Origin of the sequence: Cyanobium sp. NS01 (assembly GCF_014280235.1) — a bacterium.
Classification (GTDB): domain Bacteria; phylum Cyanobacteriota; class Cyanobacteriia; order PCC-6307; family Cyanobiaceae; genus NIES-981.
This window is the reverse complement of the sequence record NZ_CP047940.1, coordinates 386,074-440,986: the sequence shown is the minus strand read 5'-3', so window position 1 is coordinate 440,986 and position 54,913 is coordinate 386,074. Positions and strand designations below refer to the sequence as shown.

Genomic DNA, 54,913 nt, shown 5'->3' with positions numbered 1-54,913 from the left:
CTACCCCGCCAGCACGGGCCGCAACTTTGACGAGATTCTGCGCGTGATCGACTCGCTGCAGCTCACCGACTACCACCAGGTCGCCACGCCGGTGAACTGGAAGGACGGTGAGGACTGCGTGGTGGTGCCCTCCATCTCCACCGAGGAAGCCCGCGTCAAGTTCCCGAAGGGTGTCACGGAAGTGAAGCCCTACCTGCGCATGACCCCTCAGCCCAACAAGTGAGGCTGACCTGAAGCGGGGCCGTCATGGCCCTCTCTTCCCCCATGAAGGTGCTGGGCCTGATGAGCGGCACCAGTGCCGATGGCGTTGATGCCGTGCTGGCCAGCTTTGCTGGCCCCGCCACCACACCCCGCTGGGAACTGCTCGGCCGCGCAGCGGTGCCCTACCCCGCCGACCTGCGCCAGCGGCTGATCGCCTTTGGCCAGGGGGATCCCTGCAGTGCCGCAGCCATCCTCGAACTGGCCGAAGCCGTCACCGACGTGCAGGCGGAGGCCGCCCTGGCCTGCGATCCCCAGGGCCAGGCGGAGCTGGTGGGTTGCCACGGCCAGACGGTGTGGCACCGCCCTCCAGCGCCTGAGCGCGAGGGCAACAGCTGGCAGTTGCTGCAGGCCACCAGGCTGGCCGCCCGGTTGGGACGAGCGGTGGTGCACGACTTTCGCGCCGCCGACCTGGCCCTCGCTGGCCAGGGGGCCCCGCTGGTGCCTCCCGCCGATGCAGCACTGCTGGGGCGCATCGACGGCTGGAGGGGGGTGCTCAACCTCGGCGGCATCGCCAATCTCACCCTGATCCCGCCGGCCCACGGTCCGGAGCGTCACGCCAGCCTGCTGGGCTGGGACTGCGGCCCCGCCAACACCCTGGTGGACCTGGCGGTGGAGCGCTTCAGTGGCGGGCGCCACAGCTTTGATGCCGGCGGCGCCTGGGCCAGCCGTGGCCACATCGATCACGCCGTGGTGGAGACCTGGCTGCAGGAGCCCTATTTCCAGCAGGCCCCACCCAAGTCGACAGGGCGGGAGCTCTTCGGGCGGACCGATCTGGAGCGGCGGCTGCAGGATCTCAGGGTCTCAGCTGGCCTCGCCTCAGCCAGCAGCGCCCCGGCCGAGCTGGAGGCGGCCGACGTGCTCGCCAGCCTCACCGCCTTCAGTGCGGCTGCCGTGGCCCAGGAGCTGAGGCATGGCCCCCAGCCGGTGGAGCTGCTTCTGGCCGGCGGCGGTGCCCGCAATCAGCTGCTGGTGGCGCAGCTGCGGCAGCGCTGCCGGGGCGTGATCGTGCGGCCGCTGGCCGACTTCGGCCTGCAGGACAGCGACCGTGAGGCCCTGGCCTTTGCCCTGCTGGCCTGGTGGAACCATCGAGGCCATCCGGGCAACGCCCCTGCGGTGACCGGTGCCCGGCGCTCCAGCCTGCTGGGGGTGTGGGTGCCTCCCCCCGGCTCAGCTCCCGGCTGACGGGCCCGGCCGCTGCAGGCGCAGCCGCTTCGGGGCGCCCCGCAGTCTTGGGGTGCGCTGCTGTCCCTGGGTCTCCAGCTGCTGGCGCAGGGCGTCGGCACTGAGGGGGCCCGCACCCTCACCGCCGCGGCGGGCCTGCTCCAGCCGGGCGACCCCCTGCTGGATCAGCACCTTGGCCATGTTGCTCACGGTGCGGGAGTCCTGCTCGGCCAGGGCAGCCAGCCGCTGACAGAGCTCCTCAGGCAACACCACCTGGATCCTGGGCGACTTGGGACGCCCGCTGGAGGAGGTTTGCCGGGTCGGCACGCCAGGAAGCCAGAAAGGGTGAGCTGAACCAGGGACGGGAGCGCCCCGGAGGTCCAGCAGGATCCTAATGGCAACTCTCGGGTGCACATGGATACTAACCATGTCTATGGTGGAGGCAGCCCATCCGTTCCCCGATCCCCCGGAGCTGGCCCCATGCCCCAGAGCCGTAAGCGCCGCACCGCCGAACGCAGTGATGTGCTGGTGTCCGCCGTGATCAGCACCTACCTGCTCACCCACCTGCACCACGTGCTGCAGCGAGCTGAGTACGGGGCCCAGCAGGAAGGCCGCACCGCCCTGGCCGACAACTACGCCGAACTCCGCAAGGTGCTCTGCCTCGATGCCCGCACGATGGAAGATGCCTCCGCCTGCGGCACGCCGGTGAACGACAACCCCAAGGCCGCCTGAAGAGCAGGGATTCCAGCCGCTTGGCAACAGGCCGCAACGGCCTCCTGCCGATTCGCTCTGGCGTGCATAGCGTCGAAGCAGTTGGACCGCCGTCATGGTCGAGAGCTCCTTCAGCACCGGCGAAGGGTCAAGCGACCACGCCAGGGCCTTGTATGAGCGCATCAGCGCCGACGCCGAGCTCACCCAGAAGCTGTTCCGCCAGGCCCTGCAGGATCCGGGCGGCGCCCTCGATCAGATCGTGACCCTCGGGACCGAGTACGGGCTGCCGGTGAGCCGCGAGCAGGTCAAGGCCCACGTGGCCTCCCTCGAGGACGGGGCCAGCAAACAGTGGCTGCTCAAGGCCCGCGGTGGCCTCTGAGCCCCCGGGGCAGTTCGCTCGGCTCCGGAATCCAACCTGGCGGTGCCGGCTGCGCTGCAACCAGCGTGACTCGATGCTGCGGCAGGGCCGACCGCGGTGACTCGGCAGGACGGCGGGCGCCTCCTCCCTGGGCCCAGCTGAAGAACAGCCAGTAACTCACGATCGCCAGGCCCGCCGCCACCACCAGAGCCGCCACCTGTTCCAGACGCCTGATCATCGAGAAGCACTGCCGGCTGGATCGAGTCTGGCCGAGACGGCTGCGGCCAGGTGGAGGGCTGCGGCCGGGCGGACTGCCTACCCCAGCACAGCGCCGGCTGCGCCGCTGCGGCAACGATGCGAAATGATGAGGTCACTCCGCCGTCGCTGCGGCGCCCGCCTGTCCCCCTCACCCGCTCCGCCCCGTGCTCCGCCTCGAACGCCTCGGCAAGATCTATCCCACCGGGGAGGTGCTGCGGGATGTCACCTGGGAGGTGAAGCCGGGCGACCGCATCGGCCTGGTGGGCGTGAACGGGGCGGGCAAGTCGACCCAGATGAAGATCATCGCCGGCCTGGAGGAGGCCAGCAGCGGCCAGGTGGTGAAGCAGGGCGATCCCCGCATCGCCTACCTGCAACAGGAATTCGATGTGAACCTGGAGCGCACCGTGCGCGAGGAGCTGTTCCAGGCCTTCGGCGCAGCGGCCGAGGTGCTGGTGCGCCAGCACGCCGTGGAGCACGCCATGGCCAGCGATCAGGCCGCCAGCGACCCCGATCACCTCGACGAGCTGATCCACGAGCTGGGCCGCCTGCACAGCCGCTTCGAGGCCCTGCACGGCTACGAGCTCGACGCCCGCATCGACAAGCTGCTGCCCACGATCGGCTTCAGCGCCGAGGGGGCCGAACAGCTGGTGGGCGACTACTCCGGCGGCTGGCAGATGCGCATTGCCCTGGGCAAGATCCTGCTGCAGGAGCCCGATCTGCTGCTGCTCGACGAGCCCACCAACCACCTGGATGTGGAGACGATCCAGTGGCTCGAGGGCTATCTGATCCAGCAGAGCGCCGCCCAGGTGGTGATCAGCCACGACCGCACCTTTCTGGATCGGGTCTGCACACAGATCGTGGAGACCGAGCGCGGGGTCTCCCGCACCTACCTGGGCAACTACAGCCAGCACCTGGAGCAGAAGGCCCTGGAGCGGGAGGCCACCCAGGCCGCCTTCGAGCGCCAGCAGAAGGAGCTCTCCAGCCAGCAGGCGTACATCGACCGCTTCCGGGCCAGCGCGACGCGCTCCACCCAGGCCAAGAGCCGCGAGAAGCTGCTGGAGAAGGTGGAGCGGGTGGAAGCGCCGATCGAGAGCATCGGTGGGCCCCGCTTCCAGTTCCCCGAAGCGCCCCGCTCCGGCCGCCTGGTGGCCGAGATCGCCGACCTCAGCCACAGCTACGGCGATCAGATCCTCTTCCTGGGAGCGAGCCTGGAGGTGGAACGCGGCGACCGCATCGCCTTCGTGGGCCCCAACGGCGCCGGCAAGTCCACCCTGCTGCGCCTGGTGATGGGGATGGAGCAGCCCAGCGAGGGCCACGCCCGCCTCGGCGAACACAACGTGATCGCCGGCTACTTCGAGCAGAACCAGGCCGAGGCCCTGGACCTCAGCAAGACCGTGATCGACACGATCTTCGAGGTGGTGCCCGACTGGACCCAGACCCAGGTGCGCTCCCTGCTCGGCAACTTCTGCTTCAGCAACGAGAGCGTGTTCAAGCAGGCCGGCAAGCTCTCCGGCGGCGAGAAGGCACGGCTGGCCCTGGCCCTGATGCTGCTGACCCCCTGCAACCTGCTGGTGCTCGATGAGCCCACCAACCACCTCGACATCCCCGCCAAACAGATGCTCGAGGACGCCCTGATCGCCTACGAGGGGGCTGCCTTGCTCGTGAGCCACGACCGCTACTTCATCAGCAGGGTGGCGAACCGCATCGTGGAGATCCGCGATGGTGAGCTGGTGCTGTACCGGGGCGACTACGCCTACTACCTGGAAAAAAAGGAGGAGGAGGCGGAGCTGGCGCGCCAGCTGGCCATCAGCGAGGCGAAGGCGGCGAAGACAGCAGCCAACCGGGAGAAACAGCAGGCCAGGGCGGCTGGCCGCAAGGGGAAGGGCAAGGCCGCCTGAGAGGCCGCCGCCGCGTCCGACATAACAGGAAACGAGGACAACAAAGCCGCCCTGTTGCAACGGCTACGAGCAGGACTGAAACAGTTTGTAGCTTTGGCCTGGATCCATCGCCCCTTCGCGACGCCTGCCATGTCGGAACCCCTCTCCCTCAGCCTCGGTCAGCAATTCGAGCTGGAAAGGATGAGCCGTGCCATCGACGACACCGCCGACCTCCAGGCCCTGCAAGGGATCGCCAAGCAGCTCCTGCAGGCGTGGCACAGCCAGAAAGCAGCCACCCAGTGGGTGATGCGTCAACAGCTCGGTGCCCCCTCCCAGTTCGGCGCCGGCCAGCCCAACACCTGGGGGCAGGAGGCGTGAACCGCTCAGGCCGGGGGCGGCGCTGTCAGGCTCCGCCCATCTGCACCGGCACCAGCGTCACATTCCGGCTCTGACCCTGCCGGCTGATGTTGAGGGTGATCTCTCCGCCCACGCCGGCCCGTTCCACCGCAGCCACCACCTGGGAAGGCTCCAGCACCGTTTCCCCGCCGGCCGCCACCACCACATCGCCCTGCTGCAGACCCGCTCGCTCGGCAGGCCCGTCGGCCAGCACCGAGGCCACCCGCACCCCCCTGGTCAGCCCCGTGCCATCGCCCGGGCGCACCAGGTCCATGACGATGCCGATCATCGGATGGCTCACCTTGCCGGTGGCGAGCAGTTGTCTGGCGATGTCACGGGCCCGGTTGATCGGAATCGCAAAGCCCAGCCCAGCGCCCGGCCCCTGCCGCACGAGCGTGTTGATGCCGATCACCTCACCGTCAGCGTTGAGCAGCGGTCCACCGGAGTTGCCGGGGTTGATGGCGGCATCGGTCTGGATCAGCTCCAGCCGCTTGTCGGTGATGCCCAGCTTGGCGGCGTTGCGGTTGAGATTGCTGATGATCCCCATGGTCACGGTGTTGTCGAGGCCGTAGGGGTTGCCCACCGCGATCGCCCAGTCACCCACCTGCAGGTCCTCTGAATCGCCGAGGGGGGCCACGGGCCAGGGTCCCCGTCCAGCGAGCCGCACCACCGCCAGGTCCGTGAGGCGGTCGAGCCCCACCACCGTGCCCTCCACCCGCCGGCCGTCCTGCAGCCCCACCGTCACCCTGTCGGTCTTCTCGACCACGTGGGCGTTGGTGAGGATGAGGCCGTCAGGCTGAATGATGAAGCCACTGCCCTGGCCTCGCTCGGTGCGCTGGGAAGGGGGGGCGGCCCGTTGCTGAGGCAGCCCGAAGAACTGGCGAAAGGCCGGATCGTTGAGCAGCGAGCTGGAGGCCCCACCCCGGCCGCCCCGCACCAGCACGGTGCGCTCGGTGTCGATCGTCACCACGGAGGGGCCAGCGCGGCGCACGGCTGCTGCCACGAACGACTGACGGCCCAGGGCCGCCCCTGCAGCCGACCCCCTGGACTGGGCCGAGGCGGCGGGCGCCAGCGGCTGGCTGAAAGGCCTCAGCCACCCCGGAGGAGCGACCAGGACCGCCAACATGGACCCCGAAACCAGCAGGGACGCGGTGAGACCGGGCAGAGCAGCCCCGGAGCGACTGGCCCTGGCTCGAACGGCCCGGGATCGGACGGGGATGGAACGCAGGCGCAGGTGGGCCATGGCGATCAGATCAGAACATCTGGGGGCGGTGAAGGCGACTCGGAGCCAGCAATGGACTGGCCAGTGAAGGGAAGCGGCGAACCGACAGGAGATGACATTCCAACCGTAGGCAGGCCAGCAGACGGAACGCCCCCTGGCGCTCCAGACGCCGCAGCGCCACACCACCCCCTAGATTAAGCAAAGATTTGTATCGACCCATGGACACCGAGCGACTGCTACTCGCCTTTCTGACCTTTGGCGCTGCCTGCACCACGCTGTGGGCCTGGATGCTGGCCAACAGCGGATCCAATTCCAGTCAATCCAGGCAATGATGGGGCAGACGGTCCGTCCGAGTCCCACTGCAGCAGGCCCCAGGCCATGAACGCGATCCTCTCCCAGATCTTTCCGATCCTCTACGGCATCTGTTTCCTGGCCCTGCTCTGGCAGGCCTTCCGGGTGATGGGCCAGGGCTTCAGGGCCATCTCGGCGCCCGGGGATCGCCCGCCGCAACGCGCCAACGCTGGCGTCCCCTCCGTTCCTGGGGCCGCCGATCGCACGGGACGGCTCACCATCCACCCCGAGCTGCTGGACGCCCAAGGCCAGCTCACCGATGAAGATCTGCTCACCGTGCGCTTCAGCGGTGACAACGAGCGGCCCGCCTTCCCCGGCGATCCCGGCTGAGGCCCCGTCACTGAATAGGCTCACCGTTGAGCACGTGATTTCAGGGAGGGCGAGCATTTGGATCCACGCACGCGCATCGTGGCGGCACTGTTGCGGAACCTCAAGCTGCCTCCTCGCTTTCGCCTCAAACTGGTGAAGGACGATCCGATCCGGCTGGAGCTGAGCCTCACCCCTGCCTATGGCAAGGCGCCAGTGCTGGTGGGCCTGGTGGAATCCCAGGACCTGGTGGCCCGACGCGACCGGGAAGGCCGCATTCCCAGGGATCTCCAGGGCACCTGGGACTGGACTGTGCGCCACGGCAAGGTGAGCACCGGCGGCTGGAACCCTTACCTCAAGGAGGCCCTGCAGACGATGTTCGAGACCGGGCTGCCCGCCGTGGTCTACGAAGAACTCACCGGCGAGGCCTACCACCCGGTGGATGGCGTGAGGCACGTGCGCTGACGCCGGAGTCTGCGATCAGGCCGCCGGCGCGGCCCCGGCCTGGACGGGCAGGCTGATGGAGCCGCTGCCGATCGATGCTCTGCTGGGCAGCATCGAGGCCACCCTGGCCCTGCCCGGCGCCACCCTGCTGCTTCAGGCCCCACCCGGTGCCGGCAAGACCACCCGGGTGCCGGGGGCCGCGCTGGGCGCCCTCAACGCCGGCGCTGGGCCGGCCACCCCACGGGTGTGGATGGTGGAGCCACGGCGTCTCGCCGCCCGGGCTGCAGCCCAGCGGCTGGCTGCTGAGCTGGGCGAACCGGTGGGCCAGCGGGTGGGCTACAGCGTGAGGCTGGAGCGGCGCGTCAGTGCGGCCACCCGCATCGAGGTGCTCACCGGCGGCCTGTTCCTGCGCAGGCTCCAGGCTGATCCGGCCCTGGAGGGAGTGGGTTGTCTGATCCTCGATGAGTTCCACGAGCGCCATGCCGACACCGACCTGGCCCTGGCCCTGGTGCGCCAGGCCCGGGAGCTGCTGGCTCCCGACCTGCGCCTGGTGGTGATGTCAGCCACGCTGGAACTCGAGGCCCTGGCCGCCCAGATGCCCGAGGCCAGCGTGTTGCGCAGCGCCGGCCGCAGCCATCCGGTGAGCGTGGCGCACCAGCTGCCCCGCCCAGACGAGCCCCTGGCCCGGCAGGTGGTGCGCGCCCTCGAAAGCCAGGGCTGGCCCCATGACCCTGTTGCAGCCGATGCCGCACTGGGCACCACCGCCCTGGTGTTCCTGCCAGGTCAGGCGGAGATCCACGCCTGCGGGCGGGCCCTGGAGGCCTGCGGCTGGGGCGATGCCATCGACTGGGTGGCCCTGCACGGCAGCCTGCCCCTGGAACAGCAGAGCATCGCCATCGCCGCCGCCAGGCCCGGGCGCCCCAAGGTGGTGCTGGCCACCAGCCTGGCCGAGAGCTCCCTCACCATCGCCGGTGTGGGCCTGGTGATCGATGCCGGCCTCAGCCGCCGCAGTCGCTTCGATCCGGGCACCGGCCTGGAGGGCCTGGTGACCCTGCCGGCCAGCCGGGCCAGTGCCGAGCAGCGCACCGGGCGGGCCGGCAGGCTGGGACCGGGGCACTGCGTGCGGCTCTGGTCCCCCGCCGAGCAGCAGCGACGCCCCGCCCACGACCCTGCGGCGCTGCTGGAGGCCGACCCTCTTCCCCTGGCCCTGCAGCTGGCCAGGTGGGGCGATCCCCTCGGCACGGCGCTGGCCTGGCTGGATCCGCCGCCCGCCGCGGCCCTGGCAGAGGCCCTGCAGCGGTTGGAGCAGCTGCAGGCCATCGAGGCCAACGGCAGGCTGAGCCGCCACGGCCGCCGCCTGGCGGAGCTGGGCCTGCACCCCCGGCTCGGCCACATGCTGGTGGTGGCGGAGCAGTGGGGAGCGCAGCCCCTGGCCAGTGCCCTGGCCGTGCTGCTGAGCGAGCGCGACCCCCTCGGCCGCCAGGAGGCCGGCAGCGATCTGCTCGCCCGGCTGGACTGGCTGCGCCGCCAGTCGAGCGGCCACCCCCTGCGCCGCCTCCAGGCCCAGTGGCTGCGCCAGGCCGCAGCGGGCAAGGCCTCGGATCCCGCTATGCATCTGTCCGGGCTGCCCGGCAACACCCCCGGGGATGACGCCACGCTCACGGCCCGCCTGGTGGCAGCCGCCTATCCGGAACGGCTCGCCCTGGCCCGGCCCGATGGCCGCGGTCGCTTCCTGCTGCGCAGCGGCCGCGGAGCCACCCTCCACCCCCAGGACCCGCTGGTGGGGGAGCCGGCCCTGGCCGTGGCGGTGCTCGATGGAGCCCAGCAGGATGCGCGCATCCTGCTGGCGGTGCCGCTGCCGCTGGAGCAGCTGCAGGCCCTGGCGGAGCAGCAGGGGCAGTGGCTGGAGCAGGCCCGTTGGGATGCCAGCGCCGGCAGGGTGCGCTGCGAGCGGACCCTGCGGCTCGATGCCCTGGTGCTGGAGCGCAGGCCCTGGCCCCAGGCCGACGCCGCGGCGGTGGCGGCTGCCCTGCAGGAGGGGCTGTGCCAGCGGGGGCTGACGGCCCTGCCCTGGACCGCGGCCACACGCCAGCTGCAGCAGCGGCTCAACCTGGCTCACCAGTACCTGGGGGCGCCCTGGCCAGACCGAAAGGACAGCGCCTTGCTGGAGCAGCTCAGCAGCTGGCTGGGGCCATCCCTGGTGGGGATGCGCAGCCTCGGCGACCTGGCCCAGCTCGACCTGGCCGAGGCGCTCTGGGCCGAGCTCCCCTGGTCGCGGCGGCGCGAGCTGGATCAGCTGCTGCCTGGAAGCCTCACCCTGCCGACAGGGCGCCAGGTGCGCCTCGACTACAGCGGCGGAGCGCCGGTGCTGGCGGCGAAGCTGCAGGAGTTCTTTGGGGTCGCAGAGGGGCCGACCGTGCTCGGCGGCAGGCTGCCGGTGACCCTGCACCTGCTGAGTCCGGCGGGGCGGCCAGCGGCGATCACCTCGGATCTGGCGGGGTTCTGGGCCGCCGGCTATCGGGAGGTGCGACGGGAGCTGCGTGGCCGCTATCCCAGACATCCCTGGCCCGAGGACGGTGCCCGGGCCCAGCCCACCCGCCTCACCAAGGCGGCCCTCGGTCAGAGTGGTGCCACGTCGTAGTGATGAGTGGTGGTGGCGATGGCGCGCTTCCTGGCCGGCAGGCCGTTGTTCCCGGGGAACCGGCGGGATGGATCCAGGCTGCTGAGCAGTGCCCTGGTGATCTGCTGCATCGGCCTGGTACGGCTCGACCACCCCGCCGGCCAGCTGCTGGCCCTCCTGGCGGGCCTGGTGAGCCTCTACTGGTGGCGCTGTTACCAGCAGCTGCAGTCCTGAGCCGATGCTGGCGGTCCCTTCCCCGGCCCCCTGGCCCCCTGGCCAGGCCCTGCCGCGCTACAGCGTCAGGGAGCTCAATGCCGCCATCGGGGCGCTGATCGAGCGGGGCTTTGCCCCCCGCTTTCTGCTGGAGGCCACCGTCAGCAGGCCCCAGCTCAAGAAGGGGCACCTGTGGATGACCCTGGTGGATGAGCAGGCCTCGATCTCGGCCGTGGTGTGGGCCTCCCAACGACAGAAGCTCAGCCTGCAGCCCGCTGATGGCGATGGGGTGGTGGTGGTGGGCAAGATCAACTTCTGGGCCAGCCGCGCCTCCCTGTGCGTGCAGGTGCTGGACCTCAGGCCAAGCCTCAGCAGCGTGATGCGCCGCTTCGAGCAGGTGCGGGGGGCGCTGATCGGTGAGGGGCTGTTCGATGAGGAGCGCAAGCGGCCCCTGCCCCACGCCCCCCAGCGCATCGCCCTGCTCACCAGCGTGCCCAGCTCCGCCCTGGCCGACATGCTGCGCACGGCGGCGGAGCGCTGGCCGGCCACGGCCGTGCTGCTGGTGCCGATCCCTGTGCAGGGAGGCGTGGAGGCCCGCATCTGCGCCGCGCTGCGCAGCCTCTATGGCCGGGGGGCCCGGGAGGGCATCGAGGCCATCGTGCTGGCCCGCGGCGGCGGCAGCCGCGAAGACCTCGCCGTCTTTGACGGAGAAGACCTGGCCCGGCTCCTGGCCGAGAGCCCGGTGCCTCTGGTGAGCGGCATCGGCCATGAGGACGACACCACCATCGCCGATCTGGTGGCCGACTACCGCGCCGCCACACCCACCGCCGCCCTGGTGGCTCTGCTGCCGGAGCGTCAGAGCGTGCTGGCCAGCCTGTTGCAGACGCGCCGACAGCTCGGACAGCTGATCCGCTGGCACCTGCAGGGCCAGCGCCAGCAGGTCGGGCGGCTTGAGGAACGCCTGCAGCAGCTGCACCCCCGCCAGCTGCTGCAGCAACGCCGCCAGACCCTCCGGCAGACCCAGGCCCTGCTGCGAGCCCTCTCCCCCGAGCAGGTGCTCAGGCGGGGCTTCAGCCTGATCCGCTCAGCTGAGGGGGAGCTGCTGCGGTCGGTCGGGGCGGTGCGATCTGGCTCCCAGGTGATGCTGGAATGGGCCGATGGTCGGGCCGTGGCCGAGGTGCGCGAGATTGGGCCCAATCCCTCTGCGGACCAGCCCCGATCCTGACCATGGCCAGCAAGAGATCCCGCAGCGCCGAAACGATCGCGGCCGGCCTCAGTTACCGCGAGGCCCACACGGCTCTGGAGCTGATTCTGGCCGAGCTGCAGAGCCCTGATCTGGATGTGGAGGAGATGACTGGCCACTACCGGCGGGCCCAGGCCTATGCCGAGCGCTGTGAACAGATCCTCAGCAAGGTGGAGCAGGAGGTGCTGCTCTGGGATCCCAGCGGCGATGACAACAGCGACCCCACCCCCTACACGCCATGACCCCGTCTCCCAGCCCAGCCCCGGCTGCCCTCAGGCCCGAGCAGCCCCCCAGCGCCTGGCTGCGTTGGCTCTACCTGGGCCTGGCCGTGGCGGGGGCGGTTCTGCCCTGGCTCGCCAATCTCGACTACATGCGCGCCTATGGCGGCAGCTTTGATCTGGGCCAGTTCATCGGCCTGGCCAACGCCAACCCAGCCGCCGCCTCCCTGTCGCGGGATCTGGCGATCGGGGCCACGGCGGTGCTGATCTGGATCGTGCAGGAAAGCCGCCGCCTGAAGATGCGTGGGCTGCCCCTGGTGATCGCGGCCTGCCTCCTGATCGCCTTCGCCTGCGGCGCCCCCCTGTTTCTCTATCTGCGCGAGCGACGGCTCGACGAACGCTCCAGTGCCTGAGGGCGTTGTGAGCGCCTGGTCAGGGCCCAGCAATGGCCCGCTGCTCAGCTGTCGAGGCTGCATCAGCACGGCGATACATGATCAGCGCGGTGACGTTCCCTCGTCATCCAGGTCCTGGGAGGACACCACATCCACATCAATCGTGGCCGAGGCGGCATCAACGCCTCCAGATGCACGGGACGTGAAGGAATCACCCCCGAACACCTGGGCCTGCTCAACGCCGACGGCGTCAGCGTCCAGCCCGGTGCCGCAGGCCGGGCAGACAGGGGCCCCGAAGCTGGTCAGGCCGCAGCTGGGACACACCCTGATGCGCCGCTTCAACAGCTGCCAGGCCACCACACCCGCGCCAGCCAGGAACAGCGGCAACAGCAACAGGGTGAGGGTGATGCCACCGAGCACGTCCAACAGCACGCGGCCGGCGGGAGAGGGCGCGAGCAGCAACAGCCCCAGCACGCCGATCCACACCCATGGGAATGACCTCGGCATGATTCCAGGACGATGCAATGGGCTGGCGGTGTCGAGCTTTGAGCTCCACACCGTTCCATCCTGGCCTGGCAGGGCCGGCGCAGCGGGCATCGACATGATCGGGAGCCCCGGCGTCGCTGCGTTGGGAACGTGGGCAGGGTGCTTCAGGGCCGCGCGCGGCTGGGGCGTCGGATGACCACACTGAGGCACTGGGAGTAATAAATGAGCACGCCGATCAGCCACACCCAGAGGCCAAACACCAGAACGCCACCCACCAGCCCATAGGCCTGAAATCGCAGGCCGAGGGCCACAAGCACCCGGCCCAGCAAGAGGTTGAGCAGAGTGAATGAAGCAGCGAGAAAGCCGGCTCCAGGCAAGAGATCACGCCAGGGCACATGACGCGAGGGAAGCATCCAGAGCAGCAGCAGTGACGCCAGCAGACTGAATCCCAAGGTGCTGAGAAGCCCCACCCCTAAATCGAAGGGACGCTGAAAGTCCAGCATCCGGGGAAAGATCGTGGGCAGCAGATCCCTGAGCACCAGGCTGCCGGGGAGGGTCGATTGATGAGCCAGCCGATCCATCACGATCACCAGCGCCAGCAAGCCCATCAGAGCCAGGGCCTTGAGCCGCAGCGCGAAGAAGCGCCAGAGCAGGCGGCGCCAGCCGATCTCACCAGGACCGTCGGGTCGACTCCACCAGATACGGTCAGCGCCCCGCTGCAGGGTGAGATAGGCATTGCTGGCCGTCAGCACCAGCACCACCACACCCAACAATCCAGCACCTCCGCCCTGACGCAGGAAGGCATTCAAGCCTGAGGTCACGGCAGGCATGGCCGTGCCGGGCAGAACTTGGCGGGCTCCGCTCAAAAGCCGATCCACCAAGCCTTCATCCTGGCCCAGCACCCGCGCAGCCAGCGACAAGGCAATCAGGCCGATCGGGAACACCGACTGCATAGCGTGATAGGCAAAGGCCGCACTGAGGTCCACACAGTCGTGGTGAAACCACAGGCGCAGAGCAGCCCAGAGGGCTCGCACCCATCTCATGGGCAGCTTCGATCGAACCGAGCCTGGGCTTGCGGGCAACGCTTCCTCCCATGGACAGGTGTCCACCATGCCGCAGCAACCAACAACCGATGGGCGCTGCGGACAATGGGCACAAAAAAAGGCCACCCGTTGTTGGGTGGCCTTTTTGATCATCGGAGCAAAGCACAAAAAGTTTTACCTGGCATCGACCTATTTTCTCAGGGGGCTTCCCCCCAACTATCGTCGGCGCTGCAGCGTTTCACAACCGAGTTCGAGATGGATCGGTGTGGTTCCACTGCGCCATGGACACCAGGATAGAAGACTCATGATGGAGCCTTCTGTTTCTTGTCTTGCTCTCAGGTTGAACCCTGAGAACTACATAGGTTAGATCAGCTCCAGACAACCTTGATGGTCATCTCTTGCTCATCCTCTGGAAACAAGCTGTTAAGAGCTTGAGCCTATGGTCAAGCCCTCGGTCTATTAGTACTCCTCCGCTTCACACATTACTGCGCTTCCACGTAGAGCCTATCAACGGGTGTTCTTCCCGTGACCTTACTGGGTTAACCCATGGGAATACTCATCTTGAGGTGGGCTTCCCACTTAGATGCTTTCAGCGGTTATCCTCTCCGCACATGGCTACCCAGCGTTTACCGTTGGCACGATAACTGGTACACCAGAGGTGCGTTCCTCCCGGTCCTCTCGTACTAGGGAGAAATCCTCTCAATATTCCTGCGCATGCACCGGATATGGACCGAACTGTCTCACGACGTTCTGAACCCAGCTCGCGTACCGCTTTAATGGGCGAACAGCCCAACCCTTGGGACCGACTTCAGCCCCAGGTTGCGATGAGCCGACATCGAGGTGCCAAACCTCCCCGTCGATGTGAACTCTTGGGGGAGATCAGCCTGTTATCCCTAGAGTAACTTTTATCCGTTGAGCGACGGCCCTTCCACGCAGAACCGTCGGATCACTAAAGCCGAGTTTCCTCCCTGTTCGACTTGTAGGTCTCACAGTCAAGCTTGCTTCTGCTTTTACACTCGTCGGCTGATTTCCAACCAGCCTGAGCAAACCTTTGCGCGCCTCCGTTACCTTTTAGGAGGCGACCGCCCCAGTCAAACTGCCCACCTGATACTGTCCAGCCCCCGGATAACGGGTGGCTGTTAGAACTCTAGCTCGGAAAGAGTGGTATCTCACCAGTGGCTCACCATCACCCACAAGCAATGGTTCATAGCCTCCCACCTATCCTGCGCATTCCGAGCCCGAGCACAATACCAAGCTACAGTAAAGCTTCATAGGGTCTTTCTGTCCGGGTGCACGTAGTCCGCATCTTCACAGACAATTCTATTTCGCCGAGCCTCTCTCCGAGACAGCGCCCAGATCGTTACGCCTTTCGTGCGGGTCGGAACTTACCCGACAAGGAATTTCGCTACCTTAGGACCGTTATAGTTACGGCCGCCGTTCACCGGGGCTTCAGTCGCTAGCTTCGCTTACGCTGACCAGCTTCCTTAACCTTCCGGCACTGGGCAGGCGTCAGCCCCCATACATCGTCTTGCGACTTAGCGGAGACCTGTGTTTTTGGTAAACAGTCGCCTGGGCCTCTTCACTGCGACCACCTTGCGGTGGCACCCCTTCTCCCGAAGTTACGGGGCCATTTTGCCGAGTTCCTTAGAGAGAGTTATCTCGCGCCCCTCGGTATTCTCTACCACCCCACCTGTGTCGGTTTCGGGTACAGGCCATCATGCCTTAACGGGTATAGGGCTTTTCTTGGAAGCTTGACGTCACCCACTTCGCTGCCGTAGCAGCTCGTACTCACGCCTCAGCTCAGGATGTTTTCTCCACCCCTCAACGCCTCGAACGCTTGAACCAGTAACCAACGTCTGGCTGGGCTAGCCTTCTCCGTCCCCCTTCCCAAAACATGACAGGTACAGGAATGTTAACCTGTTGTCCATCGACTACGCCTTTCGGCCTCGCCTTAGGTCCTGACTAACCCTCCGCGGACGAGCCTGCCGGAGGAACCCTTAGGGTTTCGGGGCATGGGATTCTCACCCATGTTTTCGCTACTCAAGCCGACATTCTCACTTCCATGCAGTCCACGCCCGCTTACGCTAACGCTTCACCCCACATGGAACGCTCCCCTACCACTTGATTGTTCCTAAGAACAATTAAATCCGCAGCTTCGGTACAATGCTTAGCCCCGTTCATTTTCGGCGCAGGATCGCTCGACCAGTGAGCTATTACGCACTCCTTTGAGGATGGCTGCTTCTGGGCAAACCTCCTGGTTGTCTGGGCAATCCCACCTCCTTTATCACTCAGCATTGATTTGGGGACCTTAGCTGGCGGTCTGGGCTGTTTCCCTTTCGACCATGGAGCTTATCCCCCACAGTCTGACTGCCTTGCTACACACAGGGTATTCAGAGTTCGTCTCGATTTGGTACCGCTCTCGCAGCCCGCACCGAAACGGTGGCTTTACCCCCCTGCTGGAGCACAAGACGCTACGCCTCAACGTATTTCGGGGAGAACCAGCTAGCTCCGGGTTCGATTGGCATTTCACCCCTAACCACAGCTCATCCGCTGGTTTTTCAACACCAGTCGGTTCGGACCTCCACTTGGTATCACCCAAGCTTCATCCTGGCCATGGTTAGATCACCCGGGTTCGGGTCTATAAACACTGACGATCGCCCTATTCAGACTCGCTTTCGCTATGGCTCCACCATTCCCGGTTTAACCTGCCAGTGCCTATAAGTCGCCGGCTCATTCTTCAACAGGCACACGGTCACCCGATCAGTCGGGCTCCCATTGCTTGTAAGCTCACGGTTTCATGTTCTATTTCACTCCCCTCCCGGGGTTCTTTTCACCTTTCCCTCGCGGTACTGTTGCGCTATCGGTCACACAGGAGTACTTAGCCTTACGAGGTGGTCCTCGCGGATTCACACGGAATTTCACGTGCTCCGTGCTACTCGGGATTCAGCTAGGCCAGTTTCGTTTTCGGTTACGGGGCTTTCACCCTCTATGGCGCGCCATTCAAACGCTTCTCCTAACGTCCCTGGTCCACGTTGCTGTCCCACAACCCCGATGCTCGAAAGCATCGGTTTAGGCTCTTCCCCGTTCGCTCGCCGCTACTGAGGGAGTCGTTTTTACTTTCCTTTCCTCCAGCTACTAAGATGTTTCAGTTCGCTGGGTTGGCTCGCGCCACCCTATGGATTCAGGTGGCCGTTCTAGGGGTTGCCCCATTCGGAAATTCCCGGATCAATGCGTGTTTCCAGCTCCCCGAGACTTATCGCAGGTAACTACGTCCTTCATCGCCTCTGTGTGCCAAGGTATCCACCGTGAGCCCTTTGTAGCTTGACCATTTCATCTCCCAGTGCTTCAGGCTGTTGAGGCCTATTCTCTCAACATTCACCTGCTCCCTTGCGGTTGCGGTTTGAATGAAGGATCAAACTCTTCACTCCTCGGCGGAGTGCTAAGAACACTGGAAGTTCTCGGCTCTTAACTTCATAGAATTGATTTGATCTCATCTGGATCTTTCAATCCATCTGAAATCAAACATCCATGAGATGCTTTATTTCCAGATTCACCTATGCAGTTGTCAAGGTTCTTCGCCAAACCCTCAGCCACTAAAACATCTAAAATGCTCTAGCCACTGGGAGTCCAGCATCATGCCACCACCTGAAACGATGGAGGCATGAGGCTGGAGTCGCGCTTGGGCTCACACCAATACCGGTTTACCGATACTGGCTTGTTACCGATACTGTCTTGGTCACGTCTCCCTCAGGACTGATCTCCTGTTTCTGAGAACTACTCTGAGAATTGATCTGAGAACTAGTCTGAGAACCTACACTTGAATGGAGGTTAGCGGACTCGAACCGCTGACATCCTGCTTGCAAAGCAGGCGCTCTACCAACTGAGCTAAACCCCCAGACATGAATGGGCCATCCTGGACTTGAACCAGGGACCTCACCCTTATCAGGGGTGCGCTCTAACCACCTGAGCTAATGGCCCAGGAGATTTCCAAACCGATCACCCGGCTTGGGCTTACCCTCAGGGGGGTGACCTAGACAACGTTTAGGAACTGAAAAAGGCTTCACGCTCTCCCACACCACAACACTTCCACCAAGGCATCACCTGATCTCAACTCACCTTGCGGTGTGCTGATCCCTGATGACAACCTGGCTTGCATGCCGGATCTGTTCTGCGCTTGCCTCCTTGAGGTACCGATCGACCTTCGAGATGACAGGATCATGGCCTGAGACAAAAGTTGCTTCCTACCAACAGCCACAAAGACTGGATGGTTCTCAGCGCTCAGACATCATAATCAGTTATTGTCTCCCTGTTAGGAGGTGATCCAGCCGCACCTTCCGGTACGGCTACCTTGTTACGACTTCACCCCAGTCATCAGCCCCACCTTCGGCGTCCTCCTCCACAAGGGTTGGAGTAACGACTTCGGGCATGGCCAACTTCCATGGTGTGACGGGCGGTGTGTACAAGGCCCGGGAACGTATTCACCGCAGTATGCTGACCTGCGATTACTAGCGATTCCTCCTTCACGTAGGCGAGTTGCAGCCTACGATCTGAACTGAGCCACGGTTTATGGGATTTGCTAGCTCTCGCGAGTTTGCTGCCCTCTGTCCGTAGCATTGTAGTACGTGTGTAGCCCAGGATGTAAGGGGCATGATGACTTGACGTCATCCACACCTTCCTCCGGTTTATCACCGGCGGTCTCTCTAGAGTGCCCAACTCAATGCTGGCAACTAAAGACGTGGGTTGCGCTCGTTGCGGGACTTAACCCAACATCTCACGACACGAGCTGACGACAGCCATGCACCACCTGTCTCTGCGCTCCCGAAGGCACTCTTCTGTTTCCAAAAGATTCGCAGGATGTCAAACCCTGGTAAGGTTCTTCGCGTTGCATCGAATTAAACCACATACTCCACCGCTTGTGCGGGCCCCCGTCAATTCCTTTGAGTTTCACACTTGCGTGCGTACTCCCCAGGCGGAACACTTAACGCGTTGGCTACGACACCGAGGGGGTCGATTCCCCCGACACCTAGTGTTCATCGTTTACGGCCAGGACTACAGGGGTATCTAATCCCTTTCGCTCCCCTGGCTTTCGTCCATGAGCGTCAGTTATGGCCCAGCAGAGCGCCTTCGCCACTGGTGTTCTTCCCGATATCTACGCATTTCACCGCTACACCGGGAATTCCCTCTGCCCCTACCACACTCTAGTCTTCTAGTTTCCATTGCTGAAATGGAGTTGAGCTCCACGCTTTAACAACAGACTTTCAAGACCGCCTGCGGACGCTTTACGCCCAATAATTCCGGATAACGCTTGCCACTCCCGTATTACCGCGGCTGCTGGCACGGAATTAGCCGTGGCTTATTCCTCAAGTACCGTCAGTTCTTCTTCCTTGAGAAAAGAGGTTTACAGCCCAGAGGCCTTCATCCCTCACGCGGCGTTGCTCCGTCAGGCTTGCGCCCATTGCGGAAAATTCCCCACTGCTGCCTCCCGTAGGAGTCTGGGCCGTGTCTCAGTCCCAGTGTGGCTGATCATCCTCTCAGACCAGCTACTGATCGATGCCTTGGTAGGCTCTTACCCCACCAACTAGCTAATCAGACGCGAGCTCATCCTCAGGCGATTTCTCATTTCACCTCGCGGCATATGGGGTATTAGCGGCCGTTTCCAGCCGTTATCCCCCTCCTGAGGGCAGATTCTCACGCGTTACTCACCCGTCCGCCACTAGCCCGAAGGCTCGTTCGACTTGCATGTGTTAAGCACGCCGCCAGCGTTCATCCTGAGCCAGGATCAAACTCTCCGTTGTAGACCGGTCCTCTAAAACAAACAAGATCTCTCCTGCTCATCATCAACTCGGCTTGCTCACTCCTAAAATCAACCACCCATGCCTTCCTTCATGCCGAAGCATCCAGTCAGCCACAAGCCATCGTCTTAAGCGCTCGCCCCATTCGGTAAAATGGTTTCAAAGAGTGCACTTGATTGCCATCAACTCTCGTTCATAACAACCTGGTGACTTTCCCAGATCTCAGATCCGGTTCGCTTCCAGTATCAAACTGCTTTTCAACAACATGTTCACTCGTGAGAAGCCAACACGTCATCAACAGCTCAAAACCAGTTGCTATTGTTTTTTTGACGGGACCTCACACCTTCACTGCTCGTTCGTTAAAACCTCTTAAAAGTCTCACTTCGCTTCGCCCTTTCACAGGCTCAGCTCAGCACACACCTTCAAAAAGCCCTAACGCAGTGAAAGCGTCAGTTCCTAAACGTTTCGGTTGTCCAGGTTCTGCTACCTCCACTCCCGCTTCCGGAAGCTCTCGGTGGCTGTCGCCTCGCAGCGACCAGAGAAACTTACAGCACCGAAGGGCCGCTCTCGCAGGCGCTCTTCCATCTCTGTAAGCCTGCTCCTCTCTGGTTCCAGCCTCGCGGCCTTCCCCCTCGGACCAGTTCAAAACCATAGCACCTGCTCAGCCCTCCTCTGCCGGTGCTTCAGGCTTGAGCGTCACCAGAGCGTCCGCCCATGGCATGAAGCGCTCCAGCGTCGTGCCGCGATCGGCCGCCAGCACGGGATAGTCGGCCAGGGTCTGATCGCTGCCGGGCTGGAGTTGCTCAGGCGAACGCAGCAGCCAGCGCAGCGGACAACTGAGTTCATCGAGCACCAGCCAGGCCGCCGCCAGGTCCCAGATTTTGGGCGTGGCCTCCAGGGCCGCGACGGTCTGGCCCATGGCCACACTCACCAGGTTCAGGCTCGCCACCCCGAGCAGGCGGATCTTGCCGGGGAAGCGGCGGTTGGGAAGCTTCTGCAGCACCCCGATCGAACGGCTGCAGAGGGAGGCACAGCCGGCGGGATGGGCCTGCAGCGAGGGGGGATGCAGGGGCTTGCCATTGCGCCAGGCCCCCTGGCCCCGCACCGCCACGATGCGCTGGCGCAGCGGCGGCACATCCAGCACGGCCAGCACCGGCCGCCCCGCCTCGAAACGGGCCAGCGAGATGGCCCAGTAGGGGATGCCCGCCGCGAAATTGGTCGTGCCGTCCAGTGGGTCAACCACCCAGAAGGCCTCGCTCCGGGGGACATGCTTGTCGCCCTCCTCGCTCAGCACTCCCTCCCTGGGGAAGAGCTCACCCAGCCCCTGCACCAGGGTGGCGTCGCTCCAGCGATCACAGGCCGTGATCAGGCTGCCGTCAGCCTTCAGATCCGACACGGCATGACCGAAATCCGCGCGCTGCCGCTCGGCCACCCGATCGAGCAGGGCTGCAAGCCTCGGATCCAGAGCAGGGCGGGTGGGTGTGGTGGTCATCCAATCTCGAGGGCCAGGACCTTGCTGAGACTTCTGCCCGTATCCTCCCTGAACTGGCGCAGGTTGACGCGGCTCAGCGCCACGAGGGCCGCCAGCGCCACCAGGGCCTCGACGCCAAGCACCAGGGCGAAGGGGGGCAAAGGGCCTGGCGACAGTCCGCTGATCTCCTGAAGCCAACGCCCCAGGTCGAGCAGGCCGCCGCCGATCACCTTGCCCAGGGCCCTGGACATGGCCTGGGCCAGACCCCAGACCCCGACGAAAGTGCCGGCCGCCTGGGGAAGGGTGAGATCGAGCATGAGCACCAGGGCGCTGTTGGTGCCGATGCCGGCCGACAGCCCGAACAGCACCATCACAACCTGTAACACCGGGATCTGACCCAGGGCGCCCGCCGCCATCAACAACAGCAGACTCGCCAGGATCAGCTGGCAGCCGAGCCGGGCCGTGGCCAGCTTGCCGGCCTTGGGCACGATCCAGAGACCGGCCAGCAGCAGGCCCAACAGGGTGCCGATTCCCCACAGGGCATTCAGCGAGGCCGTGGCCGCGATCGGCATCCCGAACACCTCAGCGCCGTAGCTCTCGAGAATCGGGTCCTGCAGGAACAGGGCCAGGGTGAACAGCACCAGGAACAGGAAGAACACCAGCACTTGGCGGCTCGAGGTGATCAGGGCCCACGACTGTTTCAGGGTGATCGAATCCTGGCGAGCGTCCGCCGTGCTGAACTGCTGACCCGTTCGTGGACGTTCCATGCCCACGGTGGCCACCAGGGTGACCAGCAGCACCGCCAGCACCACCTTCACCATGAAGGCGAGCAACACCGGCTCCAGCACGGCGGGGTCCTCCACCCCATCGAGGCCGCGCAGACCGATGGCAATGCTGATGGCGCCCGCCACGATGCCCACCGTGAGCAGGCACCAGATGATGCCCACCGCCCTGGGGCGCTCCTGCTCGTTGGTGCGGTCGATCACCAGGGCCAGGTAGGGCGTGGAGGCGGTGGAAATGGCCAGTCCGTAGGCGGCAAATAGGCCGCAGAGGGCGAGCACCCCCGCCGTGATGGTGTGGGCCTCGCCGGTCTGCAGCAGGCGAGCCACGTGGAAGATCAGGGGAATCGAGAGCACGGCCAGGGTGCAGAAGGCAGCCGTGCCCATCCAGATGTAGGGGAGCCGGTGACGACCGCCGAGGGGGTGGGCATCGGACACCTGACCCACCAGCACCCGGGCCGGCGAGACGAACTGCTCAAAGGCCAGGGCGACCCCTACCAGCAGGGCCGGGATGTTGAGCTCGCTGATCATCACCCGGTTGAGCAGACCCGCGAAGATCACGGCCAGGCAGCCGAGGCAGCCCTGGAAGAGGCCAAGGCGCAGAGTGCGCGCCAGGCCAAGGCCCGGGGCCTGGGTCTGCATCGGAGCCTCGGCCGTGGCCACCGATCAGGCCGGCCCGGGCACAGCGGCCTGGCAGGCCGGCAGCAGAGGGGTGGGCTCAACGGGAATGTCGGCGGCTGGCTCAGGCTTGATCGGCGAGAGGCTGCGGGCCGGACAGGTGGTGATCTGATCGAGACCGGTGCGGCGCCGCAGCTCGGCCAGGTTCACGTTGTATTCGGTGATGGCTTCGGCGTAGCGCACCTCAGCCTGGGTGAGGTCCCGCTGGGTGTCCACCACCTCCCGCTGGGTGGTGACGCCGGCCTGGAAGCGCAACCGCGCCAGCCGCAGGGATTCCCGGGCGGAGATCACTTCGCGGGCCGTGGTGGTGATGTTGCGGTTGTTTTTATCGAGGTTGTAGAAGCTCTCCTCCACCTCCTCGCGAATCGAGTCGCGGCGGTCGGCGAACTCAAAGCGGTTCTGCTGGGCACGCTGGCGGCCCTGGCGAGCCCGGGCCGCCGACGCCCCGCCATCAAACAGGCTCCAACTGAAATTGAGCCCCACGCGGGTATCAAAGCTTCTGGAGGAATCAACAGTGATGTCACCCACGTCCTGACCGCCGTTGACGAAATCGGAGCCGAGTTCCGCGAAGACGTTCAGGAAGGGCTGGCTGGCGGCCTGGGCGGCGTTGGCGTTGCTGTTGGAGATGGAGATGTCCAGCAGGATCTGGTCGAGCTCCTCGCGGAAGGCGTAGGCCGCCACGATGCTCTCCTGGATCGAGGGCTGCCACACCCCCAGCACCCGGGACGGATCGGCCGCGGTGGCGGTGACGTTCTGGGGCAGGTCGAGCAGGGCGGCCAGGCGGCGGCGGGAAATCGACTGCTCGGCCAGGGCCGTGGTGAGCAGCTGCTGGTCGCGGGCCAGCTGGGTTTCGGCCTCAAGCACCTCCAGCTTGGTGGCCACGCCGGCTTGGAAGCGAGCCCGGGAATCCCTGAGGCTCACGAGGGAGGCGCGCACCGACTGCTGACCGATTCTCACCTGATCGTCGCGCTGCTGCAGCGTGAAATAGAGCTGGGCGGCCTGCAGACGCAGATCCCGCAGGGCGATCACGTACTGGTATTTGGTCCTCTCGAACTCATCGCGGGCCGCCGCGATCGAGGGCGTGCGCTGCGGGTTGATCAGGGCCCACTGGGCGGTGATCGCCAGACCCGCTGCCCAGCGGTCCTGGGTACGCGTTTCGCTGTCGCCGGTGCTGAGGCTGTTGCGCTGCCTTGAGTAGCTGAAGGAAGGCAGCGCGTTGGCATTCAGGTTGATGCTGGGGTACCAGAGGGCGATCTCAGCCCGCAGAGCGCTCTGGGCCTGATCCACCTGGGAGGCGATCGCCTTGAGGCTGGGATTGTTGACCTCAGCGAGGTTCTCCACCTGGATCAGAGTCAGAGGCCGCAGTTCCTCGATCACCACCTGCTCCGGTCGTGTGGGCAGAGCCAGGGAATCAGGGGCGGGCAGGTCTTCCAGACCAGGCTGCAGTTCGGTGGCGGCCGGGGTCACAAGCGCAGGATTCAGCCGCGGTCGCTCGCCCTTGATGTCCGGGGCCAGTGGAAGGGCCTCGGTGGCCGCAGTGGCCTCGGGCGGTTCGGCCTCGCCGGCTTCCGGCAGACCGGACTCAGGAGACTCCTCCTGGGCCAGGGCTGCTGCAGGCCCCAGCAGCACAGTAGTCAGGGGCAGGCCCAGAACGCCCAGCAAGGCCAGGCGGGATGCGAGTCGGGACACGCCGGAGTCCTTACGGTTCTGCCGGAGTTTAAGGATCCAGCCCGTCACTGCCGATACAGCAGGCCACAAGATCGGCCGCACTCCCCACCAGCAGCACGGGAACGGGCAGGGCCGAACGCAGTTGCTCCAGGGTCATGTCGTCGAGGAACACCGGCTCGCCCTGGCGGAGCATCACGTTGGGCAGCAGCAGCGCCTCGCCGAGGTCGGCGTCCCGCAAGCCCTCCAGCAGGTCGGAGCCGGTGAGCAGCCCGGTCACCACCTGCTGCTGCCCCCAGTAGGGACTCTCCAGCCCGTGCAGCACCAGCTCCAGGCCCTCCACGGCATTGAGGCGATCCACCACGGGCTGCAGGGCCTCGGCCACCAGCCGGCCCACCACCCAGCTGCGGCGGCGGGGGCGATCCAGGCGGCGGGGCAGGGCGGCGGTGGCCGCATCGAGGGCCTCGAGGAAGGCGCGGATGCTGCCCACACCGTTCTCCTGCTGCGGCAGGTCCTCGTAGGCGCGCCGCGGCGGCAGCAGCAGGCCGGCGAGCAGATACCACTCGTCGGAGAGCCAGGCGAAGCGGCTGCCCAGGGCCGGCTCGAACTCGGCCTGGAGCGCCTCCACCTGGGCCACCACCTGGCGGGCACAGGCCCGGTCCACCGGCCGCAGGGCATCGTCCTTGGGGCGGAAGCGGGTCAGCCCCACTGGCACCACGGCCGCCGAGAGCACCGCCGGCCAGTCGCCGCCGCCGAAACCGGCCAGATCCCGCAGGGTGCGCTCCAGGGCAGGGCCATCGTTGAGGCCGGGGCACACCACCACCTGAGCATGGATCTGCAGATCGCGGGCCGCGAACCAGCGCAGCTGCTCCAGCAGCAGCCCGGCCCGCGGGTTCACCAGCAGGCGGCTGCGCAGCTCCGGATCGGTGGCATGCACAGACACGAACAGAGGCGAGAGGCGCTGCTGCTCGATCCGCTGCCAGTCGGCTGGGGTGAGGTTGGTGAGGGTGAGGTAGGAGCCGTAGAGGAAGCTCAGCCGGTAGTCGTCGTCCTTGAGGTAAAGGCTGCGGCGGCGCCCGGGGGGCTGCTGGTCGATGAAGCAGAAGGCACAGGCGTTGTTGCACTGCCGCAGGCCATCGAACAGGGCCTCGGTGAACACCAGCCCCAGGCCCACGTCGAGATCCTTCTCCAGCTCCACGGTGTGGAGCGTGCCGCCTGGATCCTGGATCTCCAGCACGAGCTCCTCCTCCCCCACCAGCATCTGCAGGTCGATCAGATCGCGGGGACGGCGGCCATTGATGCTGAGCAGGCGGTCGCCGGGCTCAACGCCCAGCTCGGCCCCGATCGACTCGGGCTCCACGCTGGCCACCACCGCCGGCTGGGGCAGGCTGAGGGGCTCGCCGGACGGCCCGGCCAGAGCGATCCCGGCGGAAGGTTCATTCCACATGGTCGCTGCTGTTCAGAAGTCCGCGTTCACGGCCCCACTGTGGCGCGCAGGCCCAGCAGGATGACCAGGCCGAACAGCAGGCGATAGCCCACGAACAGCCAGGTGCTGTGGCGTTGCAGATAGCGCAGCAGCCAGGCGATGGCCGCCCAGGACACCACCGCCGCCGAGGCGATGCCCACCAGCATCGGAATCACGCCGCCTGCAGCCGGAGCCTCGAGGGCGTCCTTGAGCTGCACCAACCCGGCCAGAGTGATCGCCGGGATGCCCAGCAGAAAGGAGAAGCGGGCGGCATCGGCCCGCTGCCAGCCATCGAACAGGGCCGCGGTGAGCGTGCTGCCGGAGCGCGACACGCCGGGCACCAGAGCGAGCATCTGGGCCAGGCCCACCAGAATCCCGTCCCAGGGCCGCACAGCCACCAGCTGGCGGCGGCGGCGACCCAGGGCCTCGGCCAGGGCCAGCAGCAGCGCCATCACGATCGACACCACCGCAATGGCCGTAAGGCTGCGCAGGGGCGAATTGTCGAAGTCCGGCACCCAGAGCTTGATGGCCAGGCCCGCCAGCACGATCGGCACACTGCCCAGGCCGATCGCCACCCCCAGCCGGGCCGAGGGGTCGCTCCACTGGCCGTGGCGGCAGGCTCGCCCCATGGCCCCCAGCACCTCGCGCAGGTCATGGCGGAAGAAGGCCACCACGGCCGCGATGCTGCCGAGCTGGATCACGGCGGTCACCGCCACGCCCGGATCCCCCCAGCCGAGCATCACCGGCACCACTTTCAGGTGGGCCGTGCTGCTGATCGGCAGAAACTCGGTGAGCCCCTGAACCACTCCCAGCACCAGGGCTCGCCAACAGGCCTCCAGCAGGCCGGGCTGCAGCCCGGCCTCAGCGATCGATCCAGCTGCCTGCATCCCGGTGGGAGCGCATCGATGGCCGACCCTATGGCCAGGCGGGTGCTGCAGACCCCTTAAGGTTGCACAACTTTCTTCACAACACGGTGATCGGGGCTCCCGCCAGCACACTGCCTCGACCGACCGTCTCTGACGCTCTGACCCCTCGCCTGGTGGGAGCCGGCCCGGCCAGACCCCAGGCCTCATCGACTGAGACGCTGCTGCAGCCCCGCCTCGGCCTGGTGGTCATCAGCGTGGTGCTGGTGGCCCTGCCGGTGTTCCTGCAGGCCCCCTGGGTGCGGTTCGCGCCCGCCAGCTCAGTGCTATTCACCGCTGTTCTGTTGGCGATCGGCCTGGGTCTGGAGCGCCGCAGCGAGCCCCGGCTACGCCATCTCGGACTGCTGCTGGTGGGCTTCTCCGGCAGCTGGCTGGCCGGTTCGCTGTTCTGGGGCTGGGCCCGTCTGCATCCCCTCTGGCATCTGCCGATCGAAGCCTTTGCCCTGCCCCTGGCCCTGGCGGGCCTGGGCAGCCGCTGGCGCCTGGCCTGCGGCTTCTACCTGGGTTCCCTGATCGGCACGGCCAGCACCGACGCGGCCATCGCCGCCACCGGCCTGATGCCCCTCTGGCCCGAGGCCCTCGCCGCCCCAGGCGGCGAGGCGATGCTGGTGCTGCACGCCGCAGGGCTGCAGGTGCTGCAGCCGGCCTGCCTGGCCCTGGTGGCCGGCTTTGCCGCCCTGCTGCTCGCGGCCAGCCGCTGGCTGTGGCAGCGAGGCGAGCTGGGTCAGGTGGTGGGCGCCACCCTGATCACCACCCTGGCCGTGGACGGCCTGTTTCTGCTGCTGGCTCTGCTGGCCCCGGGCCTCACCGGCCTGATCTGAAGATCTGCAAATGCCTGAAGGGCTGGGGGGATTTCAGACGATTCCCTTCTGTACGGTTAGCGGTCGGTGGTCCGGCCACCGCCTGTTCCTGTCCTTCTCCGGAGAGTTCTCGTGATGAAAAGGCTGGCTGCCTGGCTGATGAGTGGTCTTGTGCTGGCCGGATTGCTGGTCACTCTGGTGCTGCCTCCGGCAGCGGTGGCGGCTGAGCGTCGCAACACCGCCGACGACAAGATCGCTGAACGCGGCGGCAAGGTGGACCTCAACAACAGTTCCGTGCGCCGCTTCCAGGACTACCCCGGCATGTACCCCACCCTGGCCGGCAAGATCGTGCTGGGCGGCCCCTACGACAGCGTCGATGACGTGCTGAACCTCGACCTCACCGAGCGCCAGAAGGAGCTGTTCAACAAGTACAAGGACAACTTCACCGTGACCCCGGCCTCCATTGCCCTGAACGAGGGCTTCGATCGCATCAACGACGGGCAGTACCGCTGAAGCCAGCCCCTAGGCTTCCTGCACCGTTGAACGCCGTCGGGGCTTTCCGGCGGCTTTTTTCATGCCGGCGGCAGCCCCGAGCCCGCAGCACCCATGGCGCAGTGTGACTGGGATGTGGTGGTGGTGGGAGGCGGCGCCGCCGGGCTGATGAGCTGCCTGGAGCTGCCCGCTGGTCTGCGGGTGCTGCTGCTGAGCAAGGAGCGCAAACCCCGCTCCGCCAGCCGCTGGGCCCAGGGCGGCATTGCTGCCGTGACCAGCGCCACCGACAGCTTTGCCAGCCACCGCGACGACACCCTCAAAGCCGGCGCCGGCCTCTGCGACCTCGAGGCCGTGGAACTGCTGGTGCATGAGGCCCCCGGCTGCGTGCAACGCCTGCTGGAGCTCGGCATGGCCTTCGACCGCCACGGCACCGCCCTCAGCACCACCCTGGAGGCCGCCCACAGCCACCGGCGCGTGCTGCACGCCCAGGACCGCACCGGCGGCGCCCTCGTGGATGCCCTGGAGCGGGAGGTGCGTCGCCGCCCCGGCCTGGAGCAGCGCCAGGGGGTGGTGGCCCTGCAGCTGCTGGTGGAGGCGGGGCGCTGCTGCGGGCTGCAGCTTCTGGAGGGAGATCAGATCCACTGGCTGCGGGCCAGGGCCGTGGTGCTGGCCACCGGCGGCGGCGGCCATCTGTTCGCCCATACCACCAACCCGACCCATTCCAGTGGCGATGGCCTGGCGATGGCCTGGCAGGCCGGTGCCGAGGTGCGCGACCTGGAGTTCGTGCAGTTCCACCCCACGGCCCTGATGCTGCCCGGGGCCCCCCATTTCCTGATCTCCGAGGCGGTGCGCGGCGAAGGGGCCCGGTTGCTGGACGGGAGCGGGGCCAGCCCGGTGGCGGAGCTGGAGGGGGGGGATCTGGCCCCGAGGGACCAGGTGAGCCGGGCCCTGGCACGGCGGATGCGGCAGCAGGGGGTGGACCATCTCTGGCTCGACCTCAGGCCGATCGGCCAGGAGCACCTGAGCCGCCAGTTCCCCACGATCCTGGGGCGCTGCCGGGAGCTGGGACTGGAGCCCACAGCAGAGCCGTTACCTGTGGCACCAGCGGCCCACTACTGGATGGGCGGTGTCCGCACCGACCTGGCCGCTGCCACCACCCTGCCTGGGCTCTATGCCGTGGGAGAACTGGCCTGCAGCGGCGTGCACGGGGCCAACCGACTGGCCAGCAACTCCCTGATGGAGTGCCTGGTGTTCGCCCGGCAGCTGCGCCAGATCGCGCTCGGGCCCTCAGCCGCCCCAGAGGAGCTCGCCGAGGCGGCCGGGGTCCTCGCCGCACCGAGGCTGGGGTCGTCAGCGCTGAAGGAGCAGATCCAGGAGCTCAGACAGCTGTGCTGGCAGGTGGCGGGGGTGGAACGCCAGGGCCAGGCCCTGGCCAAGAGTATGACCACGATTCGACGCCAACGCCGCAGCCTGGAACACGACCCCAGCTGGCAAAGGGTTCAGGGACTGGGCGTGGGTCAGCGGCTCCAGCTGACGCCGGCGTCACGGCAGAGCTGGCCCCTGCACCAGGAGCTGCACCAGCGTCTGGTGCTGGCGGAGCTGCTGATGGAGGCCGCCCTGTTCCGCCAGGAGAGCCGCGGTGGCCACTTCCGCACCGACACGCCCAGCAGCCAGCCCTTCTGGCGGGTGCACAGCTGCCAAGGCCGCGGCAGGCCGATCAGCACGGCCGCCGTGAAGCAGGGGCCCACTGGCCATCGGCACAGCGAGGCCTGAAGCCGGTCAGCTTTGGGGCTGGAAGCCACTCACCTGGGCCAGGCGCTCCAGGGGCTTGACACCGGAATCGAGCTGGCCATTGATCTCCCAGGTGGGGAAGCCCTGCACGCCCTTGCTGTCACAGAGGGCCTTCTGGCTGCCCACACCATCCTCGGCGCACTCGATCACCTTGAGCTTCTTGCTGGCCTCCTGGCCGAACATCTCCTTCTGATCCTGGCAGTGGGGGCACCAGTAGGCGGAGTACATCACGGCTCCAGTCTCAGTGAGGTGTTCGGCCAGGGCCAGGGTCAGGGGGGTGCTCTCGGTCTCCACCACTGGCGGAGTCCCAGGCAGGGTCTTGACCACGGGGCGGTCCACGGCCGTGGCCCACCCGAGGCCGATCAGCCCCACCGCCAGGGCCACCAGCACGCCGCGAAACAGCAGCTGGCCGCGGTCGTCCCAGCTGCCGCCCAGCAGGGTGAACACCAGCAGCGACACGCTGACCACAGCCGAGAGCACGCAGAAGAAGCAGAAGGCCTGGATCTTCAGCACCATCACGCCCATCAGCAGCAGGCTGAACACCGCCATGCCGATGCTGGTGAGCAACATGCCCCACCAGCTCAGAGAGCCCAGGCGATCGCGCAGGTCACCCTTGAGCACCAGAGGCACCACCGCCATCAGCAGCATGGCCAGGTAGGCCAGGAAGCCGAACAGCGATAAAGGCTGGCCCAGCAGGCTGCCCCAGGCGCTGTTCAACACCATGTCGCAGCCCTCGGCGCCGCCCGGACAGGACAGCTGGCCGAACAGGCCCCAGCGCTGCAGGGTGATGGTGCCCGTGTCGATCACGCCCACCGTGGCCAGAACGGACAACACCACCCGCACCCAGCGCTTGCCGGGATCGCCCCGGCGGCGGGAACTGTTGAGGCGATCGCTGAGTCGGCTGGAGGTCATCGACAGCAGGAGGTCGGCAGTCCACGGATTCTCGCAGCCGCCTCAACGGCATGGTCGCCGCAGCAGGACACTCGGGCCAGCGCAATCCCCTCCCCCATAGGGTGGTGGATCGGCCAACCCCTGCCCATGAGTTCCGCCCGCCCCAACGGCTCCTCCCCGGCCACCATCGCCTTCGCCCACCTGGGCTGCGAGAAGAACCGGGTGGACACCGAGCACATGCTCGGCCTGCTGGCTGAGGCGGGCTACGGCGTGAGCGCCGATGAGAGCGAGGCCAGCGTGGTGGTGGTGAACACCTGCAGCTTCATCCAGGACGCCCGCGAGGAATCGGTGCGCACCCTGGTTGAGCTGGCTGAACAGGGCAAGGAGCTGATCATCGCCGGCTGCCTGGCCCAGCACTTTCAGGAGGAGTTGCTCGAAAGCCTGCCGGAGGCCAGGGCGATCGTGGGCACCGGCGACTATCAGCACATCGTGAGCGTGCTGGAGCGGGTGGAGGCCGGCGAGCGGGTCAACCAGGTGAGCGCCACCCCCACCTTCGTGGCCGACGAGCACCTGCCCCGCTACCGCACCACCTCCGAGGCCGTGGCCTACCTCAAGGTGGCGGAGGGCTGCGACTACCGCTGCGCCTTCTGCATCATCCCCAAGCTGCGCGGCGACCAGCGCTCCCGACCGATCGAATCGATCGTGGCCGAAGCCCACAGCCTGGCGGCCCAGGGGGTGAAGGAACTGGTGTTGATCAGCCAGATCAGCACCAACTACGGCCTCGACCTCTACGGCAAGCCCCACCTGGCCGAGCTGCTCCGGACCCTCGGAGAGGTGGACATCCCCTGGATCCGCGTTCACTACGCCTATCCCACCGGGCTCACGGCCGAGGTGCTGGCGGCCTACCGGGACGTGGCCAATGTGCTGCCCTACCTGGATCTGCCGCTGCAGCACAGCCATCCGGACGTGCTGCGGGCCATGAACCGCCCCTGGCAGGCCAATGTGCGCGGCGACCTGCTGCAGCGGATCCGCGAGCAGCTCCCCGATGCCGTGCTGCGCACCACCTTCATCGTGGGCTTCCCGGGTGAAACCGAGGAGCACTTCCAGCACCTGCTGAACTTCGTGGCCGAGCAGCGCTTCGACCACGTAGGCGTGTTCACGTTCTCACCCGAGGACGGCACCGCGGCCGTGGACCTGCCGAACCCCGTGCCGGCGGCCGTGGCTGAGCAGCGCAGGGATCGGCTGATGGCCCTGCAGCAACCGATCGCCGCCGAGCGGAACGCCGCCTGGGTGGGCAGGATCGTGGACGTGTTGGTTGAGCAGGAGAACCCATCCAGCGGTGAGATGCTGGGCCGCTGTGCCCGTTTCGCGCCAGATGTGGACGGGGATGTGAGGGTGCTGCCGGGCGTCGGCGGCCTCTGTGCGGCGCCGGGAACGATGGTGCCGGTGCGGATCACCGCAGCGGACACCTACGACCTCGTGGGCGAGGTGGTGGGCGCCGCAGCCATGGTGGGCGATGCCGTGGCCGCCAGCCGGCTCAGATCAGCTTGATCCTGCGCAACAGCACTGAGCCCAGCAACGCGGCGACCAGGCCGCCCCCGACCAGACCCAGGTAGATCGCTACACCCATCGTGGCCTCTGCTGCAAAGTCGTGTGCCCATTACAGCAGAGGCCCGGCTCGCCAGGCACCGGCCCGGCCTTCTGCCTAGGGTGCGCCCACAATGGGTCCGGAGGCCCACCCAGGCGGCCCAACCGGCCAAGCCGCTCTCCTGAAGCCGATCGAACCGCCGCTTCAGACCCTTTCCGTCAGCTCCCTTCACCTCAGCACCCCCCAGCTCAGCAACGTTCCGACGGCCACCTGTGTTGGCCCCGTTGTTCCGGCCACGTCGAGACCCCCCATGCGCACCCTGCTGATCTATCCGGAATTTCCCAAGACGTTCTGGAGCTACGAAAAGATCCTGGAGCTGGTGAACCGCAAGGTGCTCCTGCCTCCCCTGGGCATGGTCACCGTGGCGGCACTGCTGCCCCAGGAGTGGCCCATGAAGCTCGTGGACCGCAACGTACGCGAGGTGACCGAGGCGGAGTGGGACTGGGCCGAGCTGGTGGTGATCTCCGGCATGATCGTGCAGAAAGGCGACATGGCGGCCCAGATCGCCAGGGCCAAGCAGCGGGGCTTGCCTGTGGCCGTGGGCGGACCCTTCGCCAGCTCCACCCCTGATGCTCCAGAGCTCGATCTGGCCGACTTCAAGGTGCTCGATGAGGGTGAAATCACCCTGCCGATGTTCATCGAGGCCCTGGAGCGTGGTGATCAGCAGGGCCGCTTCAATTCGGGCGGTGAAAAGCCCGATGTCACCGGCACCCCGATCCCTCGGTTCGACCTCCTGGAAATGGAGGCCTACTCGGAAATGTCGGTGCAGTTCTCCAGGGGCTGCCCGTTCCAGTGCGAGTTCTGCGACATCATCGTGCTGTATGGGCGCAAGCCTCGTACCAAAGAACCCGAGCAGCTGGTTGCCGAACTGCAGCGGCTCTACGACCTCGGTTGGCGCCGCTCGGTCTTTCTGGTGGATGACAATTTCATCGGCAACAAGCGCAATGTGAAGCGCCTGCTGCCTGTGCTGAAACAGTGGCAGATCGAGCATCGCTATCCGTTCAGCTTCGCCACCGAGGCCTCGGTGGATCTGGCGGCCGACGATGAGTTGATGCAGATGATGGTGGAGTGTCGCTTCGAGAGCCTCTTCCTCGGCATCGAGACTCCGGATGAAGCCAGCCTGGAGGTGGCGGGCAAGCTCCAGAACACCCGCAGTTCTTTGGATGATTCCGTCAACAAGATCACTTCCTATGGGATGCGGGTGATGGCGGGTTTCATCATCGGCTTCGACGGCGAAAAGCAGGGAGCTGGCGATCGCATCGTTGACTTTGTGACCCGCACCGGCATCCCCCACGCGATGATGGGCATGCTCCAGGCCCTTCCCAACACGGCCCTCTGGCATCGACTTGAACGCGAAGGGCGTCTGATTCAGGATTCGTCAGCCGCGAAGGGCGTGAACCAGACCAACCTGCTCAATTTTGTACCCACCAGGCCGCTTCGTGACATCGCCAATGAATATGTGGATGCCTTCTCCAAGCTCTATGAGCCCCACGCCTACATTGATCGCGTCTACAACTACTTTCTGAAGCTGCCCCCCCAGAAATACAAAGAGTTCCTCACTCCAGAGCCCGAAGGCACCCCGAAGAAGCCCGTGAGCTGGATTGATCTTCGCGCTCTGGCGATCATCATCTGGCGCCAGGGAATCCGCCGTAGCACCCGCTTCCGCTTCTGGAAGGCCCTCTACGGCATGGCCCGCCATAACCCGAAGCGCTTCAAGGGCTTCATCGCCATCCTGGCCCACAACGAGCACTTCCTCGAATACAGGGCGATTGTGCGCAACGAAATCGAAGCCCAGCTGGCCCAGATTCCACCGGAGCCTCCCGAGCCCACAGCCGCACCAGTGCCTGAGCTGATTTCGGCCTGATCGCTTGGTTCAGTCCTGGATGTAGGTGACACCCTGCTCCAGGCACCACTCGGCCTTCTGGAGTTCCCTGCCCAGGTAGAGGGCGTGGTCGAGGCGGCTGAGCGGCGATGGGCCCTCTCCTTCAGTCAGCACCACCCCCAGCTGTTTGGCCGTGCGTCCGCGGTAGATCGCCAGCGGCTGCCTCGGGCCTGCGCCGCGGCAGCTCAGCACTTCGCCGGTGTCGGGATCAGTGGCCAGACCCCGCTCATCGATGCCGTTGCCGTAGTGCTCCACCACCAGTTCACCCGCCTCAGGATCAACGCTGATCAGGAAATAGCCGGCCGGGTCGAGGGCGATGAACCGCCGCGACAGCTCGTCATCCAGCTGCCGGCGGGTCTGGGCAGGCTGGCGGGCTGTGAGGGAGGGGGAGGGTGCCTGGGACATGGGGTGGATCGTAGTCAGCCGTGAACGGCAGCTCGGCGTTGATGGCAGCGATCTCCCGCAGCATCTCCGCATTGGCCCCCGGCAGCCAGTCCCGCAGGATCGCGTCAAAGCGTGGATCGCTCCAGCGGTGCAGGCTCACCCGGGGCTGGGCCACAAAGCCCCGCCGCCGCTTGTGGCTGCCGCCCGCCCCCGGATCGAAATGGCGGATGCCGGCCTCAATCGCCCAGGCGATCGGCGCGTAGTAGCAGACCTCGAAGTGGAGGCAGTCGATTGCCACCTCGCTGCCCCAGTAGCGCCCCCAGAGGTGATCACCACCGCGCACACACAGCGACATCGCCACGGGGTCGCCTGGATCTCCCCGATGGGCACTGAACAGCACCAGGGCCCGGCGCAGGGCGGGATCGGCACCCACGGCCGCGAAAAATGGCTCAGTGAGGTATTTGCTGCCCCAGGGCCCCCACCGCTCGCAATGCTGGGCGTAGAAGTCATGCATCCGCTCCACCATGGCGGGCGGAATCGCCTCGCCCACCAGGGGGGTCACCTGCAGCCCGGCGGCGCCCACCGCCTTGCGCTCGCGCTTGATGTTGCGGCGTTGGTTGGCATTGAAGCTGGCCAGGTAGTCATCGAAGTGACGGTGGCCGGGGTTGCTCCACTGGCTCTGCTGGTTCACCCAGGCGGCGCAGCCGGCGGCCTCGGCCAGGGGCTGCCACTGGGGATCCACGTAGAGAAAATTGCAGCTCAGCAGGCCCTGGTCGCGGCAGAACCGATCGATCAGCTCCAGCATCAAGGCCGTGAGGCCGGCGGCATCCTCCCCGGGGGCGATCAGGAAGCGGTAGCCCTGCACCGGGCTCACCGGGCTCATGCCCACGAGCTTGGGGTAGTAGCGCAGCCCCAGCTGGCCGGCGAGCTGGGCAAAGCTCTGGTCGAAGATGAATTCGGCGTAGCTGTGGCCCTTGAGGTAGAGCGGTGCCACCGCCAGCAGCGTGTCGCCGCTCCAGAGCCCTAGGTGACAGCCCTGCCAGCCCTGGCGGGGCACCACACTGCCGCTGGCCTCCAGCTGCCGCAGCCAGCGCCAGCGGTAGAAGGGCAGGTCGTCGGCCAGCAGCCCATCCCAGGCCGGCTCTGGAATCTCCGCGAGCGATTGGTGCCAGCGGGCGCGCAGCTCAGCCACGGCAAGGGGGCTCCGGGGCCGGCAAGCTAACCGGAAGCATCGGCCGAGGCGAGGGCATCGGGGCCGATCAGGCGGCCGTAGCGCAGCAGGCACTCGCCCCCTGGCAGCCGGCGGCAGTCCTGCAGCTGCCAGGCCCCCTGCTGCAGGGCAGGGGACAGAGCAGGCAGGCCTGCATCGGCCGGCAACCACAGATGGGCGCCCCCCAGCAGCCGGGGGCAGAAGGTGAGCTGCAGCTCATCGACGAGATCAGCCGCCAGCAGGGAGGCCGCCAGGGAGGCGCCACCAAGCAGCACCAGCCGCCGCAGGCCCTGCTGAGCCAGCTCCGCCAGCAGCTGCGGCCAGGGGGCCAACGGCAGATGGCGCTGGAAGCCGGGGGCCACGGTCGAGCCCTGGGGGGCCAGCAGCCAGCGCTGCAGCGGCTGTGACCAGAAGGGGAGGCTGGCCGGCAGCCGGGCCGTGCGGCTCACCACCAAGGCCACCGGTTGGGGCGCCAGGCCCCTGTCGCGACGGCGGGCCAGCAGATCGGCGTCTCGGATCAGGCAGGTGCTGCCGTGCAACCTCAGGGTGCGCGCTCCGATCAGGCCACCATCCGCCCAGGAGAGGGCCTCCTCCAGCACGCGGCGATCCCCCGGTCCGCCGAGCTGGGCCGCGCCCCCCTGGGGCGGCGCCAGACGGCCGTCGAGGCTCACCGCCAGCACCAGGCGCAGTCTGGGGCGCTCCTGGGCGGGCACCCAGGTGGGCTCAGCGGGCCACCAGGGCCTCGAGGGCGGCAGGCACCATCTCGAGCTGGGGGGTTTCGGCGAACACCTCGGCGGCGTTGTTGGGGCTCTCCTGCAGGCGCACCTTGTGCAGCCTGGCGCCGGTGGCCGCGATCGGGCTGGCCAGCAGGTCGGCGATGTGGAGGGCGATGTTCTCGGCGGTGGGCACGCAGCTGGCGAAGTGCTCCACGTCCTTGTTCAGGAAGGTGTGGTCAAAGGGCTCCACCACCAGGTCTTCCACCAGCTGCTGCAGGGCGGAGAGGTCGCACACCATGCCGGTGCGCGGATCGATGCCGCCGCGCACGGTGACATCCAGCAGGTAGTTGTGGCCGTGACCGTGGGGGCGGGCGCACTTGCCGTAGATGGACTCGTTCTCGGCCTGGCTGAGCTCCGGACGGGCCAGGCGGTGGGCCGCGGCGAAGTGGGTGCGGATCGAGAGGAAGGCTTCCATGGGGAGCGGGGCGGCGGAGGGGTCGGCGCAGTCAGGAGCGGAGTCTGTGGCGGTGTCGGTGGGGCTGTCAGTGGCGGCAGCTGCGGCGGCGGGGAGCAGGTCGACCCACAGATCAGGCTGTTCGTAGAGGCGCAGACCGGCCAGGGGCAGCAGCGGCCCCAGCCGGGCCCAGATCGCACGGCAGAGGGCTTCGGTGGTGGGCAGGCAGCCCTCAGGCCGGGAGAGGTCGAACTCCGGCCACACGTCGTTGAGGAAGCGGAAGTCGAGCTGAGCGGTCACGGCGGAGCGAATGGCGTGCTTCACCTCGGAGAGGTTGAGCACCATGCCGTCGCCGTCGAGGGGCCCGGCCATGGCCACGATCAGCTCGTAGTTGTGGCCATGGCCGGGGGCCAGGCTGCAGCGACCGAAGCGTTCGGCATTCTCATGCTCCGAGCATTCGGGCAGCCAGTAGCGGTGACTGGCGCAGAAGGTGGCCCGGCGGGTGATCAGGCAGGGCCGTCCGCGGCCATGGCCGGAGGCGGCGCCAGGGGGGCAGGGGTCTGCGATCCCTGGGGCGGGCCTGAGACTGGCGCTGGCCGTCATAGGGCTCGTTCGGTGGGCTTCATCCTAGAAACAGGCTCTGTTGAAGCGGGGAGATGGCCGCAGCTGCGCACCTGGCCCTGGCCAAGCGCCTCCAGGGGGTGAACCTCTACCTGGTGGGAATGATGGGGGCGGGCAAGAGCGCGGTGGCCGCTCCGCTGGCGGCAGCCCTCGGCTACCGCGTTGTCGATGCCGATGCCGTGCTGGAGGCCTCCGCGGGCCGCGGCATCGCCGAGATCTTCGCCAGCGATGGGGAGCAGGCCTTCCGGGATCTGGAAACGGCCGTGCTTGCCCAGATCGCTGGCTGGCATTCCCTGGTGGTGGCCACCGGCGGGGGGGTGGTCAGCCGTCCCCAGAACTGGGGCCACCTGCACCAGGGGCTGGTGGTGTGGCTCGATGCGCCGGAGGCCCTGCTGCTGGAGCGGCTGCGGCAGGACCCCACCCCCCGGCCCCTGCTGGCGGATCCGGACCCCGCCGCCCGGCTCAGGGCCCTGCTGGAGGCCCGTCGCCCTCTCTACAGCCAGGCGGATCTCTGCATCAGCCAGGACCGCGAGCCCCCCGAGGTCGTGGCGCAGCAGCTGCTCGAGGCCCTGCCCAGCGTGCTGCGGGAGCCCTTGAGCCCCCCCGAACAGCCGGCGCTGCTGCGCCATCAGGACGGCGGCCTCAGCCCTTCCCTGGATGGGCTCCCGGCGGATCGATCCTGACGGCGAACCACTGGATGGCGCGGCCGGGCTCCAGCTCCAGCTCGCAGGCGGTTTCGAGCAGCCGTTCAGCCCTGTCCCGGCCGCCGGCGAGGTCGGCGAGATCGTGGGGCACCTGGGCCAGGTCGGCGAGATGGGCCTCCAGCCAGGCCACGGTTTCGGCCGCCGTGAGGATCTGATCGGCCCCGGCCGGCTCCAGCACCACGTAATGATCGAGCTCCCGCAACAGGGGGTCGGACATGGGCAACACGCTGATGGCAGCCATCCTGGCGCTGTGGTTCGCGGCCTGGCCTGCTGCCTTCAGCCCCGGCCCATCGCCTCTGGAGGCGCGGATCGCCCAGTGGCCCACCTGGAACTTGCCGGCCCCGCTGACGCGCCCTGGCCGCCGCGACCTGGCCTACCCGGCCTGGTTCGAGGGAGCCTGGCAGGCCAGCGACGACGACGGCAACGAGTACCAGGTGCGTTTCCTGCGCGACGGCACAGGGTCGGTGGTGGGGGACCGGGCCTTCAACGCCGGCGCCATCGGCAGTGCGCTGCTGGGGGAGGCCCTGCTGGGCGTGGAGAACGATCCGGCCGACCCGAACCGGCAGATCGCCAGGCTGCGGGGGCCAGAGGGCACCCCCTTCCAGCTCGAATCCAGTGTGATCGGTCGCCGCAGCGACCAGCCGGCCACCGGCGCGTTCCTGGCCGATGAGCTGGCCCTGCAGGTGCTGCATGGCCCGGGCCAACCCCGGTTGAGCCGGGTGGAAACGCTCAGCCGCTTCCAGCTGCGCAGCGACGGCAGCATCGAGGCCCGGCAGTGGCAGGCCACCTACCCGTCACCCACTGCCGGCCTGGCGGCCCAGGCGAGCAGCAGCCGGGGCATCAGTCTGAAGCTGGTGCCGCTCCGACCCGACCCAGCTGGGCCAGGATCCCATCGCGCCAGCTGAACAGCGGCTGCAGCAGCGGATGGTCAGCCAGGCCGCTGATGCCATGCCCGGCCAGAGGTGCCCCGGCGCTGGCCGGGAACAGCAGCAGCGAGAGCTGGGCCACCACGGCCAGATCCGCCAGGGAGAGCTGGTCGCCCACCAGATAGGCGCGGCCGCCCGTGAGGGTGGCGAGCTGCTCCAGGTTGGTCTGCAGCTGGCGGCGCTCCTGGGTGCCGATCAGGCCGGTCACCGCATCGCCCATGCCGTGCATCACGGCGCCGGGCAGGCTGGAGAGCAGCTGGCGCACGGGCCCGGGGGTGGCCTCCGGCAGCAGGCCGGCCCTGAGCACGGGGTCACCGGCCAGGGCCTGCAGCAGGGCGGCTCGCACTCCGGCCGCCAGGGCGGTGTCGGCCCAGTCCTCCAGCAGCAGCACCCGAGCTCGTTGCTCAGGCTCTGCCGGCAACAGCGCCGGCAGGGGATGGAGCGCCTCCAGGTACTGGGCGATGGCGGTGGAGTCGGCGATCACCTCCGAACCATCCACCAGCACCGGAACCTGGCGTTGGCCCGAGAGCCGGAACAGCTCCAGCTGCCCCACCCCAGGCGTCACTTCCACCACGCTGTAGTCGAGCGCCTTGGCAGCGAGCACAAGCCGCACCTTCTCGCAGAAGGCGGAGTGGCGGAACTGGTGCAGCTGCATGCGTCAAGCCCGAAGCCAAGGCGGCAGAGTAGCCAGCAGGCACCGCCATGAGTGTTTCCGGGGGCAATGAAGGACTTCCTGCTGAACGTGACGCGCTATCCGCGTTACCTGATCGCCTTCGGGCTGGGGGTGGCCAACTCCGTCCTGGAGCCCCTGGCGGCCCGGGGCCGCAATCCCGTCACCGCGGTGGCCCTGATCGGCGCTGCCGTCAGCGGCCTGCTCAGCCTCGGGCTGATCCTGCAGGCGATGCTGAACGCCACTCCGGTGGCTTAGCCATGGCACAGGGGCGACGGGTGGAGCGGGTGGCCTCCCTGATCCGGCGGGAGCTGAGCGAGCTTCTGGTGGCCGGCATCAAGGATGAGCGGGTCAGCCAGGGCATGGTGAGCGTGACCCATGTGGAGGTGGCCGGCGACCTCCAGCACTGCAAGATCTTCGTGAGCGTCTACGGCAGCGACGCCGAGCGCGATGAGGCCATCGCCGGTCTGCGCTCGGCCGCGCCCTACGTGAAGGGTGAACTGGGCCGGCGGCTGAAGATGCGGCGCACGCCGGAAGTGGTGTTCCTGCTGGATCGGGGCCTGGAGCGCGGCACCACGGTGCTGGGGCTGCTCAACCGGCTGGAGGAGGAACGGCTCGAGAAAGGGGACCCTGGCGACCCGGACGCCAGCGCTGAGCCCGCTGTCAACGAGACCGACAACGCCCTTGGCTAGGCCACTGGAACCGGAGCTGCAGCGGCTTGCCGCCGAACTGCTGGTGGTGAGGGCCAGCGGCCATCTGGCCGATCACCAGCGCCGCTACCCCCGCTGGGAGCTGGCCAATGCGGAGCTGCAGGCGCTGCTGGAGCTGGGCGTGGGCGGCGTGATCCTGCTGGGGGCGGGGGCGGCCGAGCTGGCCCTGCGCTGCCGCCAGCTACGGGGCTGGGCTGGGCAGCCCCTGTTGCTCTGCGCCGATGTGGAGGAGGGCGTGGGCCAGCGTTTCGAGGGCGCCAGCTGGCTGGTGCCGCCCCTGGGGCTGGGCCGACTGCACGGCCGCGATCCCCAGCTGGCCCTGGATCTGGCCGAACGCTACGGGCGCTGCACGGGCCGGGATGCCGCCCGAGCCGGACTGAACTGGGTGCTGGCCCCAGTGTGTGATGTCAACAACAACCCCGCCAACCCGGTGATCAACGTGCGCGCCTGGGGGGAAGAGCCTGCGGTGGTGGCGGAGTTGACGGCCGCCTTCTGCCGGGGCCTGCAGGGTGCGGGCGTGCTGGGATGCGCCAAGCACTTTCCCGGCCATGGCGACACCAGCAGCGACTCCCACCTGGAGCTGCCGGTGCTGCCCCACAGCCGCGAGCGGCTGGAAGCGATCGAGCTGCCCCCCTTTCGCGCCGCCATCGCGGCCGGGGTGGCCGCCGTGATGTCGGCCCATCTGCTGCTGCCCGTCCTCGATCCCGAGCGCCCGGCCACCCTCTCAAGCGCCGTGCTCAGCCAGCTGCTGCGGCGCGATCTGGGCTTCCGGGGGCTGGTGGTGACTGATGCCCTGGTGATGGAGGCGATCAGCCGCCACCACGGCGCCGGCGAAGCGACGGTGCTGGCCCTGGAGGCCGGCGCCGATCTGGTGCTGATGCCCGCCGATGCACACCAGGCCATCGAGGCGATTGTCGCCGCCCTTGCCAGTGGGCGGCTGTCACGGCAACAGCTGGAGGCCAGTGCTGAGCGGCGGCGCGCCGCTCTGGAGCAGGTGCGGACCGGCCGTGGTGATCCAGGCCTCAAAGGCGATCCCCTCACGGCCGCCCAACCCGATCGGCCCCTGGAGCAGGAGCTGGTGGAGCGCACCCTGGAGCAACGGGGCGGCAGCTGGGCCAGCGCCAAAGCCAGCGCAGACCCTGCCATCCTGGGCCCCGGGGTGAACCTGCTGCGCCTCGACTCCGCCCTGCAGGCGCCCTTCCTGCCCCCCACCGCGCCGGCCCTCACCCTGCCCGCCGCGGCGGGCCTGCGCCCCTGCCTGCTCGACGACCTGCACCCCAGCCTCTGGCGCCCCGATCCCCAGGCCCCCCTGAACCTGGATCAGCTCGGCGAGGGCCCCGTGCTGCTGCAGCTGTTCCTGCGCGGCAACCCCTTCCGGGGCAGCGCCGGCGGCGATGAGCCCTGGCCCGCGGCCGTCGCCCAGCTGCTGCGGCATGGCCGGCTGGCAGGCCTGGCGATCTACGGCAGCCCCTACCTGTGGGAGGCCCTGCAGCCCCTGCTACCGGAGACGTTGCCGGCGGCCTACAGCCCCGGCCAGATGCCCCGGGCCCAGGCCTGGCTGCTGGGCCGCCTGGGGCTCGCCGACCGCAGCGCCGGCCAGGCCTTCACCGACTGAACCGCCGGAGACCCCATGCCGAAGCTGAGCCTGTCGATGGTGGTGCGCAACGAAGCGGAACGGCTGGAGGGCTGCCTGGCCTCAGTGGCCGGCTTCGTGGATGAGATGGTGCTGCTCGACACCGGCTCCAGCGATGGCACCGTGGCCCTGGCCGAGCGGCTTGGTGCCGTGGTGCATGCCCTGCCCTGGCCGGGCGACTTCGCGCCGGCCCGCAACGAGGCCCTGCGCCACGTGTCCGGCGACTGGGTGCTCGTGCTCGACGCCGACGAGCAGCTGCTGGAGCCGGCCCGGGCGCCCCTGCGCCGCCTGCTGGAGCAGTCCGACCTGCTGCTGGTCAACCTGCTGCGCCAGGAGCGCGGTGCCAGGCAGTCGCCCTACTCCAGCGTCAGCCGTCTGTTTCGCCGCCACCCCGCCCTCCACTGGAGCGGCGCCTATCACGCCCAGGTGGATGACAGCGTGCTGGCCCTCCAGCGGCAGCAGCCGCACTGGCGCATCGCCGACTGCGATACCCCCGCCCTGGTGCACGACGGCTACGCCCCCGCCCTGCTGGAGCGGGGCAACAAGGCCGGGCGGCTGCGCCAGGCGATGGAACAGGAGCTGCGGCTCCAGCCCCACGATCCCTACGCCTGCGCCAAGCTCGGCAGCCTGGAGGTGAGCGAAGGCCGCCTGCGGCAGGGCATCCGCCTGCTGCGGCGCGGGCTGCGGCACTGCCCCTCCGAGGCGGTCCCGGAGCGCTACGAACTGCTGCTGCATCTGGCCATCGCCCTGGCGAGTGAGGACAAGGCCGCCGCCGGCGACCTCTACCGCCAGGCCCTGGAACTGCCCCTGCCGGGCCGGGTGAGCCTGGGCGCCCGGCTCAACCTGGCCGCCCTGCTGTGCGAGCAGGGGGCCCTGGCCGAGGCGGCCGAGCTCTGTGGCCAGGCCTGTGCCATCGCCCCTGAGGTGGGGCTTGCCTGGTACAACCAGGGCCTGATCGAACGCCGCCGCGGCCACCTGCCCCAGGCGATCACGGCCTACCGCCGCGCCCTGGAGCTGGACCCGCAGCACGCCGAAGCGCAGCAGAACCTCGGGGCGGCCCTGCTGCTCAGCGGCGACATCGCCGCAGCCCGGGGCGCCTTTCGCCAGGCCCTGGAGCTGCTGCGGAGTCAGAACCGCCAGGGCGAGGCCGAGGCGCTGCGGCAACGGGCCTCTGCCCTGGTCAAGCTGGAGGAGTGAACCCTTGTCTGAAGCCTCCATGTCTGAGCCCTGCCTGGCCGGCAGAACCATCGCCGTGACCAGGGCCGAAACCCAGATCGGGGCCGCCCGGCGCCTGTTCGAGGCGGCCGGGGCCCAGGTGGTGGATCTGCCCGCCCTGGTGGTGACGCCGCCGGAGTCGTGGGGCCCCCTCGATGACGCCCTCGATGAGCTCGAGGACTTCCACTGGCTGGTGTTCTCCAGCGGCAATGGCGTGGAGGCTGTGGAGAAGCGGCTGGGGTTGCGGGGTCGCAGCTTGGCCCACCGCCCCCGCAGCCTCAGGATCGCCGCCGTGGGCCGCAAGACCGCCGCCCAGCTGGAGGCGATTGGTGCCACCGCCGACTTCGTGCCGCCCAGCTTCGTGGCGGACAGCCTGCTGGAGCACTTTCCGGCTTCGGGCTGGGGTCTGCGGCTGCTGCTGCCGCGGGTGGAGAGCGGTGGCCGTACCGTGCTGGCCGAGGCCTTCGCCGCAGGCGGGGCCAGAGTTGTGGAGGTGGCCGCCTACGAGACCCGCTGCCCGGCCGGCCTGCCCTCCGCCGCCGTGGCAGCCCTGGAGCGGGGGGCACTCGACGCGATCACCTTCAGCAGCGCCAAGACAGTGAGCCACACCGTTCAGCTGCTGCAGGCGGGCTTCGGCGAGGCCTGGCCCCACTGCCTGCGGGATGTGGCGGTGGTGTCGATCGGCCCCCAGACCAGCCAGCGCTGTGAGCGGGAGCTCGGCCGGGTGGACGCCGAGGCCGATCCCCACGACCTCGAGGGCCTGGTGCAGGCCTGCGTGGAAGCGCTCAGAGCTCAGCCGACACGGTCTGACGCCCCTGACGCAGGGTGAGCAGACCACGGTCGGCGTTGATCGCGGCCACCGTCCAGCCCGGCGGCAACAGGTCGGTGCTGCTGCCGCCTCGGTCGCCCACACTCAGGGCCCCACTGGTGGCGCCATAGTCCACGATCGCCTTGGCCGTTCCGGCAGAGCTGATCACGCCGGTGAAGCGGAACGACGGCGGCAGGCTGAGCCGCACCGGGGCGGGCCTGCTGCCAGGCGTGGCCGAAACGCTCGGCGCCATGGGGGCAAAGGGATCGTCGCGGCCCGATGGGATCGATGCCAACACCTGGTTGGGTGTAGGCAGGGGGGTGAGGCCCGTGAGCACCGGGGGCTGGGCGGCTGCCGCAGGGCTGGCCGGGGCAGGGCCAGGTGGGGGCTGGCTGGCCTTGGGAGCAGTCGCCACGCCGCCGCAGCCCGTGAGCAGCAGGGCCAGCAGGGCAGCGGGGAGGCAGCGCTCAGCTCGCGATGGGTTCGACCGAACGTTCTTCGACCAGATCTCGAAAACGGTCAAGGTTCGCCTGAAGTTCCTTTGTGACGATGCCACCCAGAATGGTGGGTTCCATCAACGGTGCCAAGATCCCAGGAAGTTCGTAGCTCACGCTGAGCTTCACGGCGGTGCTGCCGTCAGGCTGGGGATAGAAGCGAACGCCCCCTTTGGTGGGCAGCCCTCCCACCGATTCCCAGTGCAGCTGCTGGGCCTCCACCCGCTGCGTGATCCGGGCCTTCCAGTGGAAGCGGAATCCCTGGGCAGCCAGGGTCCAGTCGGTGAGGTCTGGGTTGCCGGGCTCAGTGACCACCGACTCGATCCAGCGCATCCAGCGGGGCATGGCCTCCAGGTCGCTCCAGACCTCCCAGACGCGCTCCACGGGCGCGGCGATCTCTGTGGTGACGCTGTGCTCGAGCCAACGGCCCATCGGGTTACTCGTGAGTGGGGCGGTGAGGGCGGCGACCGGGTTCGGCGCCAGGTCGGTCATCGCCGGGGGGAGGCGGTGAGAGGCTGGAGGGGGCCGGAGCCCTGGGCAGCCAGTTGGACGGGGCGATCCAGGATCGCCGCCGCCGCAAGACGGCCGCTCATCGTGGCACCTTCCATCGAATCGATGTAGTCCTGACGGGTGTAGCTTCCCGCCAGGAAGAAATTGGCCACGGGCGTGCGCTGGCTGGGCCGATAGGGCTCCATGCCCGGCGCCTCGCGATAGAGCGACTGGGCCAGTTTCACCACATTGCTCCACACCAGATTCAAGGACTGGGCTGAGGGGAAGAGGCGGCGCACTTGGGCGTCGGTGGCGGCCACGATGTCCTCGCTCTTGCGGGGGATCCAGGGATCGCCGGGGGTGAGCACGCACTGCAGCAGCGAGCCGAGCCCCTCCTTGCGGTAGTCCTCGGGGCTGGCGAGGGCCAGATCGGCGAAACAACTGAAATCCGCATCCGCCGTGTAGAGGAGATTGTCGAGGCCCGCCGGATGGTCGAGGTCAGCGCGGGCGTCGTTGTTCGCCGGGCTGTCCCCGAGCTCGGTGATCCAGCCGTCGTAGCGGAGTTGCACCGTGGCCACTGGCACCGCCTCCAGCTTGTAGATGTTGTCGAACTGGGAAAAGCGGCGCCAGGGCTGGGGCAGCATGCGCTGAATGCCCGGCACATCACAGGCGGCCAGGTAGGCGTCAGCCTGAACCCGCCGCTCGCCCTCGGGTGTCCCAAGGGTGAGGCCGCTCACCCGGATCACTGGCGACCCGCTGGAGCCAGGTGCGTCTGGGTCGGGGGACTCCTCGTAGTGCAGCTCGGTGACGCGGTGTCGGAGGTGCAGGCGTCCTCCGCGCCTGGTGATGTAGTCGAGGATCGGGCCGGTGAGCCAGCGGTGGGGTGAGCCCTTCAGCAGGTTGAGCTTGGAGGCCTCCGTCTTGGAGGCAAACATCATGAAGATGGTGAGCATGCAGCGCGCCGAGATCGCCTCGCAGTCGATGAACCCGAGGGCATAGGCAATCGGGTTCCACATGCGCTCGATGCTGCGGCGGCTGCCGCCATGGCCCAGAAACCACTGCTCGAAGCTGATGCGATCCAGATCGCGGATCACCCCCATCGCCCCGTCGTAGTCCACGAGGCCGCGCACGATCGGGCTCGTGCCCAGGGCCAGGGCATTGCGCAGTTTGTCGATCCAGTCGAGCTGGGGCGTGGTGAAGAAGGCCTTGAGACCGTTGAAGGGGGCTCCCAGGGCAAAGCGGAAATCCAGCTCGCGCAGATCGCCGCCGGCATTCACGAACAGGTGGGTGTGCTGCTTGGGCAGGAGGTTGTCGATCGCCCCCACCTTGCGCATCAGGGCGAACAGGTTGGCGTAATTGAAAAAGAACACATGCAGCCCCATCTCGATGTGGTTGCCACCCTCATCCACCCAGCTGCCCACCTTGCCGCCCATGAAGGGCCTGGCCTCGTAGAGATCCACCTGATGGCCGGCATCCACGAGATCCACCGCCGCCGCCAGACCCGCCAGACCCGCTCCCACTATGGCGACCTGCACCGGCAACGCTCCCGTCGTACTGGCAGAGACTCTATGGATCCGACAGGTGCGGGTGCAGTTCCATAGAGTTGGCCGTAGCCCCTGGCCGAAGTGATGAGCACCGAAACCGCCGCCAGCCCCGTTGCCCAGAGCCCGGCCGCGCCGAGCCCCGTGGCCACCTTCACGGCCCGGGACGGCAAGGGCATCCTGGTCACCGAGCCCGCCATGAAGCAGCTGGGCAGCCTGATCAGCCAGCAGGGCGAGGGCAGGGCGCTGCGGGTGGGGGTGCGCTCAGGCGGCTGCAGCGGCATGAGCTACACCATGGATTTCATCGGCCCCGACGCCATCCGCCCCGACGACGAGATCTACACCTACGAGCCCGCAGGAGCCCCCAGCTTCCAGGTGGTCTGCGACCCCAAAAGCCTGCTGTACATCTACGGCATGCAGCTCGACTTCTCCAGCGCCCTGATCGGCGGCGGCTTCAACTTCACCAACCCGAACGCCAGTCAGACCTGCGGCTGTGGCAGCTCCTTCGCGGTCTGAGCCAGGGCCTCTGGCCTGCCGCATGGGAATCTGAACAGCTGTGACCCTGCCCTGCAGCTATGTCGGCCAGTTCCGCCGAGAGCAGCCCAGCCACCTCGCAGTTCGACGCCGCCATCGCCCGGTACAACGCCGGCACCGATCCGGCCGAACTGCTCGACGCCTTTGAGGCGATCACCGCTCAGGCCCCCCGCCAGTCGGCGGGATTCACCTGCCTGGCCTGGCTGCAGCTGCTCACCGACCAGCCGGAGCCGGCCCTGCGCACGGCCCGCACGGCGGTGCGGCTCAACCCCCAGGATCCCCAGGCCCGCATCAACCTGAGCCTGGCCATGCTCGAAACCGGCACCAAGGGGGTGCGGGAGCACATCGGCATGGTGCAGCGGCTGATGGCCATGGCACCGGAGCTTGCCGCCGAGCTGCAGGAGTCGATGGCCGACGGCCTCAAACGCAAGCCCGGCTGGGCCGCCATGCTGAAGGTGCAGGCCTGGTTGAACGGTTGATCGCGCCCCTCGCCTCCTGAAGCCCGTGGCTCGCGTGCTGCTGCTGAGCAATGGCCATGGCGAAGATCTCAGTGGTGCCCTCGTGGGAGCGGCCCTGATGGCCAGAGGCGTGGCGGTGGAGGCGTTGCCCCTGGTGGGGCATGGCAGCGCCTACCGCCAGCGGGGCATCGCCGTGCTGGGGCCCACGCGGGAGTTCCGCACCGGGGGGCTGGGCTTCACCAGCTTCCATGGCCAGCTCAGCGAGCTGCTCGGTGGCCAGGTGGCCCACGTGGTGGCCAGCCTGCTGCGGCTGATGCGACGGCGGGGCCGCTATCAGCTGGTGGTCGCCGTCGGCGACCTGGTGGCGGTGCTGGGGGCCTGGCTGGGCGGCTGTCGCTGCGCCGTGTACCTGGTGGCCTACTCCAGTCACTACGAGGGAAAGCTGCGGCTTCCCTGGCCCTGCGGCTGGCTGCTGCGGCGTCGCCGTGTCAGCCGGATCTGGAGCCGCGATGCGCTCACCGCCAGCGACCTCAGCCAGCAGCTGCGGCGGCCGGTGGACTTTCTGGGCAATCCCTTTCTCGATGCCGCCGTCGAGCCCGCGCTGGCGAGGACCACCGCCCCACGGCAGCTCTGCATGGCCCTGCTGCCGGGCAGCCGGATGCCTGAAGCCGGCGCGAACCTGGAGCTGATGCTGCGCCTGCTGGCCCTGCTGCCCCAGGCCCTGCACCAACCGGGCAGCCTGCAGCTACGGGCCGTGCTGGTGAAGTCCCTCGATGCCGCCACGGTGCGGCAGCGGGCCGCCGCCCATGGCTGGCGCGCACGGGCCCACGACCGCCTGGAGCGCGGCGGTCTGGAGCTGGAACTCAGCTGGTCGGGGGCCGGGGCCGCCCTGGCCCGGGCCGATCTGGTGCTGGCCATGGCGGGCACGGCCACCGAACAGGCGGTGGGGCTGGGCAAGCCGGTGCTGCAGCTGGTGGGGCAGGGCCCCCAGTTCACCGACGGTTTCGCAGAAGCCCAGCGGCGGCTGCTCGGGGCTGGGGTGCATTGCGCCAGCGGCGAGCCCGGCACGAGCATGACCCTGGAGGCCACAGCCCGCCTCGCCTGGGCCCTGATGGCCGAACTGGCCGATCCGGCAACGGGGCCGGAGCTGCGGGGCCGGCTGGCCCGCACGGCCCAGGAGCGGATCGGCGCTCCGGGGGGCACCGAACGGCTGGCGGCAGCGATCATGGAGCTGTTGCCCCCAGTCGATGTCAGATCAGCCACCCAGGAGCCTGTCCAGCCCAGGGGCTGAGGCAGGCCCCGCCGCAGCCCGCGGGACTGCCTCAACCAAGGGAACCGCCAAAGCGCAGCCGTCTGCGCAGGCGCGATCGCTTCTGCAACGCCTCAAAGGGGTGATGGACACCGTGCTGGTGGCGGATGTGTTCGTGGTGATCTGCGGCGCTCTGTGGTTCGGCGTGGCGGTGCTGTGCCACAGCCAGAAGGTGGAAGCCCCCCTGGAGCTGTTTCAGCGGCTCTGGGAGCCGCTGTTCACCCCGGCGATCGGACTGCTGATGGGAGCCGCCGTGCTCAGTGGAGTGCTGAGCTGGTGGCAGCAGCAAGCGCAGCGTCGAGCTCGGGGTACTGGAAGGTGAAGCCCTCGACCTGGAGCCGCTCGGGCGCCACCTGCTGACCCTCCAGCACCACCTGGGCCCCATCCCCCAGCAGCAGCTGGAGGATCGGCCCCGGCACCGGCAGCAGGCTGGGGCGCCCCAGCACCTTGCCCAGGGCGGAGGCGAACGCCGCCATGCGCACCGGCTGGGGCGCCACGGCGTTGTACGTGCCCCGCCAGCGATCGTCTTCCAGGGCGGTGGCCACCAGCCGACACAGGTCGTGGCGGTGGATCCAGCTCATCCACTGGCGGCCGCTGCCCACGGGCCCGCCGAAGCCCATGCGGAAGACGGGCAGCATCTTGGCCAGGGCACCCCCATCGGCACCGAGCACGATGCCGATCCGCAGAATCACCAGGCGAGAGGCGTCCGGACAGCGGGCCGCCGCCGTCTCCCAACGGCTGCAGATCTCGGCCAGGTAATCGCTGCCGGCCGGGCTCTCCTCCGTGAAGCGCTGCTCGAGGCTGCTGCCGTAGTACCCCACCGCGGAGGCATTCACCAGCACCCGCGGCGGCGCCTGCAGCGCTGCCATCGCCTGCACCAGCAGCTCGGTGGTGCGGCTGCGGCTGCGCATCAGCAGGCTGCGATGGGCCGGAGTCCAGCGCTTCTCGGCAATGGGCTCCCCAGCTAGATTCACCACGCCTTCGGCGCCGGCCAGGGCCTCAAGCAGGGCCGGGCTCTGCCAGCTGGCAGGGTCGGCTGGATCGAGCTGCAGACTGCACAGCCGATCACTGGCCAGGACATGGAAGGGGTCGCTGCGGCGACTCACCAGGGTGAGCGTGTGACCCAGTTCCAGCAGGTAGGGCACCAACTCCAGCCCCACGAATCCGGAGCAACCCAGTAACAGGAGACGCACCCGCTCGATTCCCTCAGCGCCTCAGGAGGCTAGGGCTAAGCTCTACGCCGGGGGGCCTTAACCTGGCTGTGATCCCTCAGGCTCGTCATGGCCGACACGCCCTCCACCGCCCAGCCCCCCCTGAAGAAGGGCAGCCTGGTGCGGGTGAACAGCGAGGCCTATGGCCGCAGTGCCGAGGCCGCCGCCAGTGCCCCCCAGCCCCCCGCCTACATCCTCAAAGGGCCTGGCGAAGTGCTGGTGGTGAAGGGGGACTATGCCCAACTGCGCTGGCATCGTCCCGTTCCGGATGTGTGGCTTCCCCTCGCCGTCCTGGAGGCGTTCCCAGGCTGATCTCAGGCCATCAGCTGCAGCCGGTCCTGCTTCAGCTGGCGCCGACGTGCGCCGGCCTTGCGGAGCAGTTCACGGCCATCGCGCAGGTAGGAATCCACATACCCCATCGTGTAGCGCTCCAGGTCCACCAGGGCGTCCTTCACCAGGCTGAGGCAGTGGTAGAGGTCCAGGCAGAAGCCCTGCAGAACCTGAGGGCCGGCCTGCGAGCGGTACAGGCTCTCGACCTTGGCCAGGCGCGCCTGACTCAGCTCCAGGAAGGAGCAGAAGGCCTCCATCAGGCGGTCGTCGTAGGGGTCAGCAGCCAGGGCCCGCAGCTGGGCTGGAAACGGGTTGATCACCTGGCCCAGCAGACGGTCGATGGGCCCGTACACCTGCTGCAACCAGCGTCGCACCGCAGCCTCATGGTCTGCTGCCCTGGGAGAGGCTCCTGGCCTGGGGGTTGCGGGAGCGGGTGAGGCGCCCCCGCTGCCGCCACGGCTGGACTGCCGGCGGCCATGGAGGCGGTCATGGCGGCGGCGGCGCTCGCAATCGCCCAGCACCTCCCAGGCGGCGTTGATGGCCAGGATCGTGGTGGCATCCCCGCCGGCATCGGGGTGATACCGCTTGACCAGGGCGCGGTAGGCCGCCTTGATCTCAGCGCCACTGGCCTGGGGGGACACACCCAGCACCGCATAGGGATCAGCCTGAGGCAGGAGACACCTCCTTCCGCACCAGCTCACGTCCCGGGCAACCTAGGAGGCCAGGCTCCGTGGATCGGGCCAAAAAAACCCCGGCCAAAGGCCGGGGAGAGCAGAGGAACAACGGTGTGAAGAGTGGTTCCTGAATGCAATGAGGACGAAGGGCCTGGAAAGGTGTGAGGAGCCAGGCCCGGTTCCGATCAGACGATCAGAACTTGAAGGTGGTCTTGATCAGACCGCCGTAGGTGTCGTCGGCGCCGCTGTTCTCGATCCAGAAGAAGGCGGGGGTGACGCTGATGTTGTCGGTGACCTGGAACTTGTACCACAGCTCGTAAGCCAGGGTCTCTTCTCCGCCGTCGGCCCAGATGCCGCCGGTGCAAGCAGCGGTGGTGCCGCACTTGCCGTCGCCGATCTGGCCGGCGCTACCCACGGCCATGCCGAGGGCGTTGCCCTTGATGAACATGTCGGTCCACTGGAGGCCGACCATCCAGCTCCAGGAGTCGCTGTCGGTGTCGCCGAAGGTGTCAGTGCTGGGGGCATCAGACCAACCGCCACCGACGCTGATCGAAGGCACCCAACCGGAATCGGAGGGAGACCAGTAGGCACTCAGGCCAACGTTGCTGTTGCTGAAGCTGTTGAAGTCAGCGTAGGTGTAGGCAAGAGCAGCGCCCCAGTTATCGGCCGAGTAGCCGAGCTGGGCGGTAACGGTGTAGTCCTCGCCGATGCCGACGAAGGAATTCTCAGCAGCGTTCTCGTTGGAGACGAAGTTGGCGCTGATGCTGAAGCCATCCTTCTGCCACCAGGCACCGACACCGGCGCCGAGGTTCAGGTTGTAGGTCGCCCGGGCACCGGCATAGGTGAACAGGTCGAGGATGGTGTCAGCGGGATAGGCGCTGGGCCACACAGCCAGCATGTCGTCCTGACGGACCTTGGCACCGGCGGTGACGGTGACGGACTCGCCGACGGGGAACTGGTAGAAGAGGCGGTTGATGCCGACGGAGTCAGCACCGCTCTCTTCCTGGAAGGCCACTTCCAGGGCCGTGTTGCCATTGCCGAACACGGAGTCACCGAAGTTGCCGGCGCGCAGGGTGGTGCGCAGCAGGTCCTTACCGGTGAAGCTGGTGTCGAACATCAGGCGAACGTCGTAGTTCGCGGTAACGTTGTCGCCGAAGCCGGTTTCGCCAGCGCCGCCGAGGGTCATCGTGGCGATGCCCTTAAGCTTGGTGGTGGTGGAGAACTGGTTGGCCTCCAGCTCACCCACCTTGGCCTCGAGGCCGTCCACGCGACCCTTGAGGATGGCGAGTTCCTTCTCGAACTCGGCCATCAGGCGCTTGAGCTCGTCGGTCACTTCGGTGACGCGGTCGAGGCAGGCGTTCAGAAGCGCAGCGGCTTCAAAACGGGTCATGGCCCGCTGGCCGCGGTAGGTGCCGTCGGGGTAGCCGGCGACGCAGCCGTAGCGCTCGATCAGGTTGGAGAGAGCCTGGTAGGCCCAATCCGTGGGTTGCACGTCCGAGAACTGGGAGATGCTGGTGACTTGCTCCTGGGAGGCGTACTGGTCGACGCCGTCGAAGTTGAGCTCAGAAGCAGTGGCGGCCACAGGGGCCAGCAGTCCGAGTGCCGCGGGGGCAACCAGCAGTTGCTGGAAAAGTTTCATGGGATCCTCACACAAAATGGGCGCAATGCGCCGCAACGCCATGGTGACCACCCCCCCGGCCCCTGGCACCATCCCATGTGCCAGCGGTCACAATGGCCCCACCACGAACGGCTCCAAAACGATGCCCCCACAGCCCAGGCAAACCTGGACGGTGGGGGCTCTCGCCGGGTCCGCGGCTGCGGAACCGTTTGATCAGGGTTGAGGCGCCGTAATCAGGCGGCGTTCTCCGCGATCAGCAGACCCTTGGTGAAACAACTGGAACTCACGGGCACCTCCTCCTTTGGGGGATGACGCCAGCCGGCGACGTGTTCGGCCCCCCGTCCAAAGACCGGCGGCCACGGCACTGCTGACAGAACGGTCAAACCATAGCGAGGACGAGGGCTCAGCCCCCTGCCATGGCTGCGGAATCGGCCTGACCGCTCAGGCAGCCGCCGATAGGGTGCCCAGCAGGCACATGCGGCGGCAGGACGATCGGGTGCGACAGACGAGCCCAGGGAACACACGACCGGCTCAACGCGGAGCGGCAGCCCCTGGGCCAAGGCCCTGGACCCATTGGCGCCGGCGCCAATGGACCTTCCCGGCGCGCTCCCGCAAAGCGCGGCTGCGGCGCGGCCTGCATGACGCCCTCGAACGCCTGGTGAGCTGGGCCTCCATCCATGGCGACGTGCCGGTGTTCGATGCCGGCCGCTTCGCCTGGATCGACACCGTGGAGGGGCAGTGGCTGGGCGTGCGGCAGGAGCTGGAGCAGGTGATGCGCCACCGCGAGGCGATGCCCAACTTCCAGCAGATCCTGCCCCAGGTGGGCAAGATCCAGAAAGACGACCAGTGGAAGACCTTCTTTCTCAAGGGCGTGGGCATGGATTGCCGCGACAACGCCCGTCGCTGCCCCCAGACCATGGCCCTGCTGGAGCAGATCCCCCACTGCAGCACCGCCTTCTTTTCGATTCTCTCGCCGCACAAGCAGATCCCCCCCCACCGCGGCGCCTGGGCGGGAGTGCTGCGGCTGCATCTGGCCCTGATCGTGCCCGAGCCCAGGGAGCGCTGCCGCATCCGCATCGCCGATCAGCTGCATCTCTGGGAGGAGGGCCGCTGCCTGGTGTTTGACGACACCTACAACCATCAGGTGTGGAATGACACCGAGGGCTACCGGGTTGTGCTGTTCGTGGACTTCGCCAGGCCGTTGCGCTGGCCCGTGAGCCTGTTCAACCACTGGTTGCTGAGCCTGGCGGCCCTGGCGCCGTTTCTGCGCGAAGCCAACCAGAACCAGCTGGCTGCCGAGCAGAGCTTTCGCCGCTCCCTGGGAGACCGCGCTGGCACTCGCGATCCTGGCCGCTAACAGTTGCCCATGAAAAAGGCGCCCCCGAAGGGACGCTGCTGGAACGGCCGAGGCCGGACCAGGCTCAGAGAGCGTTACCGCGGGGCAGAACTTCCTCAGGGAAGACGAAGTTTTCATGCGGCTGGTCAGCCGGCGCCATCCAGGCGCGGATGCCTTCATTCAGAAGAATGTTCTTCGTGTAGAAGGTCTCGAACTCGGGGTCCTCAGCGGCGCGGATCTCCTGCGACACGAAGTCGTAGGCCCGCAGGTTCAGCGCCAGGCCGATGATGCCGATGCTGCTGGTCCACAGACCCATCACCGGCACGAACAGCATGAAGAAGTGCAGCCAGCGCTTGTTGGAGAAGGCGATCCCGAAGATCTGGCTCCAGAAGCGGTTGGCCGTCACCATCGAGTAGGTCTCCTCTTCCTGGGTGGGCTCGAACGCCTTGAAGGTGTTCGACTGCTCCCCGTCCTCGAACAGGGTGTTCTCCACCGTGGCGCCGTGGATGGCACAGAGCAGGGCACCGCCCAGGATCCCGGCCACACCCATCATGTGGAAGGGGTTGAGGGTCCAGTTGTGGAAGCCCTGCAGGAACAGCAGGAAGCGGAAGATGGCGGCCACGCCGAAGCTGGGTGCAAAGAACCAGCTGCTCTGGCCCAGGGGGTACATCAGGAAGACACTGACGAACACCGCGATCGGGCCCGAGAAGGCGATGGCGTTGTAGGGGCGGATGCCCACCAGGCGGGCGATCTCGAACTGACGCAGCATGAAGCCGATCAGGGAGAAGGCACCGTGCAGGGCCACGAACGGCCAGAGGCCGCCGAGCTGCACCCAGCGCACGAAGTCGCCCTGGGCCTCAGGGCCCCAGAGCAGCAGCAGGCTGTGGCCCATGGCGTCAGCGGGGGTGCTGACGGCGGCGGTGAGGAAGTTGCAGCCCTCGAGATAGGAGCTGGCAATCCCGTGGGTGTACCAGGAGGTGGCGAAGGTGGTGCCGGTGAGCCAGCCGCCCAGAGCCAGGTAGGCCGTGGGG

At 67.5% G+C, this 54,913-nt stretch carries 55 protein-coding genes, 2 tRNA genes and 3 rRNA genes (2 of these 60 running past the window's edge); 31 read left to right on the top strand and 29 right to left on the bottom strand.

All coding sequences use genetic code 11. The features are described 5' to 3' along the window. Positions 1-223, top strand: partial view of a peroxiredoxin gene (locus tag CyaNS01_RS14425; protein ID WP_225875889.1) — the final stretch only. It extends 413 nt beyond the left edge of the window; the window shows 223 of its 636 coding nt (coding positions 414-636); its start codon lies beyond the left edge, outside the window; the stop codon is at positions 221-223. Between the two features lie 41 nt (positions 224-264). Further along, the gene (locus CyaNS01_RS02240) at positions 265-1,443 is read left to right on the top strand and encodes an anhydro-N-acetylmuramic acid kinase (protein WP_186700096.1); all 1,179 of its coding nucleotides are present in this window, start codon (positions 265-267) and stop codon (positions 1,441-1,443) included. Here the strand turns inward: CyaNS01_RS02240 and CyaNS01_RS02235 are convergent. Further along, complete coding sequence (locus CyaNS01_RS02235) at positions 1,429-1,749, bottom strand: hypothetical protein (RefSeq protein ID WP_186698511.1); 321 nt, start codon at positions 1,747-1,749, stop codon at positions 1,429-1,431. The two genes, CyaNS01_RS02240 and CyaNS01_RS02235, sit on opposite strands and share 15 nt — an antisense overlap. 153 nt (positions 1,750-1,902) lie before the next feature. On the opposite strand from CyaNS01_RS02235, the gene CyaNS01_RS02230 reads away from it, so the two are divergent. Then, a complete protein-coding gene (locus CyaNS01_RS02230) occupies positions 1,903-2,154 on the top strand; it encodes a hypothetical protein (protein ID WP_186698509.1) in 252 nt (83 codons plus the stop codon). A 94-nt stretch (positions 2,155-2,248) separates the two neighbouring features. Continuing rightward, on the top strand, positions 2,249-2,512 hold the full coding sequence (locus CyaNS01_RS02225; RefSeq protein ID WP_186698508.1) for a hypothetical protein: 264 nt from the start codon (positions 2,249-2,251) through the stop codon (positions 2,510-2,512). On the opposite strand, the gene CyaNS01_RS02220 is transcribed toward CyaNS01_RS02225, so the two are convergent. Then, positions 2,490-2,729, bottom strand: coding sequence for a hypothetical protein (locus tag CyaNS01_RS02220; protein WP_186700899.1), 240 nt, complete (start codon positions 2,727-2,729; stop codon positions 2,490-2,492). The two genes, CyaNS01_RS02225 and CyaNS01_RS02220, sit on opposite strands and share 23 nt — an antisense overlap. Before the next feature lie 184 nt (positions 2,730-2,913). Here CyaNS01_RS02220 and CyaNS01_RS02215 point away from each other — a divergent pair, with 184 nt between their 5' ends. Next, the gene (locus CyaNS01_RS02215; protein ID WP_186698506.1) at positions 2,914-4,647 is read left to right on the top strand and encodes an ABC-F family ATP-binding cassette domain-containing protein; all 1,734 of its coding nucleotides are present in this window, start codon (positions 2,914-2,916) and stop codon (positions 4,645-4,647) included. Between the two features lie 129 nt (positions 4,648-4,776). Then, positions 4,777-5,004, top strand: coding sequence for a hypothetical protein (locus tag CyaNS01_RS02210; protein ID WP_186698504.1), 228 nt, complete (start codon positions 4,777-4,779; stop codon positions 5,002-5,004). A 25-nt stretch (positions 5,005-5,029) separates the two neighbouring features. Here CyaNS01_RS02210 and CyaNS01_RS02205 read toward each other — a convergent pair whose 3' ends face one another. Next, positions 5,030-6,148 carry a trypsin-like peptidase domain-containing protein gene (locus CyaNS01_RS02205; protein ID WP_186698502.1) on the bottom strand — a complete coding sequence of 373 codons (1,119 nt, stop codon included), beginning with the start codon at positions 6,146-6,148 and terminating at the stop codon, positions 5,030-5,032. 474 nt (positions 6,149-6,622) lie between these two features. Between CyaNS01_RS02205 and CyaNS01_RS02200 the strand changes: the two genes are divergently transcribed. Genes CyaNS01_RS02200 through CyaNS01_RS02170 form a run of 7 tightly spaced genes read left to right on the top strand, consistent with a single transcriptional unit; the run spans position 6,623 to position 12,052 of the window. Beyond that, positions 6,623-6,925, top strand: a complete 303-nt coding sequence (locus CyaNS01_RS02200; RefSeq protein WP_186698500.1) for a DUF2973 domain-containing protein — start codon at positions 6,623-6,625, stop codon at positions 6,923-6,925. A 57-nt stretch (positions 6,926-6,982) separates the two neighbouring features. Continuing rightward, positions 6,983-7,366 (top strand): hypothetical protein, encoded by a 384-nt coding sequence (locus CyaNS01_RS02195; RefSeq protein ID WP_186698499.1) that lies wholly within the window; start codon positions 6,983-6,985, stop codon positions 7,364-7,366. A 55-nt stretch (positions 7,367-7,421) separates the two neighbouring features. Next, a complete protein-coding gene (gene hrpB, locus CyaNS01_RS02190) occupies positions 7,422-9,986 on the top strand; it encodes an ATP-dependent helicase HrpB (RefSeq protein WP_186698497.1) in 2,565 nt (854 codons plus the stop codon). Between the two features lie 18 nt (positions 9,987-10,004). Next, entirely contained in the window at positions 10,005-10,199 is a 195-nt protein-coding gene (locus tag CyaNS01_RS02185) for a hypothetical protein (RefSeq protein ID WP_186698495.1), read from the top strand. 4 nt (positions 10,200-10,203) lie between these two features. Next, on the top strand, positions 10,204-11,403 hold the full coding sequence (gene xseA, locus CyaNS01_RS02180; protein WP_186698493.1) for an exodeoxyribonuclease VII large subunit: 1,200 nt from the start codon (positions 10,204-10,206) through the stop codon (positions 11,401-11,403). A gap of 2 nt (positions 11,404-11,405) precedes the next feature. After that, positions 11,406-11,663 (top strand): exodeoxyribonuclease VII small subunit, encoded by a 258-nt coding sequence (gene xseB, locus CyaNS01_RS02175; RefSeq protein ID WP_186698491.1) that lies wholly within the window; start codon positions 11,406-11,408, stop codon positions 11,661-11,663. Then, positions 11,660-12,052, top strand: a complete 393-nt coding sequence (locus CyaNS01_RS02170; protein WP_186698489.1) for a DUF2834 domain-containing protein — start codon at positions 11,660-11,662, stop codon at positions 12,050-12,052. Before xseB ends, CyaNS01_RS02170 begins: the two co-directional genes overlap by 4 nt. An 81-nt stretch (positions 12,053-12,133) precedes the next feature. Here CyaNS01_RS02170 and CyaNS01_RS02165 read toward each other — a convergent pair whose 3' ends face one another. The 12 genes from CyaNS01_RS02165 to CyaNS01_RS02110 form a co-directional block, all read right to left on the bottom strand. Then, complete coding sequence (locus tag CyaNS01_RS02165) at positions 12,134-12,538, bottom strand: hypothetical protein (protein ID WP_186698487.1); 405 nt, start codon at positions 12,536-12,538, stop codon at positions 12,134-12,136. A 143-nt stretch (positions 12,539-12,681) separates the two neighbouring features. Continuing rightward, on the bottom strand, positions 12,682-13,560 hold the full coding sequence (locus CyaNS01_RS02160; protein WP_186698485.1) for a YhjD/YihY/BrkB family envelope integrity protein: 879 nt from the start codon (positions 13,558-13,560) through the stop codon (positions 12,682-12,684). A 176-nt stretch (positions 13,561-13,736) separates the two neighbouring features. Next, a 5S ribosomal RNA gene (rrf, locus tag CyaNS01_RS02155) occupies positions 13,737-13,853 on the bottom strand. A gap of 146 nt (positions 13,854-13,999) precedes the next feature. Then, a 23S ribosomal RNA gene (locus CyaNS01_RS02150) occupies positions 14,000-16,887 on the bottom strand. Between the two features lie 495 nt (positions 16,888-17,382). Further along, positions 17,383-17,455 (bottom strand) — tRNA-Ala (locus tag CyaNS01_RS02145). A 9-nt stretch (positions 17,456-17,464) separates the two neighbouring features. Next, a tRNA-Ile gene (locus CyaNS01_RS02140) sits at positions 17,465-17,538 on the bottom strand. Between the two features lie 331 nt (positions 17,539-17,869). Continuing rightward, positions 17,870-19,355 (bottom strand): 16S ribosomal RNA (locus CyaNS01_RS02135). The 16S, 23S and 5S rRNA genes sit together here with 2 tRNA genes alongside, the layout of an rRNA operon. A 658-nt stretch (positions 19,356-20,013) precedes the next feature. Continuing rightward, the gene (locus tag CyaNS01_RS02130; protein ID WP_186698483.1) at positions 20,014-20,844 is read right to left on the bottom strand and encodes an inositol monophosphatase family protein; all 831 of its coding nucleotides are present in this window, start codon (positions 20,842-20,844) and stop codon (positions 20,014-20,016) included. Beyond that, positions 20,841-22,244 carry a BCD family MFS transporter gene (locus CyaNS01_RS02125; protein ID WP_186700094.1) on the bottom strand — a complete coding sequence of 468 codons (1,404 nt, stop codon included), beginning with the start codon at positions 22,242-22,244 and terminating at the stop codon, positions 20,841-20,843. The genes CyaNS01_RS02130 and CyaNS01_RS02125 overlap by 4 nt, the downstream gene beginning before the upstream one ends. A 24-nt stretch (positions 22,245-22,268) precedes the next feature. Continuing rightward, positions 22,269-23,969, bottom strand: coding sequence for a TolC family protein (locus tag CyaNS01_RS02120; RefSeq protein WP_186698481.1), 1,701 nt, complete (start codon positions 23,967-23,969; stop codon positions 22,269-22,271). Positions 23,970-23,997: 28 nt separating this feature from the next. After that, entirely contained in the window at positions 23,998-25,392 is a 1,395-nt protein-coding gene (locus CyaNS01_RS02115) for a TIGR03279 family radical SAM protein (protein WP_186698480.1), read from the bottom strand. A gap of 26 nt (positions 25,393-25,418) precedes the next feature. Then, entirely contained in the window at positions 25,419-26,297 is an 879-nt protein-coding gene (locus CyaNS01_RS02110) for an undecaprenyl-diphosphate phosphatase (protein ID WP_186698478.1), read from the bottom strand. Positions 26,298-26,449: 152 nt separating this feature from the next. On the opposite strand from CyaNS01_RS02110, the gene CyaNS01_RS02105 reads away from it, so the two are divergent. The 3 genes from CyaNS01_RS02105 (at position 26,450) to nadB (ending at position 29,398) form a co-directional block, all read left to right on the top strand. Continuing rightward, on the top strand, positions 26,450-27,154 hold the full coding sequence (locus CyaNS01_RS02105; protein WP_225875753.1) for a DUF3120 domain-containing protein: 705 nt from the start codon (positions 26,450-26,452) through the stop codon (positions 27,152-27,154). 114 nt (positions 27,155-27,268) lie between these two features. Continuing rightward, positions 27,269-27,646 (top strand): photosystem II complex extrinsic protein PsbU, encoded by a 378-nt coding sequence (gene psbU, locus CyaNS01_RS02100; RefSeq protein WP_186698476.1) that lies wholly within the window; start codon positions 27,269-27,271, stop codon positions 27,644-27,646. 93 nt (positions 27,647-27,739) lie between these two features. Next, entirely contained in the window at positions 27,740-29,398 is a 1,659-nt protein-coding gene (gene nadB, locus CyaNS01_RS02095) for an L-aspartate oxidase (protein WP_186698474.1), read from the top strand. Between the two features lie 6 nt (positions 29,399-29,404). Here the strand turns inward: nadB and CyaNS01_RS02090 are convergent, their stop codons facing one another. Next, positions 29,405-30,328, bottom strand: a complete 924-nt coding sequence (locus CyaNS01_RS02090; RefSeq protein ID WP_186698472.1) for a vitamin K epoxide reductase family protein — start codon at positions 30,326-30,328, stop codon at positions 29,405-29,407. Positions 30,329-30,454: 126 nt separating this feature from the next. Here CyaNS01_RS02090 and rimO point away from each other — a divergent pair, with 126 nt between their 5' ends. Together rimO and CyaNS01_RS02080 are read left to right on the top strand one after the other, a co-directional pair. Then, entirely contained in the window at positions 30,455-31,858 is a 1,404-nt protein-coding gene (gene rimO / locus CyaNS01_RS02085; RefSeq protein WP_186698470.1) for a 30S ribosomal protein S12 methylthiotransferase RimO, read from the top strand. Between the two features lie 347 nt (positions 31,859-32,205). Further along, positions 32,206-33,819, top strand: coding sequence for a B12-binding domain-containing radical SAM protein (locus tag CyaNS01_RS02080; protein ID WP_186698468.1), 1,614 nt, complete (start codon positions 32,206-32,208; stop codon positions 33,817-33,819). A 9-nt stretch (positions 33,820-33,828) separates the two neighbouring features. Here the strand turns inward: CyaNS01_RS02080 and CyaNS01_RS02075 are convergent, their stop codons facing one another. From CyaNS01_RS02075 to CyaNS01_RS02060, 4 genes are read right to left on the bottom strand one after another with little or no spacing between them, the layout of a single operon-like run. After that, complete coding sequence (locus CyaNS01_RS02075; protein ID WP_186698466.1) at positions 33,829-34,242, bottom strand: DUF4346 domain-containing protein; 414 nt, start codon at positions 34,240-34,242, stop codon at positions 33,829-33,831. Further along, positions 34,175-35,413 carry a GNAT family N-acetyltransferase gene (locus CyaNS01_RS02070; protein ID WP_186698464.1) on the bottom strand — a complete coding sequence of 413 codons (1,239 nt, stop codon included), beginning with the start codon at positions 35,411-35,413 and terminating at the stop codon, positions 34,175-34,177. The genes CyaNS01_RS02075 and CyaNS01_RS02070 overlap by 68 nt, the downstream gene beginning before the upstream one ends. A 26-nt stretch (positions 35,414-35,439) precedes the next feature. Further along, entirely contained in the window at positions 35,440-36,144 is a 705-nt protein-coding gene (locus CyaNS01_RS02065; protein WP_186698462.1) for a dihydrofolate reductase family protein, read from the bottom strand. Positions 36,145-36,154: 10 nt separating this feature from the next. After that, the gene (locus CyaNS01_RS02060) at positions 36,155-37,204 is read right to left on the bottom strand and encodes a 6-carboxytetrahydropterin synthase (RefSeq protein WP_186698460.1); all 1,050 of its coding nucleotides are present in this window, start codon (positions 37,202-37,204) and stop codon (positions 36,155-36,157) included. A 53-nt stretch (positions 37,205-37,257) separates the two neighbouring features. On the opposite strand from CyaNS01_RS02060, the gene CyaNS01_RS02055 reads away from it, so the two are divergent. Next, positions 37,258-37,905 (top strand): shikimate kinase, encoded by a 648-nt coding sequence (locus CyaNS01_RS02055; protein ID WP_186698459.1) that lies wholly within the window; start codon positions 37,258-37,260, stop codon positions 37,903-37,905. On the opposite strand, the gene CyaNS01_RS02050 is transcribed toward CyaNS01_RS02055, so the two are convergent. Then, positions 37,865-38,143, bottom strand: a complete 279-nt coding sequence (locus CyaNS01_RS02050; protein ID WP_186698457.1) for a chlororespiratory reduction protein 7 — start codon at positions 38,141-38,143, stop codon at positions 37,865-37,867. The two genes, CyaNS01_RS02055 and CyaNS01_RS02050, sit on opposite strands and share 41 nt — an antisense overlap. Between CyaNS01_RS02050 and CyaNS01_RS02045 the strand changes: the two genes are divergently transcribed. After that, the gene (locus CyaNS01_RS02045; protein WP_186698455.1) at positions 38,142-38,831 is read left to right on the top strand and encodes a DUF6816 family protein; all 690 of its coding nucleotides are present in this window, start codon (positions 38,142-38,144) and stop codon (positions 38,829-38,831) included. The two genes, CyaNS01_RS02050 and CyaNS01_RS02045, sit on opposite strands and share 2 nt — an antisense overlap. On the opposite strand, the gene CyaNS01_RS02040 is transcribed toward CyaNS01_RS02045, so the two are convergent. Continuing rightward, on the bottom strand, positions 38,767-39,507 hold the full coding sequence (locus tag CyaNS01_RS02040; RefSeq protein ID WP_186698453.1) for a glutathione S-transferase family protein: 741 nt from the start codon (positions 39,505-39,507) through the stop codon (positions 38,767-38,769). The genes CyaNS01_RS02045 and CyaNS01_RS02040 overlap by 65 nt on opposite strands. Before the next feature lie 66 nt (positions 39,508-39,573). Here CyaNS01_RS02040 and CyaNS01_RS02035 point away from each other — a divergent pair, with 66 nt between their 5' ends. From CyaNS01_RS02035 to CyaNS01_RS02015, 5 genes are read left to right on the top strand one after another with little or no spacing between them, the layout of a single operon-like run. Further along, entirely contained in the window at positions 39,574-39,780 is a 207-nt protein-coding gene (locus CyaNS01_RS02035) for a DUF751 family protein (protein WP_186698451.1), read from the top strand. A gap of 2 nt (positions 39,781-39,782) precedes the next feature. Next, positions 39,783-40,214, top strand: coding sequence for a 30S ribosome-binding factor RbfA (gene rbfA, locus CyaNS01_RS02030; protein ID WP_186698449.1), 432 nt, complete (start codon positions 39,783-39,785; stop codon positions 40,212-40,214). Continuing rightward, the gene (locus tag CyaNS01_RS02025; protein WP_225875752.1) at positions 40,207-41,847 is read left to right on the top strand and encodes a glycoside hydrolase family 3 N-terminal domain-containing protein; all 1,641 of its coding nucleotides are present in this window, start codon (positions 40,207-40,209) and stop codon (positions 41,845-41,847) included. The genes rbfA and CyaNS01_RS02025 overlap by 8 nt, the downstream gene beginning before the upstream one ends. 15 nt (positions 41,848-41,862) lie before the next feature. Then, positions 41,863-43,062 carry a glycosyltransferase gene (locus tag CyaNS01_RS02020; protein WP_225875751.1) on the top strand — a complete coding sequence of 400 codons (1,200 nt, stop codon included), beginning with the start codon at positions 41,863-41,865 and terminating at the stop codon, positions 43,060-43,062. Between the two features lie 19 nt (positions 43,063-43,081). Beyond that, positions 43,082-43,909 (top strand): uroporphyrinogen-III synthase, encoded by an 828-nt coding sequence (locus CyaNS01_RS02015; protein ID WP_186698447.1) that lies wholly within the window; start codon positions 43,082-43,084, stop codon positions 43,907-43,909. Here CyaNS01_RS02015 and CyaNS01_RS02010 read toward each other — a convergent pair. From CyaNS01_RS02010 to zds, 3 genes are read right to left on the bottom strand one after another with little or no spacing between them, the layout of a single operon-like run. Beyond that, positions 43,866-44,411, bottom strand: a complete 546-nt coding sequence (locus CyaNS01_RS02010) for a hypothetical protein (RefSeq protein WP_186698445.1) — start codon at positions 44,409-44,411, stop codon at positions 43,866-43,868. The genes CyaNS01_RS02015 and CyaNS01_RS02010 overlap by 44 nt on opposite strands. Continuing rightward, positions 44,356-44,814, bottom strand: coding sequence for an SRPBCC family protein (locus CyaNS01_RS02005; protein ID WP_186700087.1), 459 nt, complete (start codon positions 44,812-44,814; stop codon positions 44,356-44,358). The genes CyaNS01_RS02010 and CyaNS01_RS02005 overlap by 56 nt, the downstream gene beginning before the upstream one ends. A gap of 56 nt (positions 44,815-44,870) precedes the next feature. Beyond that, a complete protein-coding gene (gene zds / locus CyaNS01_RS02000; RefSeq protein WP_186698442.1) occupies positions 44,871-46,406 on the bottom strand; it encodes a 9,9'-di-cis-zeta-carotene desaturase in 1,536 nt (511 codons plus the stop codon). Between the two features lie 93 nt (positions 46,407-46,499). Here zds and CyaNS01_RS01995 point away from each other — a divergent pair, with 93 nt between their 5' ends. The 4 genes from CyaNS01_RS01995 (at position 46,500) to CyaNS01_RS01980 (ending at position 49,035) form a co-directional block, all read left to right on the top strand. Next, positions 46,500-46,928 (top strand): iron-sulfur cluster assembly accessory protein, encoded by a 429-nt coding sequence (locus CyaNS01_RS01995; protein WP_186698440.1) that lies wholly within the window; start codon positions 46,500-46,502, stop codon positions 46,926-46,928. A 59-nt stretch (positions 46,929-46,987) separates the two neighbouring features. Then, a complete protein-coding gene (locus tag CyaNS01_RS01990; RefSeq protein WP_186698438.1) occupies positions 46,988-47,425 on the top strand; it encodes a M48 family metallopeptidase in 438 nt (145 codons plus the stop codon). Positions 47,426-47,450: 25 nt separating this feature from the next. After that, positions 47,451-48,695 (top strand): lipid-A-disaccharide synthase-related protein, encoded by a 1,245-nt coding sequence (locus tag CyaNS01_RS01985; protein WP_186698436.1) that lies wholly within the window; start codon positions 47,451-47,453, stop codon positions 48,693-48,695. Between the two features lie 103 nt (positions 48,696-48,798). Beyond that, entirely contained in the window at positions 48,799-49,035 is a 237-nt protein-coding gene (locus CyaNS01_RS01980; protein ID WP_186698435.1) for a hypothetical protein, read from the top strand. Here the strand turns inward: CyaNS01_RS01980 and CyaNS01_RS01975 are convergent. After that, a complete protein-coding gene (locus CyaNS01_RS01975; RefSeq protein ID WP_186698433.1) occupies positions 48,971-49,906 on the bottom strand; it encodes a TIGR01777 family oxidoreductase in 936 nt (311 codons plus the stop codon). The two genes, CyaNS01_RS01980 and CyaNS01_RS01975, sit on opposite strands and share 65 nt — an antisense overlap. Positions 49,907-49,993: 87 nt before the next feature. Between CyaNS01_RS01975 and ndhO the strand changes: the two genes are divergently transcribed. Next, complete coding sequence (ndhO, locus tag CyaNS01_RS01970) at positions 49,994-50,236, top strand: NAD(P)H-quinone oxidoreductase subunit O (RefSeq protein ID WP_186698431.1); 243 nt, start codon at positions 49,994-49,996, stop codon at positions 50,234-50,236. Positions 50,237-50,238: 2 nt separating this feature from the next. Here ndhO and CyaNS01_RS01965 read toward each other — a convergent pair whose 3' ends face one another. Then, positions 50,239-50,928 carry a J domain-containing protein gene (locus tag CyaNS01_RS01965; RefSeq protein WP_186700085.1) on the bottom strand — a complete coding sequence of 230 codons (690 nt, stop codon included), beginning with the start codon at positions 50,926-50,928 and terminating at the stop codon, positions 50,239-50,241. A gap of 193 nt (positions 50,929-51,121) precedes the next feature. Beyond that, the gene (locus CyaNS01_RS01960) at positions 51,122-52,567 is read right to left on the bottom strand and encodes an iron uptake porin (RefSeq protein WP_186698429.1); all 1,446 of its coding nucleotides are present in this window, start codon (positions 52,565-52,567) and stop codon (positions 51,122-51,124) included. Between the two features lie 637 nt (positions 52,568-53,204). On the opposite strand from CyaNS01_RS01960, the gene CyaNS01_RS01955 reads away from it, so the two are divergent. Next, positions 53,205-53,903, top strand: coding sequence for an aspartyl/asparaginyl beta-hydroxylase domain-containing protein (locus CyaNS01_RS01955; protein WP_225875750.1), 699 nt, complete (start codon positions 53,205-53,207; stop codon positions 53,901-53,903). 64 nt (positions 53,904-53,967) lie between these two features. Here the strand turns inward: CyaNS01_RS01955 and psbD are convergent, their stop codons facing one another. Then, positions 53,968-54,913: the 3' portion of a photosystem II D2 protein (photosystem q(a) protein) gene (gene psbD / locus CyaNS01_RS01950; protein WP_186698428.1), read on the bottom strand. The gene runs 110 nt beyond the window's last position; 946 of the gene's 1,056 nt are visible here — the last part of the coding sequence; its start codon lies beyond the right edge, outside the window — the gene reads right to left on this strand; its stop codon occupies positions 53,968-53,970.

Coding starts and splice junctions, on each gene's coding strand:
- CyaNS01_RS02240 (WP_186700096.1), top strand. CDS start 265: ATGAAGGTGCTGGGCCTGATGAGCGGCACCAGTGCCGATGGCGTTGAT.
- CyaNS01_RS02230 (WP_186698509.1), top strand. CDS start 1,903: ATGCCCCAGAGCCGTAAGCGCCGCACCGCCGAACGCAGTGATGTGCTG.
- CyaNS01_RS02225 (WP_186698508.1), top strand. CDS start 2,249: ATGGTCGAGAGCTCCTTCAGCACCGGCGAAGGGTCAAGCGACCACGCC.
- CyaNS01_RS02220 (WP_186700899.1), bottom strand. CDS start 2,729: ATGATCAGGCGTCTGGAACAGGTGGCGGCTCTGGTGGTGGCGGCGGGC.
- CyaNS01_RS02210 (WP_186698504.1), top strand. CDS start 4,777: ATGTCGGAACCCCTCTCCCTCAGCCTCGGTCAGCAATTCGAGCTGGAA.
- CyaNS01_RS02205 (WP_186698502.1), bottom strand. CDS start 6,148: ATGTTGGCGGTCCTGGTCGCTCCTCCGGGGTGGCTGAGGCCTTTCAGC.
- CyaNS01_RS02200 (WP_186698500.1), top strand. CDS start 6,623: ATGAACGCGATCCTCTCCCAGATCTTTCCGATCCTCTACGGCATCTGT.
- hrpB (WP_186698497.1), top strand. CDS start 7,422: ATGGAGCCGCTGCCGATCGATGCTCTGCTGGGCAGCATCGAGGCCACC.
- CyaNS01_RS02185 (WP_186698495.1), top strand. CDS start 10,005: ATGGCGCGCTTCCTGGCCGGCAGGCCGTTGTTCCCGGGGAACCGGCGG.
- xseA (WP_186698493.1), top strand. CDS start 10,204: ATGCTGGCGGTCCCTTCCCCGGCCCCCTGGCCCCCTGGCCAGGCCCTG.
- xseB (WP_186698491.1), top strand. CDS start 11,406: ATGGCCAGCAAGAGATCCCGCAGCGCCGAAACGATCGCGGCCGGCCTC.
- CyaNS01_RS02170 (WP_186698489.1), top strand. CDS start 11,660: ATGACCCCGTCTCCCAGCCCAGCCCCGGCTGCCCTCAGGCCCGAGCAG.
- CyaNS01_RS02165 (WP_186698487.1), bottom strand. CDS start 12,538: ATGCCGAGGTCATTCCCATGGGTGTGGATCGGCGTGCTGGGGCTGTTG.
- CyaNS01_RS02160 (WP_186698485.1), bottom strand. CDS start 13,560: ATGAGATGGGTGCGAGCCCTCTGGGCTGCTCTGCGCCTGTGGTTTCAC.
- CyaNS01_RS02130 (WP_186698483.1), bottom strand. CDS start 20,844: ATGACCACCACACCCACCCGCCCTGCTCTGGATCCGAGGCTTGCAGCC.
- CyaNS01_RS02125 (WP_186700094.1), bottom strand. CDS start 22,244: ATGCAGACCCAGGCCCCGGGCCTTGGCCTGGCGCGCACTCTGCGCCTT.
- CyaNS01_RS02115 (WP_186698480.1), bottom strand. CDS start 25,392: ATGTGGAATGAACCTTCCGCCGGGATCGCTCTGGCCGGGCCGTCCGGC.
- CyaNS01_RS02110 (WP_186698478.1), bottom strand. CDS start 26,297: ATGCAGGCAGCTGGATCGATCGCTGAGGCCGGGCTGCAGCCCGGCCTG.
- psbU (WP_186698476.1), top strand. CDS start 27,269: ATGAAAAGGCTGGCTGCCTGGCTGATGAGTGGTCTTGTGCTGGCCGGA.
- nadB (WP_186698474.1), top strand. CDS start 27,740: ATGGCGCAGTGTGACTGGGATGTGGTGGTGGTGGGAGGCGGCGCCGCC.
- CyaNS01_RS02090 (WP_186698472.1), bottom strand. CDS start 30,328: ATGACCTCCAGCCGACTCAGCGATCGCCTCAACAGTTCCCGCCGCCGG.
- rimO (WP_186698470.1), top strand. CDS start 30,455: ATGAGTTCCGCCCGCCCCAACGGCTCCTCCCCGGCCACCATCGCCTTC.
- CyaNS01_RS02080 (WP_186698468.1), top strand. CDS start 32,206: ATGCGCACCCTGCTGATCTATCCGGAATTTCCCAAGACGTTCTGGAGC.
- CyaNS01_RS02075 (WP_186698466.1), bottom strand. CDS start 34,242: ATGTCCCAGGCACCCTCCCCCTCCCTCACAGCCCGCCAGCCTGCCCAG.
- CyaNS01_RS02060 (WP_186698460.1), bottom strand. CDS start 37,204: ATGACGGCCAGCGCCAGTCTCAGGCCCGCCCCAGGGATCGCAGACCCC.
- CyaNS01_RS02055 (WP_186698459.1), top strand. CDS start 37,258: ATGGCCGCAGCTGCGCACCTGGCCCTGGCCAAGCGCCTCCAGGGGGTG.
- CyaNS01_RS02045 (WP_186698455.1), top strand. CDS start 38,142: ATGGGCAACACGCTGATGGCAGCCATCCTGGCGCTGTGGTTCGCGGCC.
- CyaNS01_RS02050 (WP_186698457.1), bottom strand. CDS start 38,143: ATGTCCGACCCCCTGTTGCGGGAGCTCGATCATTACGTGGTGCTGGAG.
- CyaNS01_RS02040 (WP_186698453.1), bottom strand. CDS start 39,507: ATGCAGCTGCACCAGTTCCGCCACTCCGCCTTCTGCGAGAAGGTGCGG.
- CyaNS01_RS02035 (WP_186698451.1), top strand. CDS start 39,574: ATGAAGGACTTCCTGCTGAACGTGACGCGCTATCCGCGTTACCTGATC.
- rbfA (WP_186698449.1), top strand. CDS start 39,783: ATGGCACAGGGGCGACGGGTGGAGCGGGTGGCCTCCCTGATCCGGCGG.
- CyaNS01_RS02020 (WP_225875751.1), top strand. CDS start 41,863: ATGCCGAAGCTGAGCCTGTCGATGGTGGTGCGCAACGAAGCGGAACGG.
- CyaNS01_RS02015 (WP_186698447.1), top strand. CDS start 43,082: ATGTCTGAGCCCTGCCTGGCCGGCAGAACCATCGCCGTGACCAGGGCC.
- CyaNS01_RS02005 (WP_186700087.1), bottom strand. CDS start 44,814: ATGGGCCGTTGGCTCGAGCACAGCGTCACCACAGAGATCGCCGCGCCC.
- CyaNS01_RS01995 (WP_186698440.1), top strand. CDS start 46,500: ATGAGCACCGAAACCGCCGCCAGCCCCGTTGCCCAGAGCCCGGCCGCG.
- CyaNS01_RS01990 (WP_186698438.1), top strand. CDS start 46,988: ATGTCGGCCAGTTCCGCCGAGAGCAGCCCAGCCACCTCGCAGTTCGAC.
- CyaNS01_RS01980 (WP_186698435.1), top strand. CDS start 48,799: ATGGACACCGTGCTGGTGGCGGATGTGTTCGTGGTGATCTGCGGCGCT.
- ndhO (WP_186698431.1), top strand. CDS start 49,994: ATGGCCGACACGCCCTCCACCGCCCAGCCCCCCCTGAAGAAGGGCAGC.
- CyaNS01_RS01960 (WP_186698429.1), bottom strand. CDS start 52,567: ATGAAACTTTTCCAGCAACTGCTGGTTGCCCCCGCGGCACTCGGACTG.